The organism is Salmonella sp. 32070601201500089SM, assembly GCF_017573605.1.
GTDB lineage: Bacteria > Pseudomonadota > Gammaproteobacteria > Enterobacterales > Enterobacteriaceae > Salmonella > Salmonella enterica.
In genome coordinates this window covers 230,110-287,780 of the sequence record NZ_JAGETK010000006.1, presented here as the reverse complement: position 1 = coordinate 287,780, position 57,671 = coordinate 230,110, and the positions used below count along the sequence as shown (strand labels likewise).

The following is a 57,671-nucleotide window of genomic DNA, read 5'->3' as shown; positions in this document are numbered from 1 at the left end:
TCGTTGCTTGATTGCGTCACGTCGACATAAATCGGATCGAGTTGTTGCACGGTAGCCAGTTCAGTTGACTGACCATTAGTCACCAGCGCGCCTTCAGTCACATTAGATTTTCCTATACGCCCGCTGATGGGCGAGGTGACTTTGGTATACGCAAGGTTAATACGCGCGCTTTCAACAGCGGCTTTTGCCGCCACAACGGCGGCATCGGCCTGGCGGGCGTCGGCAATCGCCTGATCATATTCCTGTTGGCTGATATATTTTGTGCCGACCAGTGGAACATAGCGTTTGACCGTCAGGTGCGCGATAGCCGCAGCCGCTTCGCTTTTAGCAAGTTCGCCTTTAGCGCTGTCATAATCGGCCTGATAGGTGGCAGGATCGATCTGATAAAGCGACTGCCCGGCCTCTACATCGCTACCTTCGGTGAAGTTTCTTTTAAGCACGATCCCGCTCACCTGGGGGCGAACCTCCGCAATGCGAAATGCGGACGTACGTCCGGGAAGTTCGGTCGTTACGGCTAGCGGCGCTGTTTCGACCACATGGACGGTGACTTGCGGCTCGCCGGCATGAGCCTGGGTATCTCCCTGGTCATTACAACCGGCCAGCAGCGCAGCAGAGAATATGATGAATGAGGGCAGGAGTGAAAACCTGGCATGTTTCGTCATTACTGTTCCTTAAAAAACCGAAAGCTCGTTATTCACCGGATAACGGTAAGGCGTTAACGCGCGAAAAATAGAATAGCAGTGGGGTATCCTACAAATTATTAGCTTGTGATGTAAGCAATACTTATTTTGGGATAGGGTTCACGGCACATAAAAGCAAAAAAAAAGAACTATTCCCTGTCGTTTCATAATGTCCCGATTAGTAAAATCATGATGTTGAATAACATAATTAGAAATATATATTTTATATGAATATGTTTTATTGATTTATTTGTTTTTATTATTGATTTGGCGATATTGTGCGAAATAAAAATAGCTGTCTCTCGTCTGACTAAAAAGGACATGATAAAGTTGTTTTTTGTGCTGAGTATTTTATCAGCGTATTTATCGTTTTTATGGTCCAGGATATCTTAATTATGGCGAAGAAAACGAAGGCGGATGCGCTTAAAACGCGGCAACACTTGATTGAAACCGCTATTGCGCAGTTCGCTTTGCGCGGCGTTGCCAACACGACGCTGAATGATATCGCTGATGCCGCTGATGTCACGCGGGGCGCCATCTACTGGCACTTTGAGAATAAAACGCAGTTGTTTAATGAGGTTTGGTTACAGCAACCACCTTTACGCGAACTTATTCAGGATAGGCTTACGGGATGCTGGAATGATAATCCTTTACAAGATCTACGAGAGAAATTTATTGCAGCCTTACAATATATTGCGGCAGTGCCTCGTCAGCAGGCATTAATGCAGATTTTATATCATAAATGTGAATTCCATAATGGTATGATATCGGAACAGGCCATTCGGGAGAAGATGGGTTTCCATCATCAGTCGCTGCTTGAAGTATTACAGCGATGTATGGATAAAAAGCTGATCTCAGGCAGTCTTGATCTGGATGTCATATTAATTATTCTGCATGGTAGTTTTAGCGGAATAGTAAAGAACTGGTTAATGAATCCCACAAGTTATGATCTTTATAAGCAGGCGCCTGCATTAGTCGATAATGTATTAAAAATGCTAAGCCCGGATGGCAGTGTGAGGCAATTAATGCCAAATGAACAACAGGCTGAAGAAGCCTGAGATTATTTTGAGTTGATATTATATATTTACCTTGTGAATATATTGGCAGGGTCCCGAATATCGCGAGCAATTTCCTCTGCCGTACGCGGCTTGCCAAGCAGGAACCCCTGAAGCGTATGGCATCCTAACTGGGTCAAAAATTGTTGCTGCGTTTCATTTTCTACCCCTTCTGCCACAATTTGCAGATTTAACGCTTTCGCCAGCGCGACAATAGCCGCAACAATGGTCGCGCCGTCGCCTGCCTCGCTGAGTTCATGTACGAAAGCGCGATCAATTTTTAGTTCGCACGCTGGAAGACGTTTCAGATAGAGAAGGCTGGAATAGCCGGTGCCAAAGTCGTCAATAGAGGCCTTAACCCCCATTTCCGTTAATCTGGTGAGTATAGCGACGCTTTGCTCTGGCTTGTTCATCGCCGTGGTTTCGGTGATTTCCAGAATCAATAAATCGGGACGGATACTGTGTCGGGCCAGGCTCCGCGTAATGGTGTCCACAAGGCCGGGCTGCTCAAATTGTAAGGCGGACAGATTTACCGCCACTGACCATAAGGCGTATCCCTGTAAATGCCACTCGCGGAGCTGTCGACACGCCTCGTCTATCACCCAGCTACCGATAGTGACGATAAGACCCGTTTTTTCCGCCAGCGGTAAAAACTGGTCAGGATTCAGTACGCCTTGTTTTGGATGATGCCAGCGCAACAGGGCCTCAAATCCTACAATGGGGCCGGCAGGAGCCTGAAATTTAGGCTGATACACCAGCCTGAGCTCTTGTCTTTCCAGCGCCAGCCACAGGTCATTCATTAGCTGAAGTTGGGTTTGCGCCAGCATATTCATTGATGGCTGAAAGAAATGGTATCCGTTACGCCCCGTATGTTTCGTGTGGTACATTGCGGCATCAGCGTTGAACATCAGTTCCCGTTCGTTTTTTCCGTCCAGCGGATAGAGCGCTATTCCCACGCTAAGGGTGACGACCAGTTCGTACGGATCTATTGTAAAGGGCGCATCTATCGAATGTACCAGCGCGCTGGCAAGGGAAGCCGCTTCGTCAGGCGCGCTGACTTCTGCAAGCAGCACAAATTCGTCGCCGCCAATCCGCGCCAGGGTAAACTGCCCGCTCAGCGGTTGGTTCAGACGATGCGTGACCGCTACCAGTAGCTTATCGCCGATATCATGACCATAAGCGTCATTAACGGTTTTAAAGCCATCCAGATCCATAAACAGTAGCGCGAAAGACGTGTTTTCCCGATTCGCTTTGCTGATGGCCTGTTCCAGACGATCCTCAAGAAGTACCCGGTTTGGTAAACGGGTGAGCGTATCATGCAGCGCCAACTGCGCCAGTTCCTGGTTCGCCTGCGCCAGCGAAGAGGCAAGTAGTGCGGTACGGGCCTGAAGCCGGGCGTCAAATAAAGAAACCAGCAGAGTAATACCCAGGATAGTCAGCGCGACCACGCTGACAAGAACAGCCAGCCAGTTGCTATCGACGCCACGATGCTCCATCGGCCAGTTTTGGGGAAAGTGTGCGGCCTTCATGCCGGCGTAATGCATGCCGGCGATAGCTATCCCCATTAATACCGCGGCGCCTGCTCGCCTCAGGGCGACATCTGTTCCCTCATGACGCAGGCGGAACGTGAGCCACAGCGCGCCGCAGGACGCCAGTAGCGCGATAATGATAGAGAGGGCAACCCATGCGCTATTCCAGACGATAATGGAAGCAAATTGCAGCGCCGCCATCCCGGTATAATGCATTGCGCTGATGCCCAGTCCCATCACCAGCGCGCCCGGCAGTAAACGGCGCAGGCGCAGTTTTTCAGCGCTAACCAGCCATAGCGCAAACAGGGAGGAGCCGATCGCGATCAGCATGGAGAGGCCGGTGAGGAACGGATCGAAGCGCATGTTCATCGCGTGATCCATCGCCAGCATCCCGACAAAATGCATCGCCCAAATACCGACGCCCAGCGCGAAGCCGCCGCCCATTAGCCATATTCTGGCGTTTGATCGGGCGCTTCCGGCTACGCGTCCGGCCATATTTAATGCGGTATAGGACGCAAAAATAGCGACAGCAAATGAAACCGCCACAAGGATGTGGTTGTACTCACTAACCGGCATGTATCATTAGCTCATTGGTTATGCAGGAAAAGAACAGGACGAGACAGTATCCCCCCTTCTTTTATCCTCAACGTGTTTTAATTCCCTGTTTTTATAAGGGATAAAAGAAATCCGGGTGATAAATAATCATAGGTTAAATCGCCCGATTCGCTACTCCAGATCGGTACAATTGATCAATTTAAGAGGGTTAACCGAATCCATGTTTCGGCACTTATCCTGTTCAGTCGCCATCAATTCGATCCATTGCATCAAAAGCGCATCAAAAAGAAAAACGGAGACGGCAAAAACAACCAGCCACCAATACTTACGTATCATCGTCAAATCCTGTGTATTCATGCCCATGCGTGCTGGGAATATACATGAAATTTTGACGCTGAAAAGCGGACTTACAATGCTTTTACTTCTCTGAAGATAGCGCGTTTATCCCGACATTTCGCTGCTTTTTGGACAGGTTTTGTGTTTTTCTCTTTTTGACTTTTGCAAGTTCATTTTCTGAATAATGCGAAGTGACGCTCAATCTTCTGAGCCCCATTTTTACGTACTCATTATTGAGTTCAATACCGATAAACTTACGACCTGACGCCGCTGCGACAGCGCCTGTGGTGAAACTGCCTGCGAAAGGGTCCAATACGGTATCGCTCGGGTTAGAAGAGGCCAGTATGATCCGTTTTAACAGCGCGCTGGGCTTTTGCGTAGGATGGTTTTCATATTCATCCATCAGATAACGTACGCGAGGAAATGACCAGACGTTGCCCGGCACTTTTTTCTGATTGTATGGTTGGGGCGGGTTTTTTCGATAATCGATTAGCGCGCGCTTAGCGCCCGTGGTGGTTTCGACCAGAATCGCGTCACGGTTAAAGGTATAGCTTTTCGGGTTTTTTACCATCATCAGGATCGGTTCATACATAGAACCAAAGTATTTTTTCGCCTGCACCCCGGAACTATCATAGGACCAGACGATACGGCTTTTGATGGTAAAAAGCGTTCGGCATTTGAGATCGATATACGGCATATTTTCTGTGCTATTCATGATGTACATGGTGCCGTGTTTCTTCAGTACGCGGTGGCACTCATCAATGCATTCATACAGCCAGGCCAGAAAAGACGCTTCGTCCCAGGATTCCACCATACCGTCGAAATCTTTTCCGATATTGTAAGGCGGATCGGCAAAAATTAAGTCAATGCTTTCAGAAGGCAGTTTTTTAAGTTCTGTTAGCGCGTCACCGTGAATAATCTTCTTCGATTCATCGCCAAAGTACTGAGGTTCACATTCCGCTTTCATGACCAAATTCCATGTGATGCGTATAAAAAAGGCGCTTCCCCATGCCGAGTAGCGCCTTTTTAAACAAGCAGTTAGCTAATCGAAATTAGTTCATGCCGTATTTTTTTAATTTTTTACGCAGCGTACCACGGTTGATGCCCATCATCAGAGCAGCACGGGTCTGGTTACCACGGGTGTATTGCATCACCATGTCCAACAGGGGCTGTTCTACTTCAGCCAGTACCAGCTCATACAGGTCATTAACGTCCTGACCATTCAGTTGAGCAAAATAGTTCTTCAGTGCCTGTTTAACCGAGTCACGCAGGGGTTTTTGGGTTACCTGATCCTGAGAGTTAACGGTAGAAACGGTCAGTACGTCAGAATTTACGCGTTGTTCGAACATAGTTCTGTCAGCTCTTTATTTCTGTTTACGCAAAATTTTCGAAGTATGCCTCCAACGCCTCCAGCTGTTCGCTGGCGTCCTCAATAGCGTTGAATGTGCGCCGAAACTGGTCGTCTGGAGCGTGCTCCTGGAGATACCAGGAGACGTGTTTACGCGCGATTCGGTACCCTTTTGCCTGACCGTAAAAGTCATGCAGTTCCCGAACATGCGTGCAAAGCAAGCGCTTTACCTCTGCCAGCGGCAGCGGCGGAAGCAGCTCCCCAGTGTCCAGATAATGCTGGATTTCCCGAAAGATCCAGGGTCTTCCCTGAGCTGCGCGGCCTATCATCAGGGCATCCGCCCCTGTATAGTCGAGAACAGCTCTGGCTTTATGCGGGTTAGTAATGTCGCCATTCGCGATAATCGGAATGGAAACTTTCTGCTTAACTGCCCGAATACTGTCGTATTCAGCTTCTCCGTTGAACAAACAGGCGCGGGTGCGGCCATGGATGGTCAGAGCCTGAATACCACAATCTTCAGCCAGTTGGGCAATCTCTACGCAGTTACGGTGTTCCGGCGCCCAGCCGGTGCGAATCTTGAGAGTCACAGGAACGTCCACTGCGTTTACGACCCCGATGAGTATAGACTTCACTAAATCCGGGTACTGCAAGAGGGCTGAACCTGCCAGCTTACGATTCACTTTCTTCGCCGGGCACCCCATATTGATATCAATAATTTGGGCGCCGCTTTCCACGTTAATACGTGCGGCATCGGCCATCTCAACAGGGTCGCTACCGGCAATTTGCACCGTGCGAATACCTGGCTCATCAACGTGCACCATCCGTAAACGAGATTTATCGCTTTCCCACACTTGCGGGTTAGAAGACATCATCTCGGATACTGTCAATCCTGCTCCCATCTCATAGCACAGCGTCCGGAAAGGTCTGTCAGTAATGCCAGCCATGGGCGCTGCGATCAGGCGATTTCTGAGCTGATATTGTCCGATGCGCATGAGTTAAGAAATGACCATACTGTGACTGCAAGGCGGCGTATATTACGCATTTTTTGCACGAGATGAAAGGCCAAACTTTGAACAATCCACTGTTGTAGATCAATGAATCGTGCTTAAAAACAGCAAAATAAATTTATAATTCAGTAAAATCATAGGGTTATTTGTTATCGGCGGTTTTGTACGAGCTTACAAATTCCCGTAACTTCTCTCTATTTCTTCGACCAGAAACAAGATAAGCGGAATAATCTGCTTTTTTTATAAGCTAATTACCCCAAATGAATGGGATCGCCGTCTCGTTTCAGGACAAGATCACTTCCCGCTGCGCGTGACTTTTCTCCGTTGCCAGTCGGAAGGGGGCGCACAGATGCGCTTTTGTGTTCATGAATGGCACGGATAAATTTTTCCAGCTGCGTTGAAGAGAGGGTTAGCGGATGCTGCAGAACAACCCGGACAGCATTTACTAAGCACGAGGGCGATGGTTGCGGGCCATTGAAGCGCCAGTACGTTTGTCCGCTGGTAGCAGCTGTTTATCCAGACGGATAGTGACAAAGAAGTTATTTCAGGCATTCATTTGATGAATTTAATGATGTCTCGGTGACAGAAAGGCGTTAAGGCAGTTGTGTGGAGAAAAGCGTGGCCGGGCGACCACGCTGACAAGAATTATTTTTTACGGCCAGTAATGCGGCACCATTCTTCTTTTTCGACGACCGGGTCGAGAGTGAAAAGCTCGGCGTAAGCATCGCAGACGCTTTCCGCCTGGCTGGCGAGAATACCTGAAAGCCCCAGCAGACCGCCCTCAACGGGCAGTACGCTGATTAACGGGGCCAGTTCGCGTAATGGGCCTGCCAGGATGTTAGCGACGACCACGTCGGCTTTCATGGCTTCTGGCTGGTCTTTCGGCAGGTACAGCTCCAGCCGGTCAGACACGCCGTTGCGTTCAGCATTATCGCGACTGGCCTGAATAGCTTGCGGATCGATATCAATACCAATCGCCTTTGCCGCTCCCAGTTTCAGCGCGGCAATCGCCAGAATGCCTGAACCGCAGCCAAAGTCGATCACGGTTTTGCCGTTGAGATCGAGCCCGTCCAGCCATTGCAGACATAAAGAGGTGGTGGGGTGCGTACCCGTACCGAACGCCAGTCCCGGGTCGAGCATCACGTTGACGGCATTCTCGTCCGGAATGTCACGCCAGCTGGGACAAATCCACAGACGCTCGCCAAAACGCATCGGATGGAAATTATCCATCCATTCGCGTTCCCAGTCTTTATCTTCCAGTTGTTCGATTTTATGGGCAAATCCGGCACCCAGCAGCGGATGTTGCTCCAGAATCGCGACAACGTCTTTCATGTCGGTTTCGGCGTCGAACAGACCGATCACATCGGTATCGCCCCACAGACGGGTTTCGCCCGGCAACGGCTCAAAAACCGGCGTATCGTGCGTATCCTGAAAGGTAATGGAAACGGCGCCCGCTTCCATCAGCGCATCACTCAGCTCTTCAGCATTCGCGCCGGTGGTATTCAGTTTCAATTGGATCCATGGCATGGCAAAACTCTTTATTTATCAGTAGACAATACGGTGGCTTGCGAAGCGGAAGAGCCGAATCGGTTTCCGATCAGAAAAGCCAATAAACTTAACAGTAACGCGGGCACAATCGGATGAAAGCCCAGGTACTGAATATTAAATGTGGCAAGCAGGGCATATAGCACGCCGCCCACGATCATGGCGCTTAATGCGCCTGCCGCGTTTGCCCGCTCCCAGTAAAGACCCAATACCAGCGGCCATAAGAACACCGCTTCCAGGCCGCCAAACGCCAGCAGGTTGAGCCAAATGATCATCTCTGGCGGTTTCCACGCGGCCAGCAGCAACAGCGCGCCTAGCAGTAATGTAATCACTGCCGACATACGCTTCAGCCGGATCTCATTTTGCATCTGATCGGGGCGCAGGTTGAGATAGAGATCTTTAATGATCGTCGCGGAACTTTGCAGCAGTTGGGCGTTAATTGTTGACATAATCGCCGCCATTGGCGCAGCAAGGAAGATCCCGGCGGCAAACGGCGGCAAAACTTTCACCATTAGCGTTGGGATCACCAGATCCGGCACCGTCAGATCCGGAAGCACCGCGCGACCCAGCGCGCCGGCAAGGTGCATCCCGAACATTAAAATCGCCACGACAATCGTACCGATAATAATGCCCCGGTGTACCGCTTTACTGTCTTTATAGGAGATGCAGCGCACCGCCGTATGCGGCAGGCCAATCACACCAAAACAGACCAGTACCCAAAAAGAGGTCATAAAGGCGGGAGAAAGTATGTCATCGGCGCCCTGCGGCGTTACCAGTTTGGGGTCGAGAGCGTGCAGCGTGTCAACGGCCTGACTTAGACCGCCCGCCGCATGCACCACGCCCACCAGCAGCACTATCGTGCCGACCAGCATCACCAGGCCCTGTAGCGTATCGTTAAGTACGCTGGCGCGAAAGCCGCCAAACGCCGTATAGAGTGCGATACTGACGCCAAATATTAGCAGGCCGGTTTCGTAGGGAATTCCCGCCGCGGTTTCCAGCAGTCGCGCGCCGCCGATAAATTGTACGGTCATTGCGCCAATAAACGCGACCAATAAACTCAGGCTTGCCAACCACACCAGCAGGCGGCTTTGGTAACGCGCGAATAGCATATCGTTAAGCGTGACGGCATTATAGCGACGCGCCAGGATAGCGAATTTTTTACCCAGAATACCCAGTGAAAGCCAGACGGCGGGAAGCTGGATCATCGCCAGCAAGACCCAGCCCAGACCGTATTTATAAGCCGCGCCGGGACCGCCGATAAATGAACTGGCGCTAATATAGGTGGCGGTAAGCGTCATCGCGAGCACGATCCCGCCCATCGAACGGCTGCCAAGAAAATATTCGTTTAAAAAAGTGCCGGCGGTACGCTTGCGCATAGCGTAAATCGAGACCCCGAAGACCACGACCAGATAGGCTACCAGCGGTAGAATGACCTCAAGCTGCATCGTCATCCTCCAGCGAAATATCGCGATAAATGAATTTCACCATCGCCCAGCACAGCAAAATAAAGACCAGCGGCGTCAATAAGCAGGCCATCTCGAACCAGTGCGGCAGACCGGTAATTCCCGGCGAGTCTCCAGGTAAGTAAGCAGCCACTAACCATGCCGCCAGATAGCAAAGGGTCAGCCACAGCGCCCAGCGCGCCTCTTTATGGGCCTGAACAAAACGAGCGTCCATTTTTTGTCCCTTATGGGTGAAGAAAGCGGGAATTGTACATGATGGGGCATCGCTATCCCCAGAAATAAAAAAGGCCGGATTCACCGGCCTTTTGAGATTAACGTGCGATTACTTTTCCTGAAGACCGAGTTTTTTCTCCAGATAGTGGATGTTGGTTCCACCGTGCTGGAAGTGCTCGTCATTCATGATGCGGGTCTGCAGATCGATATTGGTTTTGATACCATCGATAATCAGTTCCTGCAGGGCATTTTTCATACGGGCAATCGCCACGTCGCGGTTTTCACCGTAGCAGATGAGCTTGCCGATCATGGAATCATAGTACGGCGGCACCGTGTAGCCCGCGTAGATATGAGATTCCCAGCGAACGCCAAAGCCGCCAGGCGCATGGAAGCGCGTGATTTTGCCTGGGCTTGGCAGGAAGGTGTTCGGATCTTCGGCATTGATACGGCATTCTACCGCATGGCCTCGAACGACAACTTCGTCCTGTGTGATCGACAGCGGCTGACCCGCCGCGATGCGCAACTGCTCTTTGATCAAATCGACGCCGGTAATCATTTCAGTCACCGGGTGTTCAACCTGAATACGGGTGTTCATTTCGATGAAATAGAACTCGCCGTTTTCGAACAGGAATTCGAACGTCCCTGCGCCGCGATAGCCGATGTCTACGCACGCTTTCGCGCAGCGTTCGCCGATATAGCGACGCAGTTCCGGCGTAATGCCTGGCGCCGGGGCTTCTTCAACCACTTTCTGGTGGCGACGCTGCATGGAACAGTCGCGTTCCGCCAGATAGATAGCGTTGCCCTGGCCGTCCGCCAGCACCTGAATTTCGATGTGGCGTGGATTTTCCAGGTATTTTTCCATGTATACCATGTCGTTGCTGAAAGCTGCTTTCGCTTCCGCTTTGGTCATGGAGATGGACTGCGCCAGTTCAGCATCGCTACGAACCACGCGCATACCGCGGCCGCCGCCGCCGCCGGACGCTTTGATGATCACCGGATAGCCAATACGTTTGGCATGAGCGCGGTTCGCATTCATATCGTCGCCCAGCGGGCCGTCAGATCCTGGTACGGTCGGCACGCCCGCTTTTTTCATCGCGGTAATCGCGGACACTTTATCGCCCATCAGGCGGATGGTGTCCGCTTTCGGGCCGATAAAGATAAAGCCGGAGCGTTCAACCTGCTCGGCAAAATTGGCGTTCTCAGAAAGGAAGCCGTAACCCGGGTGGATTGCCACCGCGCCGGTGATTTCAGCGGCGCTAATGATAGCCGGGATGTTCAGATAACTTTTTACGGACGGTGCCGGACCAATACAGACCGTCTCATCCGCCAGCAATACGTGTTTTAAATCGCGATCCGCGCTTGAGTGCACAGCGACGGTCTTGATGCCGAGTTCTTTACAGGCTCGAAGAATACGTAGTGCGATCTCGCCGCGGTTGGCGATGACAATTTTATCCAACATGTTCGCCTCGTTACTCGATGACGACCAGTGGCTCGTCAAATTCTACCGGTTGACCACTTTCGACCAGAATCGCTTTCACAGTACCTGCTTTGTCAGCTTCGATCTGGTTCATCATTTTCATGGCTTCAACGATGCACAGGGTATCGCCCACGTTCACTTTCTGGCCCACTTCGATGAACGCTTTCGCGTCCGGGCTTGGGGTGCGGTAGAAAGTACCAACCATTGGGGAGCGTACGATGTGACCACTGATTTCCGCTGCGGCAGGCGCTTCCATTGCTGGAGTAGCCGCTGGCGCGACAGCGTTAGACAGAGCGGGTTGCTGCATCATCGGCGCCGCATAAGCCTGCTGCATCACCGGAAAACCGGCGTTTGCCGTTGTGCGGCTGATGCGAACAGATTCTTCGCCTTCAGAAATTTCCAGTTCGGAGATACCTGATTCTTCAACCAGCTCGATCAGTTTTTTAATCTTACGAATATCCATGAGTGGGTTCCGTACTCTTTGTTTAGTGTGATTGTGACAGGCGTTTTAGCGCCGTCTGTAAAGCATGTGAATGACTGCCGCGGGTAAAATACCGCGCATCTTTGATTTGCCTGTTATGCCGTAGCACCCGAAGGTGAAATTCATGATTTGCCAGTCATTGTGTGGCTATCTTCTGCCATTTTCGGGCAAAAAACAAAATATACCTTCATTGCTCGATTGTCACCCTTTCTGCGAACGAAAATCGCCGTTGGGCAATGTAAAGTCGCACATTATAACTATTTCGTCGCAATTGGCAGCTAAATACTGGTCTTATCAGGGAAGATAATCAACCCGAAACATAAAAAGGACATTACCTGTTTTGCGTTTTGCAATCGACCGCACAGTTCACCAAACTAGCGCCACCACTGGCGAAACTTCCGGTAACGCAACGCTAAAAGGGCTAACGCTAATGCCGCGTAGATGACCGGTTGCGGTGATAAAATCTTTACCGACCACAGGTAATGTATGGGAGCCAGGATCGCGACAAGATAGACGACGTTATGCAGTGTTTGCCAGCGTTTGCCCAATTTACGCTGCGCAAATTGCGTTGAGGTCAACGTCAGCGCCAATAACACCAGCCAGCTAATGATCCCAAGCGTCAAATAAGGGCGTGAAATCAACTCGCTTCCTAACAGCGCCAGGTTATGTATCCCCAGTTCCAGTAAGGCATAGCTGGTTAAATGCAGCGTAGCCCAAACGAAACACCATAACCCCAACAGGCGGCGTGTGCGTATCAATAATGGCTGTTTAGCGTAGCGCGCCAGCGGTGAAACCAGCAAGGTGGCGAGCAAAAATTTGAGCGCGGTTCTGCCGGTAAAGTGTTGGATATCCTTTACCGGGTCTGCGCTGAGTCCACCGTGATTTATCGCCCAAAAGAGCCACAGAAGCGGCAAAAAACCGGCAAGATGCAGACAAACTTTTAGCCAGGTTATCTGTTTTGCTGTCAGACGCACTTAAAAATTCTCCCGCAAATTGAGACCGCGATACAGCGAAGCGACTTCATTGGCATAGCCGTTAAACAGCAGCGTCGGCTGCCTTTGTACATCGAGGATACCGCCTGAACCAATAAAGCGTTCGGTAGCCTGAGACCAGCGTGGATGATCCACATGCGGGTTCACATTGGCGTAAAAACCATATTCGTTGGGAGCCGACAAATTCCAGGTGGTTGGCGGACGTTCGCGGGTGAGTTTAATGCTGACAATAGATTTAATACCTTTAAAACCATACTTCCATGGAACGATGAGTCGAATAGGCGCGCCGTTTTGCGGGGGTAACGCCTTACCATAGACGCCAACGGTCATCAGAGTCAGCGGATGCATGGCTTCGTCCAGACGTAGCCCTTCGACATAAGGGTATTTCAGTCCGCCGCCAATAAAACGATCTTTCTGTCCTGGCATATCATCCGGCGCGTATAGCGTTTCGAATGCCACATATTTAGCGTGGCTGGTGGGCTGTGCCTGCGCGAGTAGCTTATATAAAGGGAAACCAATCCACGGCACGACCATGGACCACGCTTCGACGCAGCGCATTCGATAGATACGCTCTTCTAATGGGAAACGATGTGTTAAATCGTTATAATCCAGCGTAAATGGCTTCGCGACTTCCCCGCTGATTTTCAACGTCCACGGTTCGGTTTTCAGACTTCCGGCATTGGCCGCCGGGTCGGCTTTATCAAGGCCAAACTCATAGAAATTGTTGTAGCCCGTCACCTTATCTTCCGGCGTTAACGCTAAATCGCTTCGCCAGGCGGCAGGCTGACTAAACTCAAGCGGTTTACCGGCAGGCGCTTTCGGACGATCGTTGCCTTTAAACCAACTGAAGAGATCGGCCTGCGCCGTTGAGGGTAAGGATAAGGCGGCCGCGCTGATGCCTAATGCTTTTAGCACCTGTCGGCGCTGCATAAAAAAAGCCGATTCCGCAGTCACATCGGCTTCTGTTAATGGACGTATCTTTTTCATCACAGACTCCCGGTCTACCCACCACAACATGGCGTGTAGTGAATATGACAGGGAGTGTGTCAATGTGTAAAAATAAATAGTTAATTAAGTGTAAATTTTTTTATACGTGACGTTATTTTATCTTCACCAGCGTACGGCCCTGAACCTGATTATTGATGATGGCATCGGCGAACTTCGGCGCATCCGCCAGCGTAATCTCTGTGGCGGCCTGAGCATAGAACGATTCCGGCAGATCCTTAACCAAACGCGCCCAGGCTTCTGCGCGACGTGCCGGTGGGGTCATCACCGAGTCCACCCCTTGCAAACGCACATTACGCAGAATGAATGGCATAACGGTGGTCGGCAGCGCGAAGCCGCCCGCCAGGCCGCAGGCGGCCACGCAACCGCCATAGTTCATCTGTGCCAGGACTTTCGCCAGCACTTTATCGCCAACGGTATCAATTGCACCGGCCCACAGCTGTTTTTCCAACGGGCGAGATTCAGCAAACTCATCGCGGCTGAGAATACGGTTAGCTCCCAGGCTCTTAAGATAGCCGTGGGTGCTTTCACGTCCTGATACTGCTGCAACCTGATAGCCCAGCTTATGCAGTAATGCAACGGCAGTGCTGCCCACGCCGCCGCTGGCGCCGGTGACGACAATCTCACCGTCTTGCGGGCGAATACCTGCATCTTCAAGCGCCATGACGCACAGCATGGCGGTAAAACCGGCGGTGCCGATGATCATGGCGTTACGGCTGCTCAGTCCCGCAGGCAGCGCGACCAGCCAGTCGCCTTTAACGCGTGCGCGTTCGGCCAGGCCGCCCCAGTGGTTTTCGCCCACGCCCCAGCCAGTCAGTAGTACTTCCTGGCCTGCATGAAAGCGAGGATCTTCGCTTGCGTGAACGGTGCCGGCGAAATCAATACCAGGAATCATCGGAAAATGACGGATAATTTTCCCTTTTCCGGTGATAGCCAGAGCATCTTTATAATTCAGGCTGGACCAGTGGACATCCACCGTCACATCACCTGCCGGCAGTTGACTCTCTTCGAGATGTTGCACGGATGCGAGGGTTTTACCGTCCTGCTGTTCTAAGATCAACGCCTGCATAACCTGTCCTCACTTTACATGGTAGATTGGAAAAATAGCTACGAAGACTATACTCGCTAATTAAAACGTGATGCCGATGCAACGCAATAAATTGCCAGATAGATCCATTTTGGTAGTATGCCTGCTTCATTGCGCGCCGTGGCGAATTCCGCCTTCAGATTCGCTTTTTCATACTGTTTATAACCGTCGGAGTTAACTCAAGGATGCGATTAACGACGAAATTCTCAGCTTTTATCACGCTGCTCACGGGGTTAACGATCTTCGTGACTCTGATAGGTTGCTCGCTAAGCTTTTATAACGCCGTACAGTATAAGTATGTCAGCCGTGTGCAGGCGACGGCGACAGCCATTGATACGCACTTGGTGACCCATGATATTGTCTCGCTGACGCCGCGAATCGACGAACTCATGATCGCTTCCGATATTGTGCGTGTCGATCTGTTGCAGGGGGAGCGCAGCGTCTACAGCCATTCTCGCGCCAGAGGTTATCGGCCAGCCGGCACCAGCGACATGTATCGCGAGCTGGTCGTACCGCTGATAAAACATCCAGGAATGTCGCTACGTCTGGTTTACCAGGACCCGATGGGTAACTATTTTCACTCACTGATCACCACGGCGCCGCTGACGCTGGCGATCGGTTTTATCGTTCTGATTTTGTTTTTATCGGTGCGCTGGCTGCAGCGGCAGCTTTCCGGGCAAGAGCTTCTGGAAATTCGCTCAACGCGTATTCTGAACGGCGAACGTGGGGCGAATGTCCGCGGTTCTGTTTACGAATGGCCAGCGCGCACCAGTAGCGCGCTTGATGTATTGCTTTCCGAAATTCAGTTTGCTCACGAACAGCGTAGTCGCCTGGACACCCTCATTCGCTCCTACGCCGCGCAGGACACCAAAACCGGACTCGGTAACCGTCTGTTCTTTGATAACCAACTGGCGACGCTGCTGGAAGATCAGGAAAAAGTGGGAGTGCATGGCGTGGTGATGATGATCCGCTTGCCAGACTTCAATCTTCTGCGCGACAGCCTGGGAGGCAATCAGGCGGAAGAGCAGATGTTTATGCTTATCAATCTGCTATCGACATTTATTATGCGTTACCCAGGCTCGCTGCTGGCGCGTTATCACCGCAGCGACTTTGCCGTGCTGCTACCGCATCGAACGCTGAAAGAAGCGGAAAGTATTGCCGGACAACTTTTAAAAGCTGTCGATGCGCTACCGGCTAACAAAATGCTCGATCGTGACGATATGGTACATATCGGCATTTGCGCCTGGCGCAGCGGACAGTCCACCGAGCAGGTGATGGAACATGCTGAAGCCGCGGCGCGGAATGCCGCCCTGCAGGGGGGAAATAGCTGGGCTATCTACGACGACACTCTGCCGGAAAAAGGGCGCGGCAATGTGCGCTGGCGCACATTGATTGAGCAGATGCTGAACCGGGGCGGACCGCGACTTTATCAAAAACCGGCGGTCACGCGAGAAGGTCGCGTACATCATCGGGAATTGATATGTCGCATCTATGACGGTAAAGAAGAGGTGAGCTCGGCGGAGTATATGCCGATGGTGTTGCAATTTGGTTTATCGGAAGAGTATGACAGATTACAAATTAGCCGCCTGATTACGTTGCTGGGCTACTGGCCGGATGAAAATCTGGCAATGCAGTTGACGGTTGAGTCGCTGATTCGTCCGCGTTTTCAGCGCTGGTTGCGCGATACGTTAATGCAGTGTGAAAAATCACAGCGAAATCGCATAATTATTGAACTTGCGGAGGCAGATGTTTGTCAACACATCAGCCGGTTACAACCCATCCTTCGCTTAGTCAATGCGCTTGGCGTTCGGGTGGCGGTGACACAGGCGGGTTTGACGCTGGTTAGCACGAGCTGGATTAAAGCGCTCAATGTGGAATTACTCAAGCTGCATCCGAGTCTGGTCAGAAACATTGAGAAGCGAACGGAAAACCAGCTTCTGGTTCAAAGTCTGGTAGAGGCCTGCGCGGGCACGCCTACGCAGGTTTACGCGACGGGCGTCCGTTCGCGCGGCGAGTGGCAGACGCTGACAAAACGCGGCGTGGCTGGCGGGCAGGGTGATTTTTTTGCCTCCTCCCAACTACTTGACACAAACGTGAAAAAATATTCGCAAAGATACTCGGTTTAACCTGCCGTTTAATTTGTTTTCACGTAGAATAACGCGCGCTGCGCCTCATGGGGGTGTGCTTGTCTGCTCGCCAGATTGTTGCAGCAAATATGCAGGTGAATGACCTTTGACAGGTTGCAAACGAAGGCGAGGATTGCTGCTGATTTTTTCAGCCCTGAGGGACTCAGGCCGAGATTTGTAACAAAGGAAACGAACTGCACTAATTTTCACCGTAGCAGATGATTTTTGCGCCTTGTCGCTGCTGCGTGTGGTTGGTAAAGTAAGCGGATTTTGTTTTCCGCCCCAGCTTTCAGGATTATCCCTTAGTATGTTGAAAAAATTTCGTGGCATGTTTTCCAATGACCTGTCCATTGACCTGGGTACCGCGAATACCCTCATTTATGTAAAAGGACAAGGCATCGTATTGAATGAGCCTTCCGTTGTGGCCATTCGTCAGGATCGTGCCGGTTCGCCGAAAAGCGTGGCTGCAGTCGGTCATGATGCGAAGCAGATGCTGGGCCGTACGCCGGGCAATATCGCTGCGATCCGTCCGATGAAAGACGGCGTTATCGCTGACTTCTTTGTGACCGAAAAAATGCTCCAGCACTTTATTAAACAAGTGCACAGCAACAGCTTTATGCGCCCAAGCCCGCGCGTACTGGTATGCGTGCCGGTCGGCGCGACGCAGGTAGAACGCCGCGCAATTCGTGAATCCGCTCAGGGCGCAGGCGCCCGTGAAGTCTTTTTGATCGAAGAGCCGATGGCGGCCGCGATCGGCGCAGGTCTGCCAGTTTCTGAAGCAACCGGTTCAATGGTTGTGGATATCGGTGGTGGTACCACTGAAGTTGCCGTGATCTCCCTGAACGGCGTGGTTTACTCTTCTTCTGTCCGTATTGGTGGTGACCGCTTCGACGAAGCCATCATTAATTACGTTCGTCGTAACTACGGTTCTCTGATTGGTGAAGCCACCGCAGAACGTATTAAACACGAAATCGGTTCCGCTTATCCGGGCGACGAAGTCCGCGAGATCGAAGTGCGTGGCCGTAACCTGGCGGAAGGCGTTCCACGCGGCTTTACCCTGAACTCAAACGAGATTCTGGAAGCGTTGCAGGAACCGTTGACCGGTATCGTCAGCGCGGTAATGGTGGCGCTGGAACAGTGTCCGCCGGAGCTGGCGTCAGACATCTCCGAGCGCGGTATGGTGCTCACCGGCGGCGGCGCGCTGCTGCGTAACCTTGACCGTCTGTTAATGGAAGAGACGGGCATTCCTGTCGTGGTTGCTGAAGATCCGCTGACCTGTGTGGCGCGCGGCGGCGGCAAGGCGCTGGAAATGATCGATATGCACGGCGGCGACCTGTTCAGCGAAGAGTAGTTGGATACGGGCAGGATTATCCCTGGATTGTCCTGCCTCTCCGACGCGAGAATACGCATAGCCTATGAAGCCAATTTTTAGCCGTGGCCCGTCGCTACAGATTCGCCTTATTCTGGCGGTGCTGGTGGCGCTCGGCGTTATCATTGCCGACAGCCGCCTGGGGACGTTCAGTCAAATCCGAACGTACATGGACACTGCCGTCAGTCCTTTCTATTTTATTTCAAACGGCCCTCGTGAACTGCTCGACAGCGTGTCACAAACGCTGGCTTCTCGCGACCAGCTTGAGCTGGAAAACCGGGCGCTGCGCCAGGAATTACTGCTAAAAAACAGCGACCTGCTGATGCTGGGGCAGTACAAACAGGAGAACGCGCGGTTGCGCGAGCTGCTGGGGTCGCCGCTGCGTCAGGACGAGCAGAAAATGGTGACGCAGGTTATTTCAACGGTTAACGATCCTTACAGCGATCAGGTCGTTATCGATAAAGGCAGCGTTAATGGCGTATATGAAGGTCAACCGGTCATTAGCGACAAAGGTGTCGTAGGGCAGGTTGTCGCCGTGGCGAAACTGACCAGCCGCGTGTTGCTGATTTGCGATGCGACTCATGCGCTGCCGATTCAGGTACTGCGCAATGACATCCGCGTGATTGCCGCCGGTAACGGCTGTACTGACGATCTTCAGCTTGAACATCTGCCCGCCAATACCGATATTCGCGTCGGCGATGTGCTGGTAACGTCCGGACTTGGTGGGCGTTTCCCGGAAGGGTATCCGGTGGCGGTGGTCTCCTCCGTCAAGCTGGACACTCAGCGCGCCTATACCGTCATTCAGGCACGTCCAACCGCGGGTTTGCAGCGTTTACGCTATCTGCTGCTGTTGTGGGGAGCCGATCGTAACGGCGCCAATCCGATGACGCCGGAAGAGGTTCACCGCGTCGCCAATGAGCGCCTGATGCAGATGATGCCGCAGGTGTTGCCTTCTCCGGATGCGATGGGGCCGCCGGCGCCAGTGCCGGATCCGGCGACGGGGATTACTCAGCCATCTGCGGGCCAGGCTGCGCCGGTATCAACGCAACCATCGCCTTCGGGCGCGACCACGCCGCCTGCGCGTGCGCCGGGAGGGTAATGGTGGCGAGCTATCGTAGCCAGGGGCGCTGGGTTATCTGGCTCTCTTTTCTTATTGCGTTGTTGCTGCAAATCATGCCCTGGCCGGACGACATCATTGTTTTCCGGCCAAACTGGGTTTTGCTCATCTTACTGTACTGGATTCTGGCCCTGCCGCACCGCGTAAATGTGGGGACGGGATTTGTGATGGGTGCCATACTTGATCTCATCAGCGGTTCCACACTTGGCGTGCGCGCTCTGTCGATGAGTATTGTCGCCTACCTGGTCGCTCTGAAATTCCAGCTCTTCCGTAACCTGGCGCTCTGGCAGCAGGCGCTGGTGGTAATGTTGCTTTCACTGGCCGTGGACATTATTGTTTTCTGGGCCGAGTTTTTAGTGATCAACGTCTCTTTCAGACCGGAAGTGTTCTGGAGTAGTGTAGTCAATGGCGTGCTGTGGCCCTGGCTCTTTTTGCTGATGCGTAAAGTACGCCAGCAGTTTGCTGTGCAATAAAGGTCGATATGACAACTCTGTATCTTGCTTCCGGTTCCCCGCGTCGCCAGGAATTATTGACTCAACTTGGATTTTCATTCGAGCAGGTCGTGCCTGGTATTGAAGAGCAACGGCGTGCTCAGGAAAGCGCGCAGCAGTATGTTGTTCGGCTGGCACGCGAAAAGGCGCAGGCTGGCGTGGCGCTGGTTCCCCGTGATCTGCCGGTGTTGGGCGCGGATACGATAGTCGTGTTAAACGGCGAGGTGCTGGAAAAGCCGCGCGACGCCGCTCATGCCGCAGAAATGCTGCGTTTGCTTTCCGGAAATACGCATCAGGTGATGACTGCTGTTGCGCTTGCGGACTCGCAGCAGACGCTGGATTGTGTGGTGGTAACGGAGGTGACTTTCCGCACGCTTTCTGCGCAGGATATTACTGGCTATGTCGCCAGCGGCGAGCCTTTAGATAAAGCAGGTGCATACGGTATTCAGGGGCAGGGTGGCTGTTTTGTCAGGAAGATAAATGGCAGCTACCACGCCGTGGTCGGCTTACCGCTGGTTGAAACGTATGAGTTGTTGAGTCATTTTAACGCACTGCGTGATAAAAGGGATAAACATGACGGCTGAATTGTTGGTAAACGTAACGCCATCGGAAACGCGCGTGGCGTACATTGATGGCGGTATTCTTCAGGAAATCCATATTGAGCGCGAAGCGCGACGCGGAATCGTAGGCAATATCTACAAAGGTCGTGTAAGTCGTGTACTTCCAGGTATGCAGGCGGCTTTTGTAGATATTGGGCTGGATAAAGCCGCATTTCTTCACGCTTCCGACATTATGCCGCATACCGAATGCGTGGCGGGCGACGAGCAAAAACAGTTTACCGTGCGCGATATCTCCGAACTGGTGCGTCAGGGACAGGATCTGATGGTGCAGGTAGTGAAAGATCCGCTCGGCACGAAAGGCGCGCGTTTGACCACGGACATCACGTTGCCCTCCCGTTACCTTGTTTTTATGCCCGGCGCGTCACACGTTGGCGTTTCCCAGCGTATCGAAAGCGAAAGTGAACGCGAGCGCCTGAAAAAGGTGGTGGCGGAATACTGCGACGAACAGGGCGGGTTTATTATCCGCACCGCGGCGGAAGGCGTGTGTGAAGAGGATCTCGCGTCTGACGCCGCCTATCTCAAGCGCGTCTGGACGAAAGTCATGGAGCGCAAAAAGCGTCCGCAAACGCGCTACCAGATGTATGGCGAACTGGCGCTGGCGCAGCGCGTGCTGCGCGATTTCGCCGATGCGCAGTTGGACCGAATTCGCGTCGACTCACGTCTGACCTATGAGTCGCTGCTGGAGTTTACCGCAGAATACATCCCGGAAATGACCAGTAAGCTGGAGCATTACAGTGGCCATCAGCCGATCTTCGATCTTTATGACGTGGAAAATGAGATCCAGCGCGCGCTGGAGCGTAAGGTTGAACTCAAGTCCGGCGGTTATCTGATTATCGACCAAACCGAAGCGATGACGACGGTAGATATCAATACCGGCGCGTTTGTTGGACACCGTAATCTCGACGACACCATTTTTAATACCAATATTGAAGCGACTCAGGCCATTGCCCGCCAGCTACGCCTGCGTAATCTGGGCGGCATTATCATTATCGATTTTATCGACATGAATAATGAAGATCATCGCCGTCGGGTGCTGCATTCGCTGGAACAGGCGTTAAGTAAGGATCGCGTGAAAACCAGTATTAACGGTTTTTCGCCGCTGGGACTGGTGGAAATGACCCGTAAACGGACTCGTGAAAGCGTGGAACATGTGCTTTGTAACGAATGTCCAACCTGTCATGGCCGCGGGACGGTAAAAACGGTGGAAACCGTCTGCTATGAGATCATGCGTGAAATTGTACGTGTTCATCACGCTTATGACTCCGATCGCTTCCTGGTTTATGCTTCTCCTGCGGTGGCGGAAGCGCTGAAAGGCGAAGAATCACACGCGCTGGCGGAAGTCGAAATCTTTGTCGGCAAACAGGTTAAAGTTCAGGTCGAACCGCTTTATAACCAGGAGCAGTTTGACGTCGTAATGATGTAAAAGACCGCGACCCGTACGAGCATTTGCAGGCCGGATAAGGCGTTCACGCCGCCGTCCGGCAAAGCAAGGTTGTGAGTCGTATTTTTTGGCAGACAAGGAGAGACGCGTGAGGCGATTGCCGGGGATTTTATTGCTCACTGGAGCCGCGCTCATCGTCATTGCAGCGCTGCTGGTTAGCGGGCTGCGCCTGGCGTTGCCTCATCTTGACGCCTGGCGTCCAGCTATCCTGAATAAAATTGAGTCCGTGACCGGCGTGCCGGTGGCCGCCAGCCAACTCTCCGCAAGCTGGCAAAATTTTGGCCCTACGCTGGAAGCGCATAATATTCATGCCGCCCTGAAAGATGGCGGCGAGCTGTCGATAAAACGCGTTACGCTGGCGCTGGACGTCTGGCAAAGCCTGTTGCACATGCGCTGGCAGTTTCGCGACCTGACCTTCTGGCAACTCAATTTCCGCACCAACACGCCTCTTCAAAGCAGCGACGGCGAAGGCATCGAAACCAGCCGTTTAAGCGATCTTTTCCTGCGGCAGTTCGATCATTTCGATCTGCGCGATAGCCAAATCAGTTTTCTGACGCTTTCCGGACAACGCGCGGAGCTGGCGATCCCACAGCTTACCTGGCTAAACGGCAAAGAGCGGCACCGCGCCGAAGGCGAGGTCAGCCTCTCCAGCCTGACCGGGCAGCACGGCGTGATGCAGGTGCGGATGGATTTACGCGATGACGACGGTTTGCTAAATAACGGCAGAGTCTGGTTACAGGCCGACGATATTGACGTCAAGCCGTGGCTGGGCAAATGGATGCAGGATAATGTGGCGCTCCAGACGGCGCGTTTCAGTCTGGAAGGCTGGATGACGCTCAGTAAAGGTGAAATCGCCGGAGGAGACGTCTGGCTGAAACAGGGCGGCGCAAGCTGGTTGGGCGATAACACGACGCACACGCTGTCTGTCGATAACCTGACGGCGCAGATTAGCCGCGAGCAGCCGGGCTGGCAGTTTTATATTCCGGACACACGGATTACGCTTGATGGTAAATCCTGGCCGAGCGGAGCCTTAACCGTGGCCTGGCTCCCGCAGCAGGACGTCGGCGGCGAGAATCACACACGTAGCGATGAACTACGCATTCGCGCCAGTAATCTTGAACTGGCGGGGCTGGAAGCATTACGTCCGCTGGCGGCTAAACTGTCGCCTGTGCTGGGCGAAATATGGCAGGCTACGCAGCCGAGCGGAAAGATCGCCACACTGGCGCTGGATATTCCGCTGCAGGCGACCGAAAAAACGCGTTTTCAGGCATCGTGGGAAAATCTTGCATGGAAACAGTGGAAGCTGTTGCCCGGCGCGGAACATTTTTCCGGTACGCTGGCGGGAAGCGTAGAAGACGGGCAGATGAAGGTTGCGATGCAGCAGGCTAAAATGCCCTATGAAACCGTTTTTCGCGCGCCGCTGGAAATTGAAAACGGCGTCGCGACGCTTAGCTGGTTGAAAAATGAGAACGGCTTTCAGCTTGATGGCCGCGACATTGACGTCAAAGCAAAGGCGGTACATGCGCGCGGCGGGTTCCGCTATCTGCAACCGACGGGCGACGAACCGTGGCTGGGTATTCTGGCCGGAATCAGTACCGACGATGGATCTCAGGCGTGGCGCTATTTTCCGGAAAACCTGATGGGCAAAGCGCTGGTCGATTACCTTAGCGGCGCGATTCAGGGCGGCGAGGCAGATAACGCCACGTTGGTTTACGGTGGTAACCCGCACCTCTTTCCCTATAAGCATAACGAAGGTCAGTTTGAAGTGCTGGTGCCGCTACGCAATGCGACGTTTGCTTTTCAACCCGACTGGCCGGCGCTAAAAAATCTCAACATTGAACTGGATTTCCTGAACGACGGTCTGTGGATGCGTTCGGATAGCGTCGATTTGGGCGGGGTGAAGGCCAGCAAACTCGCGGCGGCGATTCCGGATTATTCCAAAGAGAAGCTGCTCATTGATGCCGATATTAACGGGCCGGGAAAAGCCGTTGGGCCTTATTTTGACGAGACGCCGCTAAAAGACTCGCTTGGCTCGACGCTGGCGGAGCTCCAATTAGATGGCGATGTGAATGCTCGCTTACATCTTGATATTCCGCTGGACGGAGAACAGGTTACCGCCGAGGGCGATGTCTCGTTGCGTAATAACAGTCTGTTTATTAAGCCGCTAAACAGCACGCTCAAAAATCTGAACGGTAAATTCAGCTTTGTGAATGGCGCGCTAAAAAGCGGGCCGCTGACGGCAAACTGGTTTAATCAGCCGCTGAACCTGGATTTCAGTACGACGGAAGGGGCAAAAGCCTATCAGGTCGCCGTCAACCTGAACGGTAACTGGCAGCCAACGCGTATGGGCGTCTTACCGCCGCAACTGAATGACGCCCTGAGCGGCAGCGTGACGTGGAATGGTAAAGTCGGCATCGATCTTCCGTATCACGCTGACACCACTTATCACATCGAGCTGAACGGCGATCTGAGAAATGTGAGTAGTCACTTACCTTCTCCGCTAAATAAACCCGCAGGCGAAGCCATTCCGGTGAACATTCAGGCTGACGGCAACCTGAAAAGTTTTGCGCTAACGGGGAGCGCAGGGAGTAAAAATCACTTTAACAGCCGCTGGTTATTAAATCAGAAGCTGACGTTGGATCGGGCTATCTGGACGACGGACAGCCGGACGATTCCGCCATTACCTGCTCAACAAGGCGTTGAGCTCAATCTGCCGGCGCTGGATGGCGCGCAATGGCTGGCGTTATTCCAGAAAGGCGCGGCGGATAACGTGAGCAGTTCGGCCGAGTTTCCTCAACGCGTCACGTTGCGTACTCCCGCGCTATCGCTGGGCGGCCAGCAGTGGAACAATTTGAGCGTCGTTTCAGCACCCTCGCTGAACGGAACAAAAATTGAAGCGCAGGGCCGTGAGGTGAACGCCACGCTGCTCATGCGCAACCATGCGCCGTGGCTGGCGAACATTAAGTACCTGTACTACAACCCTGGCGTCGCAAAAACGCACGCCTCGTCACCAACGCCGACATCGCCGTTGGCTTCGGCGAACACGATTAGCTTCCGCGGCTGGCCGGACTTACAGCTTCGCTGCGAAGAGTGCTGGCTATGGGGGCAAAAATATGGGCGTATTGATGGCGATTTCGCCATCAAAGGCAATACGCTGACTCTGGCGAATGGCCTGATCGATACCGGATTCGCCCGTTTGAAAGCGAGCGGCGAGTGGGTGAATGCGCCGGGTAATGAACGAACCTCGCTGAAAGGTAGTCTGCATGGTAGTAACCTCGACACGGCTGCCGGGTTCTTCGGCATCTCGACGCCAATCCAGAACGCGTCTTTTAACGTAGATTACGATCTGCACTGGCGAAACCCGCCCTGGCAACCTGAGGAAGCCACGCTCAACGGGATTTTACGTACGCGTCTGGGCAAAGGCGAGTTTACTGATCTCAGTAGCGGTCATGCCGGACAGCTACTGCGGCTGCTCAGTTTTGACGCGTTGCTGCGTAAGCTGCGGTTTGACTTCAGAGATACCTTTAGCGAGGGCTTCTATTTCGACTCTATTCATAGTACCGCGTGGATTAAAGATGGCGTCCTGCATACTGACGATACGCTGGTGGATGGGCTGGAAGCGGATATTGCAATGAAAGGTTCTGTTGATCTGGTGCGTCGTCGTCTTGATATGGAGGCCGTTGTCGCACCGGAAATTTCCGCCACCGTGGGCGTCGCCGCCGCGTTTGCCGTTAACCCGATTGTCGGCGCGGCGGTATTTGCCGCCAGTAAAGTGTTGGGGCCGCTATGGAGCAAGGTCTCCATTCTGCGATATCGCATTACCGGTCCGGTCGATGCGCCGCAGATCAACGAAGTTCTGCGCCAACCGATAAAAGAAAGCCAGCAATGATTTGACGGGGGCGAGGAATTGCCCCACTCTCAGTAAATAGTCATGCCGGACGGCGCTGCGTTTATCCGGTTTGTACAATCTAACAACGTAGTCCGGATAAGGCGTGAACCGCCATCCGGCAGAAATCAACGAGTAGCAAAAACGATGAGTCTGAACCTGGTAAGTGAACAATTGCTAGCGGCGAATGGCCTGAACCATCAGGATCTGTTCGCTATTTTGGGCCAACTGGCCGAACGCCGTCTTGATTATGGCGACCTCTATTTTCAGTCGAGCTATCACGAATCCTGGGTTTTAGAAGACCGCATCATTAAAGATGGTTCATATAATATCGACCAGGGCGTTGGCGTTCGCGCCATTAGCGGCGAAAAAACCGGTTTTGCTTATGCTGACCAGATAAGCCTCCTGGTGCTGGAGCAGAGTGCGCAGGCAGCGCGAACCATTGTACGCGAGAACGGCGAAGGCAAGGTAAAAACGCTCGCCGCCGTAGCGCATCAGCCGCTCTACACCACCCTTGATCCGCTGCAAAGTATGAGCCGCGAAGAGAAGCTGGATATCCTCAGACGCGTTGACAAAGTGGCGCGAGAAGCCGATAAACGCGTGCAGGAAGTTAACGCCAGCCTGACCGGCGTATATGAATTAATCCTCGTGGCGGCGACCGACGGGACGCTGGCGGCGGATGTCCGTCCACTGGTGCGGTTGTCCGTTAGCGTGCAGGTGGAAGAAGACGGTAAACGCGAGCGCGGCGCCAGCGGCGGCGGCGGTCGCTTTGGTTATGAGTATTTTCTTGCCGATCTCGACGGCGAGGTTCGCGCCGACGCGTGGGCGAAAGAAGCGGTACGCATGGCGCTGGTTAATCTCTCCGCGGTCGCTGCGCCAGCGGGGACGTTACCGGTGGTTCTGGGCGCCGGGTGGCCGGGCGTATTGCTGCACGAAGCGGTCGGTCACGGGCTGGAAGGTGATTTTAACCGTCGTGGGACGTCTGTGTTTAGCGGTCAGATCGGCGAGCAGGTTGCCTCCGCGCTTTGCACCGTAGTGGATGACGGCACAATGATGAACCGTCGCGGCTCCGTTGCTATCGATGATGAAGGTACGCCAGGCCAGTACAACGTATTGATTGAAAATGGCGTACTGAAAGGATACATGCAGGACAAGCTGAACGCGCGCCTGATGGGCGCTGCGCCGACCGGTAACGGGCGTCGCGAATCTTATGCGCATCTGCCGATGCCGCGTATGACGAATACCTATATGTTGGCGGGGCAGTCAACGCCGCAGGAAATTATCGAATCCGTTGAATACGGCATCTATGCGCCTAATTTTGGCGGCGGTCAGGTGGATATCACCTCCGGCAAGTTTGTGTTTTCTACCTCGGAAGCGTATCTGATTGAAAACGGTAAAGTCACGACGCCAGTGAAGGGCGCGACGTTGATTGGATCAGGCATTGAAACGATGCAACAGATCTCCATGGTCGGCAACGACCTTAAGCTGGATAACGGGGTGGGGGTCTGCGGTAAAGAGGGTCAAAGTCTGCCGGTAGGCGTAGGCCAGCCGACGCTGAAAGTCGATAACCTGACGGTTGGCGGCACCGCATAACTGTCCGCCTTATCAGGCCTGTGGTGTGTGCCGCCCAGGCCTGATAAGCGCAGCGCCACCAGGCAATGTCTGCGTCGGGTGGCATCTGGCCTACAATGTCTTCAGCAATTACCCGGTGTTTTTATTTTTCTTTCCCTCGCCCGTGCATCCCCTGAAACAGGTGTGCGACATCGACAAAATAGTCAGTTAACGCGTTAATCACTACCTGCACTTTAAGCGGCAGCTTATCTTTTTCGGTGTACAGCGCGTACACCGGACGGGGATCGGACTGATAGCGAGGCAGCAGGATCTCCAGATCGCCACGATTGATCTCATCGATCACCCACATCAGCGGCACATAGGCGATTCCAGTTCCGGCGGTCAGCCAGCGTACCAGCGTCATCGGATCGTTAGTGACGAACCGCCCCTGTGGAATCAGTCGGGTAGAAATTCCTTCCGGCGCGATAAGTTCAAACTCATTATCCGGGCGCACGCTATATTCCAGCCAGGAATGGCTACTGAGATCGGCGGGTTTTTCCGGGACGCCGTACTGAGCGAGGTACGGCTTGGCGGCGCACACAACCATCGGCATCGCGCCGAGTCGACGGGAAAACAGGCTGGAGTCTTGCAGCGCGCCCACGCGGATCACCACGTCCAGCCCGTCGGCAATTAAATCCGGGGCCGGAATTCCTGTCACCAGATTGACCGCCAGACCGGGATACTCTTTTAATAATTTTGCGGTAAGCCCGGCCAGCACATTTTGCGCCATGGTTGAAGAACAGCCGATACGCAATGTACCGATAGGCGTGTTATTAAAAGCGTAAAGCTGCTCGTGAACATCCTGCACTTCATGCAGCATACGACGACAGCCCTGATAATAGATTTTTCCAGCTTCGGTGAGCCCAATGCTGCGTGTGCTGCGGTTGAGCAATTTAACCTGAAGCTCATCTTCCAGTTTCGCCACAGTCTGGCTGATGGACGATACGCTCATTTGCAGCTGTCTGGCTGCGGCGGTAAAAGAGCCAAACTCAACAACTTTGGCGAATACCGACATTCGTTTTAATCGTTCCATTATTCACTCTGGCTTAAAAGTGATTTAGATCACATAATATAGATAACAGCATAACAATTACGTTAATATACTATTATTCGAATAAGAGCTATGTCGCTCTCGCCTGGCGTCTCTTGCCCTTCTCTGCGGCGATGTAGCTTAACAATCTATCGCCTGCTCTCTCTCAGAAATCAAGGTCAACATGAGTCTGTTTCCCGTTATCGTGGTGTTTGGTCTTTCCTTCCCACCGATATTTTTCGAATTGCTTTTGTCACTGGCTATTTTTTGGCTGGTGCGTCGGATGCTTGTGCCGACGGGCATCTATGATTTTGTCTGGCATCCGGCTCTGTTCAATACCGCGCTGTATTGTTGTCTGTTTTATTTAATATCGCGCCTGTTCGTTTGAGGTTGAAGTGAAAACACTAACAAGAAAACTCTCCCGTACGGCCATTACCCTCGTACTGGTTATTCTGGCCTTTATCGCCATTTTCCGCGCCTGGGTGTATTACACCGAATCTCCCTGGACGCGAGACGCGCGTTTTAGCGCCGATGTCGTCGCTATTGCCCCGGATGTCGCGGGCCTGATTACCCATGTAAACGTGCATGATAACCAACTGGTGAAAAAGGATCAGGTCCTGTTTACCATCGATCAGCCACGCTATCAAAAAGCGCTGGCGGAAGCGGAAGCTGATGTAGCCTATTATCAGGTCCTGGCGCAGGAAAAACGCCAGGAAGCCGGTCGCCGTAATCGCCTCGGCGTACAGGCGATGTCCCGGGAAGAGATCGATCAGGCGAACAACGTCTTGCAGACGGTACTGCATCAACTGGCTAAAGCCCAGGCGACGCGCGATCTGGCTAAACTCGATCTGGAACGCACCGTCATTCGCGCGCCTGCCGACGGCTGGGTAACTAACCTCAATGTTTATGCCGGTGAATTTATTACCCGCGGTTCCACAGCCGTCGCCCTGGTGAAAAAGAACTCTTTTTACGTGCAAGCCTATATGGAAGAGACCAAGCTGGAAGGCGTGCGTCCGGGATATCGTGCCGAAATCACGCCGCTTGGCAGCAACCGGGTATTAAAAGGTACCGTCGATAGCGTGGCGGCAGGGGTAACGAATGCCAGCAGTACCAGCGATGCGAAAGGGATGGCGACGATAGACTCTAACCTCGAATGGGTGCGTCTGGCCCAGCGTGTCCCGGTGCGTATCCGGCTCGACGAGCAGCAGGGGAATTTGTGGCCTGCCGGTACGACGGCAACCGTCGTGATCACCGGTAAGCAGGATCGTGACGCAAGCCAGGACTCCTTCTTCCGTAAACTGGCGCACCGGCTGCGCGAATTCGGTTAATCGTCATGGGCATTTTCTCCATTGCCAACCAGCACATTCGTTTTGCGGTAAAGCTGGCGTGCGCCATTGTGCTGGCATTATTTATCGGCTTCCATTTTCAACTGGAGACGCCGCGTTGGGCGGTGCTGACCGCCGCGATCGTGGCGGCAGGCCCGGCATTTGCCGCCGGCGGGGAACCCTATTCCGGCGCTATCCGTTATCGCGGAATGTTGCGTATTATCGGGACGTTTATTGGCTGTATCGCCGCGCTTATCATTATTATCTCTATGATCCGCGCGCCGTTATTGATGATTCTGGTGTGCTGTGTCTGGGCCGGTTTTTGTACCTGGATCTCCTCTTTAGTACGGATCGAAAACTCTTATGCGTGGGGACTGTCAGGTTATACTGCGCTGATCATTGTGATTACCATTCAGACGGAGCCGCTGCTCACGCCGCAATTTGCGCTTGAGCGCTGTAGCGAAATCGTCATCGGCATTGGCTGCGCTATTTTAGCGGATCTGCTTTTCTCGCCGCGATCGATAAAGCAGGAGGTTGATCGCGAACTGGACAGTTTACTGGTAGCGCAATATCAGCTAATGCAACTTTGTATTAAGCATGGCGACAGCGAAGAAGTCGACAACGCCTGGGGCGATCTGGTGCGACGCACGGCGGCGCTGGAGGGGATGCGAAGTAATCTGAATATGGAATCTTCGCGCTGGGTACGCGCTAACCGCCGCCTGAAAGCGTTGAATACGCTTTCGCTCACGCTGATTACGCAATCCTGTGAAACTTATCTTATTCAAAACACGCGGCCGGAACTGATTACCGATACATTCCGGGAACTGTTCGAGACGCCGGTTGAAACGGTACAGGACGTCCACAGACAGTTAAAACGGATGCGGCGTGTCATTGTCTGGACCGGCGAGCGCGAAACGCCCGTCACGCTTTATAGCTGGGTAGGCGCTGCGACGCGCTATCTATTGCTTAAACGCGGCGTGATCAGTAACACCAAAATCAGCGCGACGGAAGAAGAGATCCTGCAAGGCGAGCCCGTAGTTAAAGTGGAATCCGCTGAACGTCACCATGCGATGGTGAACTTCTGGCGCACCACGCTTTCCTGCATTCTGGGGACATTATTCTGGCTATGGACCGGCTGGACATCGGGTAATGGCGCGATGGTGATGATTGCCGTGGTGACCTCGCTGGCGATGCGTTTACCCAATCCGCGCATGGTCTGCATCGATTTTATTTATGGCACTCTGGCGGCGTTGCCGCTGGGATTGCTCTATTTCCTGGTGATTATTCCCAATACGCAGCAAAGTATGCTGTTGTTATGTTTGAGCCTGGCGGTATTGGGGTTCTTTATCGGCATTGAGGTCCAGAAACGGCGTCTGGGGTCGATGGGGGCGCTGGCCAGTACGATTAACATTATTGTGTTGGATAATCCGATGACGTTCCATTTCAGCCAGTTCCTCGACAGCGCGTTGGGGCAAATTGTCGGCTGTATGTTGGCGTTTATCGTCATCCTGCTGGTGCGTGATAAATCTAAAGATAGAACCGGTCGCGTGCTGCTTAATCAGTTTGTTTCCGCTGCGGTCTCGGCAATGACGACTAACGTGGTACGTCGTAAAGAAAACCGTCTGCCTGCGTTATATCAGCAACTCTTTTTGCTGATGAATAAATTCCCTGGCGATTTGCCGAAGTTCCGCCTGGCGCTAACGATGATCATTGCTCATCAACGTCTGCGCGACGCGCCGATACCGGTTAATGAAGATCTGTCAGTGTTCCACCGTCAGCTTCGTCGTACCGCAGACCATGTTATTTCCGCCGGAAGCGATGATAAACGGCGACGCTACTTTGGTCAGTTGCTGGATGAGCTGGATATCTATCAGGATAAACTACGTATCTGGGAGGCGCCGCCGCAGGTGACGGAACCGGTTAAACGCCTGACGGGCATGTTACATAAATACCAGAACGCGCTTACCGATAGCTAACCCACAAGAACCGATGCCAAAAGCGTCGGTTTTTTTATGACTATACTTATTTGAGATACAAAAACAGCGCAAGAGTGCTCCGGGGCTAAAAGCGTTTCTGGAAGTGAAACCTCTGCATAATGATGCTTAGTAGTAAAACAGACAATTGTCTGTCGGGGATGGTGGCTGGCTATGAATGTCTATACTTTTGATTTTAATGATATTAAAAACCAAAGCGATTTTTATCGCGAGTTTACGCAGACGTTTGGTCTTGCCAGTGAGAAAGTAAGCGATCTTGATACATTATGGGATGCGGTAATGAGCGATATCTTACCTCTACCGCTAGAGATTGAGTTCGTTCACCTGCCTGATAAACTGCGCAGGCGCTACGGGGCGCTGATTTTACTCTTTGATGAAGCGGAAGAAGAGCTGGAGGGGCGGCTACGGTTTAATGTCCGGCATTGAAAAAGCATAAAAAAGCCCCCGGCAGGCGGGGGCAAGTCGTCGGGTTAGACGACGAGGGTTTACTTATACAACTCGGCGGTGGCGTGCCAGTTATCACCTTCTTTTAATTCGATGATGCGATAGCTATTAGCGCCTGCTTTTTCGGCTTTAGCGACGATCTCCTGGCGCATATCCATTGGCGTACTACCAATCTGCGAGACGGAAATGGTGCCCATCGGTTGCAGATTCTGCGCCTGTTCCGCGTTGACCTGATGTACTGCGGCATTTGCGCCGAAAGAGAGCAGAGTGGCCAGGCCGAGTGATGCGATAATGTATTTCGTTTTCATGGTCTTTTATTCCTTTATAGGGTCAACCTCGCGGATTAATGGGCTTTTCTTATGCGATATCTCCGCGAAGCAATGACACGTTATATGCGATGGCAGGTGAATTTTATTTGTACAGTTCGGCAGTGGCGTGCCAGTTGCTGCCGCTACGCGCTTCGGTAATGTGGTAGGCCGTAGCGCCTTGTTCATCCGCTTTTTTGCTCAGCATGGCGTTCATATCCATAGGCGATGAGCCGATAGCGCTGACTGAAACCGATCCGATTGCTTCACGATTTTGCGCTTGCTCTGCGCTGATAGGTTCTGCGGCGAAAGCGCCAAAAGAGAGAACGGACAGAACACTTAATGTTGCAACAGTGGTTTTGATTTTCATGATTTTTACCTCGTCGAATTCCTTTACTGGGGTCTTTGTTTCGTGACCCTCATCACAAAATTAAGTATACACTAATCACGCGATTAATTAATACCACGCTAATTGTTTCTGCTTTTTAAAGACATTAAAAATTTTATTTTTTATAACGTTATGGAATTAAAATTGCTGTTTTTCGCCGCTGTTATTTAAAAAATAAAAGAAAATCAATCGGTTAAAAAATTTGACATTTTGTGCGTTTTTTTGATTTGTCATTCATGTGGTGAATGTTTAAGGGCATGATTTGCCAAATGATAGCCGTACAGGAAAGCGGCGAGGGGGAGAGGACAAAAAGATGCCTCCGCCGTACGACGACGGAGGAAGTGGGACTAAAGCTCTTGTTCAAAAAGTTCCAGAATGGCTTCGTACAGATCTCTTACGGAAAAGCCGCTGGCAGGCGTAGTGAAGATAGTATCGTCGCCGGCAATCGTACCGAGAATACCTTCTGCTTTCCCCAGTGAATCCAGCAGGCGCGCGATGAGTTGTGCCGCGCCGGGGCTGGTATGAATCACCACGACAGCGTCGTTATAGTCGATATCCAGCACCAGATTTTTCAACGGACTGGATGTTGTTGGGACGCCCAGTTCAGCCGGAAGACAGTACACCATTTCCATTTTTGCGTTACGTGTACGCACTGCGCCGAACTTAGTCAACATGCGCGAGACCTTGGACTGATTGATATTTTCAAAGCCCTGATCCTGCAACGCGAGGACGATTTCGCCCTGTGAGCTGAATTTTTCTTCTTTGAGGAGCGCTTTAAACGCTCTTACTAGTTCTTCTTGTTTAGCCGAGCTTCGCATAAGTCACCCGTAATATGGCAGTAGAAACAACATTATTGTGCATACAGATGAATTTTTATGCAAACAGTCTGCCTTGTTTAAGGCTGAAATAATGTTATGAAAGAGCGGAATTTTATCAAATTTCGTTATCAAGAAACATGCCTGTGTCACGCCTCGCAAATAAGATTAAAAGTAAATTAATTGTTATCAAAATGATGTTGTTTTGAGAGGATAGTAGGGTATATTGTCACCACCTGTAGGAACGTTGCTCTCTGGTTGCAGTCGATCCGGATTACGCAAATTAAATGCATAAAAGCCAAAATTGCGCGACTCCGCATTCTTGATGAGTGAGGATTGTAATCATTGAATTTGTGAATTAAGGTCGCCGCCGCGGAGCAATAGACACTTAGCTAATCATATAATAAGGAGTTTAGGATGAAAGTCGCAGTCCTCGGCGCTGCTGGTGGTATCGGTCAGGCGCTGGCATTACTTTTAAAAAACCAACTGCCTTCAGGTTCAGAACTCTCCCTGTACGACATCGCTCCAGTGACTCCCGGTGTGGCCGTTGATTTGAGCCACATCCCCACCGCTGTAAAAATCAAAGGTTTCTCCGGTGAAGACGCAACCCCGGCGCTTGAAGGCGCTGACGTAGTACTGATTTCTGCGGGTGTGGCGCGTAAGCCGGGTATGGACCGTTCCGACCTGTTTAACGTTAACGCTGGCATCGTGAAAAACCTGGTGCAGCAGATCGCTAAAACCTGCCCGAAAGCGTGCGTGGGCATTATCACCAACCCGGTGAACACCACCGTTGCGATTGCGGCGGAAGTGCTGAAAAAAGCAGGCGTATACGACAAAAACAAACTGTTTGGCGTTACCACGCTGGATATCATCCGCTCTAATACCTTTGTCGCAGAGCTGAAAGGTAAGCTGCCAACGGAAGTTGAAGTTCCGGTGATTGGCGGACACTCCGGCGTGACGATTCTGCCGCTGCTGTCGCAGATTCCAGGCGTAAGTTTTACCGAACAAGAAGCGGCCGAGCTGACTAAACGTATTCAGAACGCCGGTACTGAAGTCGTCGAGGCGAAAGCCGGCGGCGGATCGGCAACCCTCTCTATGGGCCAGGCTGCCGCGCGTTTCGGTCTTTCTCTGGTTCGCGCTCTGCAGGGCGAGAAGGGCGTGGTGGAATGCGCCTATGTGGAAGGCGACGGTCAGTATGCCCGTTTCTTCTCTCAGCCGCTGCTGCTGGGTAAAAACGGCGTAGAAGAGCGTAAATCCATCGGCACACTGAGCGCTTTCGAGCAACATTCGCTGGACGCTATGCTGGATACGCTGAAAAAAGATATTCAGTTGGGTGAAGATTTTATTAATAAATAAGCTGTTCCTGCCCGATGCCGGGGCTTTTGCTCCGGCTTCTTTGACTGTAAACAAGCCACGAAATCAAGTACTAAATCTGCTAAACTCCTCACGTCTTATCGGTTATTAACGAGAACGTCGTGAAAAAGATCCAAAGAACGCAAACCCGCGATCACATTACGCAAATGCTTCGCTATGAAATTCTTTCCGGCAATATAAAAGCGGGAGAAGAACTCGCGCAGGAAAGTATTGCGGAGCAGCTTGGTCTTTCACGAATGCCGGTTCGAGAAGCGCTACAGTCACTCGAACAGGAAGGTTTTTTAATCCGACTGCCCAACAGGCACATGCAGGTCGCGCATCTTGAGGCCGATCGCGTGAGTCATATTTTTCGCGTGATTGCCGCGATGGCCGCCGAAATGTTTTCGCTGATACCCAGCGAAGTAGGCGATGCCCTCCTGATACGTGCGCAAGCGCTGGCTGTCGCAGAAGACAAATCCTGCGAACTGGAGTGTCATGCGATGCTGATTTCTTATGTGAATAACCGCTATCTGGAAAAGGTGTATCAGCAGTTCCTGGACGGTTATGTCTCTTATGTTATTTTGCATCTGAAAAAAGATAATCAGGAGTCGGCGCAGCTTTTCGCTGAACTGGCTGACGTCATACGCCAGGGGCGGCGTGATGAGATTGGGCAAGTTATGCAGCGTTATTTCCTCTCTTTAGCAGAAATAATGCGTCAACATATGAAGGATTGGGAAAGTGCAGAAGCCTAAGTTAGGGAAGATTAAGCTTCTTTCAGCGAAAGAACAGGTCGCGGCGGTGCTGCGTAAAGCGATTCTTTCGAGGGAGTTAGTGGAAGGGCAGGAGATTACGTTAGAAGGCATTGCCGGAATGGTCGGCGTGTCCAGTATGCCAGTGCGCGAGGCGTTTCAGATTCTGGCGGCGGATGGGCTGATAAAAGTGCGCCCTAATAAAGGGGCGGTGGTGTTGGGCATCAATGAACAAACGATCCGTGAACACTATGAAATTCGCGCGCTGTTAGAAAGTGAGGCGGTGGCTAAAGCTTCTCGTCCTGGCACCGATATCTCGCGGATAGCCCAGGTGCATTATGCCGCTGAAAAGGCTCTCGCGGAAAATAACTCGGCGGAATACTCCGACCTGAATCAGGCATTTCATATGGAAATATGGAATGTTGCTGGCAACGAAAAAATGAAAATGTTGCTCTGTAATATGTGGAACGGCCTGTCGATGGGTCATAAGGTCACCGAAGAAGAGTATGCCGTGATTTCCATTCAGGAACATAAAAGTATTCTGCAAGCTCTTGAACTTCATGATGAAACATTGGCACGCCAGCGCATGCGCGAACACATTATTCGCTCAATGGAGAATATGCTGACCCGCTATGTTGGTGACCCTTCTGCCTGATCTTTTCGCCTGCGTGAGCATCGCAGGCGCTTCAACCAATTCTTCAATTCTATTAATCACGTCCAGTAACGATCTAACCACGATCTTGATGTAGATCCCACTCCTGCATCTTTCCTGAGAAACGATTTGACTTAGTTTTTGTATGGGAATAATTTCTCCCTGTCAACATTGGATACAATATCATATATCATTGATTGGATAATTATAAATATGGAACCCATTACCCTTACCTTATGTTTATTGGTGTTCGCTATCGTCATGTTTGTATGGGAAAAAGTGCCACTTGCCGTCACTTCCATGATTGTCTGCGTGGCCTTAGTGATCACCGGCGTTCTGAATATCAAACAGGCCTTTGCTGGCTTTATCGACACTAACGTTATCCTCTTTGTCGCGATGTTCATCGTGGGCGGTGCGTTGTTCGAGACCGGTATGGCAAACAAAGTGGGCGGCGTCATCACGCGCTTCGCGAAAACAGAAAAACAGCTGATCTTCACCATTATGGTGGTGGTGGGTTTGATGTCTGGCGTCCTCTCTAACACCGGTACCGCTGCGGTTTTGATTCCGGTGGTGATCGGCGTGGCGGCAAAATCGGGCTTCTCGCGTTCTCGTCTACTGATGCCGCTGGTTTTCGCCGCTGCGTTGGGCGGTAACCTGTCGTTAATTGGCGCGCCGGGAAATCTTATCGCGCAGTCTGCGCTACAGAATATTGGCGGCGGCTTTGGCTTTTTTGAATACGCAAAAATCGGTCTCCCGATGCTCATCTGCGGCATTCTCTACTTCCTGACTATTGGCTATCGCTTTCTGCCGAATAATGCGACCGGCGGTGAGGTGGGGAGCGTCGGGGAGCAACGTGACTACAGCCATGTTCCACAGTGGAAACAACGGCTCTCACTGGTGGTGTTGATCGCAACGATCCTCGGCATGATCTTTGAGAAGAAGATCGGTGTCAGCCTGGCCGTGACCGGTTGTATTGGCGCTCTTGTGCTGGTCGTAAGCGGCGTACTCACGGAAAAACAGGCCTATAAAGCCATTGATTCACAGACTATTTTTATCTTTGGCGGCACCCTGGCGCTGGCAAAAGCGCTGGAAATGACCGGGGCAGGTAAGCTGGTTGCGGACTATGTAATCGGCATGCTGGGGCAAAACTCCTCACCGTTCATGTTGCTGATCGCCGTTTTCGCCTTATCCGTTGTGATGACCAACTTTATGTCCAATACCGCAACGACAGCGCTATTGGTGCCGGTGAGTTTGTCCATTGCCGCAGGCATGGGGGCCGACCCGCGTGCGGTTCTGATGGCGACGGTCATTGGCGGTTCCTGCGCCTACGCAACCCCTATCGGTATGCCTGCCAACATGATGGTGCTCTCCGCGGGTGGCTATAAATTTGTCGACTACGCTAAGGCCGGTATCCCCCTGATTATCGTTTCAACCATTGTCAGCTTGATCCTGCTGCCAATCCTTTTCCCTTTTCATCCGTAATTAACGGAAGCTGTTCTGACTAAGGAGCATTTATGAGCAAAAGTGAACAGATATCCCATATGACCGACGTTATGGCCAGGTTTGTGGGATATACCGGCAAAGTTTTGCCTGATGATGTCACTGCAAAACTGGAAGATTTGCATAAGAAAGAGACCAGTAAACTGGCCGACGTCATCTTTACTACCATGATTGAGAACCAGCGTCTGGCGAAAGAGCTGGATCGACCTTCCTGCCAGGACACCGGTGTCATTCAGTTTCTGGTGGAGTGCGGGACGAACTTTCCGCTGATTGGCGAGCTGGAAGCGTTGTTGCGTGAGGCGGTGATCAAAGCAACTGTAGATTCTCCGCTGCGCCACAACAGCGTAGAAACTTTTGATGAATACAACACCGGTAAAAACGTGGGTAAAGGTACGCCGACGGTCTTCTGGGAGATCGTTCCCAATTCCGATCAGTGCAGCATTTATACCTATATGGCGGGCGGTGGTTGTTCTCTGCCGGGGAAAGCGATGGTGCTGATGCCGGGTGCAGGCTATGAAGGTGTGACCCGCTTTGTACTGGATGTGATGACCAGCTACGGCCTCAACGCTTGTCCGCCGCTGCTGGTTGGCGTGGGCGTAGCGACCTCTGTTGAAACGGCGGCACTGCTATCGAAAAAAGCGCTGATGCGTCCGATCGGTTCGCATAACGAGAATGAGCGTGCAGCCTCGCTGGAAAAAATGCTGGAAGACGGCATTAACAAAATTGGCCTGGGGCCGCAGGGGATGTCCGGTAATACCTCCGTTATGGGCGTGAACATTGAAAACACCGCGCGTCATCCTTCTACCATCGGCGTAGCGGTAAACGTCGGCTGCTGGTCGCACCGTAAAGGGCACATCGTTTTCGATAAAGATTTGAATTACACCATTACGTCTCACAGCGGAGTGAATTTCTGATGACTAAAAAAATCCTGACTACGCCAATTAAAGATGAAGATTTAGCGGATATTAAGGCTGGCGATATTATTTATCTCAACGGTCATATTGTTACCTGCCGTGACGTAGCCCATCGCCGTTTAATTGAAGGTGGTCGCGAACTTCCGGTAGATGTTCGCGGCGGCGCTATTTTACACGCTGGCCCAATTGTCCGCCCAATTAAAGGCGAAGACGATAAGTTTGAAATGGTCTCCGTTGGCCCAACCACCAGCATGCGTATGGAGAAATTCGAAAAAGAGTTTATTGCGCAGACTGGCGTGAAATTAATTGTGGGTAAAGGCGGTATGGGTAAAGGTACCGAAGAGGGCTGTGCTGAACACAAAGCGCTGCACTGCGTATTCCCTGCCGGTTGTGCGGTTGTAGCCGCCGTGTGCGTGGAAGAAATTGAAGATGCCCAATGGCGCGATCTGGGGATGCCGGAAACGCTGTGGGTCTGTCGGGTTAAAGAGTTTGGCCCGCTGATTGTTTCTATTGATACCCATGGGAATAATCTGTTTGAACAGAACAAAATTATTTTTAATCAGCGTAAAGAGATCGTCGCTGATGAAATATGCCAGAACGTAAGTTTTATCAAATAAACCTGATTACGTAAATTGCACGATAATGGTGGTAATACGTTATGACGATAATAATAACCAAGGGCTCTGGCCGGGGGCGGCTCAGGGAAATCCACCCTTATTATTTCATCGTCATAAATAGCCCCATTATCGTGCCTCCTGCCTGAAGGCTATTTTATGACTAATGCAGCTCTGCTATTAGGTGAAGGCTTCACCCTGATGTTCCTCGGCATGGGGTTCGTGCTGGCGTTTCTGTTCCTGCTGATTTTCGCCATCCGCGGCATGTCTGCCGTGATTACTCGCTTCTTCCCGGAACCCGTCGCCGCGCCCGCACCGCGCGCCGTTCCCGCCGTGGACGACTTCACCCGCTTAAAGCCGGTGATTGCCGCCGCCATTCACCATCACCGCCTTAACGCTTAATTCCCGGAGGGATCCATGACCATTGCCATTACCGACGTCGTCCTGCGTGACGCCCACCAGTCCCTTTTCGCCACCCGTCTGCGCCTTGACGATATGCTGCCGATTGCCGCCGCGCTCGACGACGTGGGCTACGGGGCGCTGGAGTGCTGGGGCGGCGCCACCTTTGACGCCTGCATCCGTTTCCTCGGCGAAGACCCGTGGCTGCGCCTGCGCGAACTGAAAAAAGCCATGCCCAGAACCCCGTTGCAGATGCTGCTGCGTGGCCAGAACCTGCTCGGCTACCGCCACTACGCCGATGATGTGGTGGAACGCTTCGTTGAGCGGGCGGTGAAAAACGGCATGGACGTGTTCCGCGTCTTCGATGCCATGAACGACCCGCGCAATATGAAAGCCGCCCTGCAGGCGGTGCGCAGCCACGGCGCGCACGCCCAGGGCACGCTGAGCTATACCACCAGCCCGGCACACACGCTGCAGACCTGGCTGGATTTAACAGAGCAACTGCTGGAAACCGGCGTTGACTCGATTGCCATCAAGGATATGTCCGGCATTCTTACACCGATGGCGGCGTATGAGCTGGTCAGCGAAATCAAAAAACGTTTTGAGGTGCGCCTGCATCTGCACTGTCATGCCACCACCGGGATGGCGGAGATGGCCCTGCTGAAGGCCATTGAAGCGGGCGTCGACGGCGTCGACACGGCGATTTCCTCCATGAGCGCCACCTACGGCCACCCGGCCACCGAAGCGCTGGTTGCCACGCTCGCCGGCACAAAATATGACACCGGGCTGGATATCCTGAAGCTGGAAAACATCGCCGCCTACTTCCGCGAGGTGCGCAAAAAGTATCACGCCTTTGAAGGCCAGCTGAAGGGCTATGACAGCCGTATTCTGGTGGCCCAGGTACCGGGCGGAATGCTGACCAACCTCGAAAGCCAGCTGAAGCAGCAGAACGCGGCGGACAGGCTGGACCAGGTGCTGGCGGAAATCCCCCGCGTGCGCGAGGACCTCGGCTTTATCCCGCTGGTGACCCCCACCTCACAGATTGTCGGCACCCAGGCGGTGCTCAACGTCCTGACCGGCGAGCGCTACAAAACCATCGCCAAAGAAACGGCGGGCATTCTGAAAGGGGAATACGGCCACACCCCGGTGCCGGTGAACGCGGCACTGCAGGCCCGCGTGCTGGAAGGGGCTGCCCCGGTGACCTGCCGTCCGGCGGATTTGCTCAAACCGGAACTGGCTGAACTGGAAGCCGACGTCAGGCGCCAGGCGCAGGAGAAGGGCATTCAGCTTGCGGGAAACGCCATTGACGACGTGCTCACCGTGGCGCTGTTCCCGCAAATCGGCCTCAAATTCCTCGAAAACCGCCACAACCCGGCGGCGTTTGAGCCGGTGCCGCAGGCGGAAGCCGCGCAGCCGGTGGCAAAAGCAGAGAAGCCTGCCGCTTCCGGTATCTACACCGTGGAAGTGGAAGGCAAGGCCTTTGTGGTGAAGGTCAGCGACGGCGGCGATATCAGCCAGCTTACTGCGGCTGTTCCGGCGGCCTCTTCCGCACCGGTTCAGGCTGCTGCCCCGGCAGGCGCCGGCACCCCGGTCACCGCGCCGCTGGCGGGCAACATCTGGAAGGTGATTGCCACCGAGGGCCAGAGCGTGGCCGAAGGCGACGTGCTGCTGATTCTGGAAGCCATGAAGATGGAAACCGAAATCCGCGCCGCGCAGGCCGGCACCGTCCGCGGTATCGCGGTGAAGTCCGGGGACGCGGTTTCCGTGGGCGACACCCTGATGACGCTGGCGTAACGGAGAACTGAAATGGAAAGTCTGAACGCCCTGCTTCAGGGCATGGGGCTGATGCACCTTGGCGCAGGCCAGGCCATCATGCTGCTGGTGAGCCTGCTGCTGCTGTGGCTGGCGATTGCGAAGAAGTTCGAGCCGTTACTGCTGCTGCCAATTGGCTTCGGCGGGCTGCTCTCCAACATCCCGGAAGCGGGTATGGCGCTGACCGCGCTGGAAAGCCTGCTGGCGCACCACGACGCCGGGCAGCTGGCGGTGATTGCCGCGAAGCTGAACTGCGCGCCGGACGTGCATGCCATTAAAGAGGCGTTAGCGCTGGCGCTGCCCTCCGTCCAGAACCAGATGGAAAATCTGGCGGTGGACATGGGCTACACGCCTGGCGTACTGGCGCTGTTCTACAAAGTGGCGATTGGTTCCGGCGTCGCGCCGCTGGTCATCTTTATGGGCGTCGGCGCGATGACCGACTTCGGCCCGCTGCTGGCCAACCCGCGCACCCTGCTGCTGGGGGCGGCGGCGCAGTTCGGTATCTTCGCCACGGTGCTCGGGGCGCTGACGCTGAACTACTTCGGCCTTATCAGCTTCACCCTGCCGCAGGCGGCGGCCATCGGCATTATCGGCGGCGCGGACGGCCCGACGGCGATTTACCTGTCGGGCAAGCTGGCGCCGGAGCTGCTGGGGGCCATCGCGGTGGCGGCGTACTCGTATATGGCGCTGGTGCCGTTAATCCAGCCGCCGATTATGAAGGCGCTGACCAGCGAGACGGAGCGGAAAATCCGCATGGTGCAGCTGCGCACGGTGAGTAAGCGGGAAAAAATCCTCTTCCCGGTGGTGCTGCTCATGCTGGTGGCCCTGCTGCTGCCGGACGCCGCGCCGCTGCTGGGGATGTTCTGCTTCGGCAACCTGATGCGCGAAAGCGGCGTGGTGGAGCGTCTGAGCGACACGGTACAGAACGGGCTGATTAACATCGTCACCATCTTCCTCGGGCTGTCGGTGGGCGCGAAGCTGGTGGCGGACAAGTTCCTGCAACCGCAGACGCTGGGCATTCTGCTGCTGGGGGTGGTTGCGTTCGGTATCGGGACGGCGGCCGGGGTGCTGATGGCGAAGCTGCTGAACCTGTGCAGTAAGAACAAAATCAACCCGCTTATCGGTTCGGCGGGGGTGTCGGCAGTGCCGATGGCGGCACGCGTATCGAACAAAGTGGGGCTGGCATCAGACCCGCAGAACTTCCTGCTGATGCACGCGATGGGCCCGAACGTGGCCGGGGTGATTGGCTCGGCGATAGCCGCCGGGGTGATGCTGAAGTACGTGCTGGCAATGTAATCCAATCTAATCGGGAGCAGTGATTCTGCTCCCGCAAAATGAGGACACAGTAATGAGTGAAATGGTTGCGTTTCGGCAAGGTACATCCATGCCATCCAGAGAAACCATCTTGCGTTATGTTGTTGAGACGGTGAATCAGATAACTGAGCTTGAGCCAGCGCTGCATTTACTGCCGTGGTCTGGCGTCAACTCAGCAATATATGAGCAACGTTTTGCACAGTGTTACGACGAGGGGCTTTGTGCCGCACAGACGTCGGCACCGAATGTTCCGCAGGGGATTCTGCCATCAACCGATTGGGCTCAGGGTATCGGGTTACTCTGTTTTGCCGCAGGGTATATGAGCGCAGGCGAGCGGCCATTAACACACAATCAGTTATGCGATTTCGTCAAACAGGCGGCTGTTGGTTTATCGCCGATTGAGGGGGAGGCGGCGAGCGGTTTCTCGACGGTACGTAGTATTGCATTACCCGTATTCAGGCGATTACAACGCGATGGTCACGCGTCTCGGATCCTGCTGTTACAAACGTTGCTGCATCTGGTTGCCTGGAAAAGCGCATCGCAGTATGCGCGTCAACAGGCGCAACGACTGCTCTGGATGGGCGGCATTCTGGGGGAAGGGGGCGAGTCTGGCTTATTGGCACTCGATAAGGCGCTGCGTGAAGAAGCCGTCGGGGAGAAAAGTCTCCCCGCTCTGCTGATCTTCACGAGTTTCCTGGCGCATTTTCCGGCAGGGCCAGTCTTTATTGACTAGTCGTCGAACGACGCGGGCAAAAGCCGCGTCGTTTTAGTTCGACGCCGGGTATTCCTGCACCGTCACCTGGAACGTGAGCTGCTTATCATCCCGCATTACCACGACCGGAATGACGGAGCCCGGGCGGATTTCCGCCACCTGATCCATCGTCTCCAGCGCGGACACAGCGGGTTTATTATTGACCGAAATAATCAAATCATTAACCTGAATACCGGCAAGCGCGGCGGGGCCGTTTGGCGTCACTTCATTAACGACAATGCCCTGAATCGGGTCCATGCCGCTACCCTGCTGCGCGTGCAGCGGCGCGATTTCTCGTCCGCCAATACCGATATAGCCGCGAATCACGCGACCGTCGCGGATAAGCTTATCCATAATTTTCGTGGCTAGCTGGAAGGGAATCGCAAAACCAAGGCCTTCCGGTGTTTCGCCATCGTTACTCTTATCAAAAGAGAGGGTGTTGATCCCCATCAGTTCGCCTAACGAGTTGACCAGCGCGCCGCCGGAATTACCGTGGTTAATCGAGGCGTCGGTCTGGAGAAAATTCTGTCGCCCTGTCGGGTTCAGGCCGATACGACCCGTTGCGCTGATGATTCCCTGGGTGATGGTCTGTCCCAGATTATATGGGTTGCCGATAGCCAGTACGACGTCGCCAATATGCGGTGTACGCTTTGTATTAATCGGGATGGTAGGCAGCCCGCCAGTGGCGTTGATCTTCAGCACCGCCAGGTCGGTAAGCGAATCGGAGCCAACCAGTAGCGCTTCAAAGACGCGGCCATCCTGTAGCGCGACGATAATCTGATCGGCATCGTTAATCACGTGCTTGTTGGTAATAATATAACCGCGTTGATCCATGATCACGCCGGAACCCAGCGTGCGGATCTCCAGTTGATTATGCGCGGTACTGTTCATACTGCGGTTATAGACGTTGACGACGGCAGGCGCGGCGCGGCGAACCGCAAAATTATAACTGGCTGGCGTCTCATCGGTACTGTCGAATTGCGGGACGGCGATAGGATTAATTTTGCGCAAAGAAGGCATGACGGCCAACAGAATAGCGCCGACAATTAAACCTATTGCGACCGAACGTAAGAGCTTCACAAACATGATGGAGGCGTCGTTAAAAAAGGGAACGGCAGCAGCATACCATGAGTTAACCGGACATCACATCGCAGGCTGATGCCCGGTTTAAGACAGGATTAGCGCAGCAACAGATAAATATTCTCGTTGCCGCGTACTACCTGAAGAGCAATGATGGACGGTTTTGCCGCCATCACTTTGCGCATTTCGGCGATAGAACTGATGCGATCGCGATTAACGCCGATGATAACATCATCTTTTTGCAAACCGGCCTGCGCGGCAGGACTGCTTTTTTCGACGCTATCAACCTTAACGCCTTTCGTCCCGTCTTTCAGCTGGCCGTCGCTCAACGTCGCGCCTTGCAACGCCGGGGCGATCATTTCGGCGCTGGCGGAAGAAGAGGTATTGGAATCCAGCGTGACTTCCACCTCCAGCGGCTTACCATCGCGCAACAGGCCCAGTTTCACTTTCGTGCCCGGTTCGGTGGTGGCGATACGTGAACGCAGTTCGGCAAAGCTATTCAGCGGCTTACCGTTAAGACTGATAATCACGTCTCCGGATTTCACTCCAGCCTTCGCCGAACCTGAATTGGGTAAAACCTCGCTGACAAAAGCGCCACGCTGAACGTTCAGTTTGAATGCCTTGGCGATATCAGCGGTCATTTCAGTGCCTTTAATTCCCAGCAATCCGCGTTTGATTTCCCCGAACTGAATCAACTGCTGCGCCAGCGTCTGCGCCATATTGGAAGGAATAGCAAAGCCAATGCCGATGCTCCCGCCCCCTGGCGCGAGGATCGCGGTATTAATCCCGATCAGCTCGCCGTTCAGGTTAAGCAGCGCGCCGCCGGAGTTGCCGCGGTTAATAGAGGCATCGGTTTGAATAAAGTTCTCAAGCCCTTCCAGATTAAGCCCGCTGCGTCCTAGCGCTGAAATAATCCCGGAGGTGGCGGTTTGCCCAAGGCCAAACGGATTACCGACCGCCACGGCGAAATCGCCGACGCGGAGTTTGTCGGAATCGGCGATGGCAATTTGCGTTAACTTGCTGGGATTCTGAATTTGTAACAGAGCGATATCGCTCTGGTCGTCGCCGCCGATCAGCTTCGCGTCGAATTCGCGTCCGTCATTCAGTTGAATGCTGATCTTCTGTGCCTGATTAATCACATGATTATTGGTTAATACATAGCCTTTCGCGGCATCGATAATCACCCCCGAACCGAGTCCTTCAAACGGCTGGGACGGCTGGTCTGGCAGATCCTCGCCAAAGAATTTTTTAAACTCCTCCGGCACTTTTTGGCTCTGGGTGGCGGTTCCCTCGACTTTTACGCTGACGACAGCAGGCAGCACTTTCTCCAGCATAGGGGCAAGGCTTGGCAGCGTCGCCTGGCCTGGCACCTGGCCTGGTATCGATGCAAGGGCTGGAAACGGTGCCGAAAGAGTTAATCCGACACTTAACGCTAATGCACTTAACAGCTGGGTGTATTTTTTCATGGATGCTGCTCTCGTACCTTGAATGAACGGATAGACAATTCAAAACAGATTGATGTTATTGAATTTTCAGCCTGGTAACAATGATAATAGCTGGGACAGGAAAGATAGAGAGAGGGCGCAAGCGATGCGCCCGATAAATTTCTTAACGGCGTGCGATTAATCGCGCTTTGCGCCGCTACGTAACAGGCCAGACGCGCCTTCAGAATAATCACGTGGCATTTGTACTGGCGCCTGATCGTTGCTCGCCTCAGACTCCGCCAGACGGTTACGGAACGGATTCGACTCCGCAGACATTTCCGGCAGCAGGCTGCTGGAGCTTTTCGCCATATGCTGATACAGCTGGCGGTAATCATGCGCCATGGTATCCAGCAGTTCCGCGCTGCGGGCAAAGTGGCTAACCAGCTCTTCACGGTACTCTTCCAGCTCAGCTTTGTTTTTTTCCAGTTCGTACTGCAATGCCTGCTGTTGACGTAACTTACGATTACCAAAACGCATGGCCACGGCACCAATGATGATACCGACGACTAATCCAATTAGCGCATATTCCCAGGTCATGAACATCTCCCGTTGTCTTATGTTTCCGTAGGGTGTTGGCTCCAGGCTCCATGCCCGCGCCTGATTATGCCACTATAACCGCTAATTCCGTAGAAGTGGAATCCCGACAGCATATCGCGTAGTGTAGAACGGCCTTTTTTTCGTCAGCCGTGAACGACGGCACATCGATTTTCAAGGAATAACAATAACATTATGCAAAGCCTTTCCCCTACATCGCGTTATCTCCAGGCACTCAACGAAGGCACCCATCAGCCTGACGACGTACAGAAAGAGGCGGTCGACCGTCTGGAAACCCTTTATCAGGCGCTCACCGCGAAAAAATCGTCGGCTACGCCACCCGGCGGACTGATAGCGCGACTGGGGAAATTATTAGGCAAAAACGAACCGGACGCGCAAATACCGGTTCGCGGGCTGTATATGTGGGGGGGCGTGGGTCGCGGCAAAACCTGGCTCATGGATCTCTTCTACCACAGCCTGCCGGGTGAGCGAAAATTACGCCTGCATTTTCATCGGTTTATGCTGCGCGTGCATGAAGAACTTACCGCGCTACAGGGACAGATCGATCCGTTAGACATTATTGCCGATCGGTTTAAAACCGAGACGGACGTACTGTGTTTCGATGAGTTTTTCGTCACCGATATTACCGACGCCATGCTGCTGGGCGGTTTAATGAAAGCGCTGTTTGCACGCGGCATTACGCTGGTCGCGACCTCCAATATTCCGCCGGATGAACTCTACCGCAACGGTTTGCAACGCGCCCGCTTCCTGCCGGCTATCGATGCCATTAAACAGCACTGCGACATTATGAATGTGGACGCCGGCGTCGATTACCGGCTGCGGACGCTGACGCAGGCCCATTTATGGCTAACGCCGCTTAATGATGAAACCCGGCGGCAAATGGATAAACTGTGGCTGGCGTTAGCGGGGGCCGCGCGCGAGCACGCTCCGACGCTGGAAATCAATCATCGCTCTTTATCCACCCTGGGCGTTGAAAACCAAACGCTAGCGGTCTCTTTCGCTACGCTGTGCGTCGAGGCCCGCAGCCAGCATGATTACATTGCGCTCTCAAGGTTATTTCACACGGTTCTGCTGTTTGACGTGCCGGTCATGACGCCGCTGATGGAGAACGAAGCGCGCCGCTTTATTGCGCTGGTGGATGAGTTTTACGAGCGCCACGTTAAGCTGGTGGTCAGCGCCGCCGCACCGTTATATGAAATTTATCAGGGGGAACGGCTCAAGTTTGAATTTCAGCGCTGTCTGTCACGCCTGCAAGAGATGCAGAGTGCGGAGTACCTCAAGCGGGAGCATATGCCGTAAGCCGGACAAGCGCAGCGCCCCGGCATTATGCGGTATTATATCTGTGCAACCTCCCCGACCGAGGGTGAACCAGGCCTGAACAAAACCCGCGGCAAATCGCAAAAAGGGGTCGATCTTTGACCTGGACTTCTCTATAATCCTGCGACCCCACGTTACAAGAGAGTTTTTTCCCAAACTTTCTCTGTGCCGGCCAAACATATCCGAGGGGGTAGGTTTACCGGACTTTGTCGTGTGAACCTCAACTATTTAAAACGTTTGGGTGTTCACCAACGTGTAACTTATTTATTTGGGTAAGCTTTTAATGAAAACTTTTACAGCTAAACCAGAAACCGTAAAACGCGACTGGTATGTTGTTGACGCGACCGGTAAAACTCTGGGCCGTCTGGCTACTGAACTGGCTCGTCGCCTGCGCGGTAAGCACAAAGCGGAATACACTCCGCACGTAGATACTGGTGATTACATCATCGTTCTGAACGCTGACAAAGTTGCTGTAACCGGCAACAAGCGTACTGACAAAGTGTACTATCACCACACCGGCCACATCGGTGGTATCAAACAAGCGACCTTTGAAGAGATGATTGCCCGCCGTCCTGAGCGTGTGATTGAAATCGCGGTTAAAGGCATGCTGCCAAAAGGCCCGCTGGGTCGTGCTATGTTCCGTAAACTGAAAGTTTACGCGGGCAACGAGCACAACCACGCGGCACAGCAACCGCAAGTTCTTGACATCTAATCGGGATTATAGGCAATGGCTGAAAATCAATACTACGGCACTGGTCGCCGCAAAAGTTCCGCAGCTCGCGTTTTCATCAAACCGGGCAACGGTAAAATCGTTATCAACCAACGTTCTCTGGAACAGTACTTCGGTCGTGAAACTGCCCGCATGGTAGTTCGTCAGCCGCTGGAACTGGTCGACATGGTTGAGAAACTGGATCTGTACATCACTGTTAAAGGTGGTGGTATCTCTGGTCAGGCTGGTGCGATCCGTCACGGTATCACCCGCGCTCTGATGGAGTACGACGAGTCCCTGCGTGGCGAACTGCGTAAAGCTGGCTTCGTTACTCGTGACGCTCGTCAGGTTGAACGTAAGAAAGTCGGCCTGCGTAAAGCACGTCGTCGTCCGCAGTTCTCCAAACGTTAATGGGGTTCTGCTTCGGCAGACAACTGTTAGCGAAAAAACCCGCTTCGGCGGGTTTTTTTATGGCTAAAGTCCGAATCCAGTCTCTTTTCCTCCCTATCTTTAGCATTATTCTCATCTTATTCATCTTTCATGCACGCTCAGAGAAAAGGAAGTCGCAGTGGGATTTTTTAACTCATTGTTTACTAAGAAAGAGTCGTTAATGCTGTCGAATAAATGGGAATTCTTTATAACAACGGTGGATGACCATGTTACGGGGATACGTGTGGATATCGGCGCCATTCAGGATGAAAAATTTGATCGCCTTATCCATACCGGGTTCTTACGTGTTCATTACACCAACTGTTATGAAAATGGTTTACCGCAGCCCGATGAAACACAGCGTTTAAATCGTATAGAGGACTGGCTTGATGAAAAGGGGAAGACGTTTCCGATCTGGCTGGTGGGTGTGGTTACCCAACAAGGCTGGCGCGATTTTGTGTTCATGTCGGAAGAGGATCTTAACTGGGAAAAGACGCTGGATAAATTGCTCGCTGGTGGCCCGGAAATCTCTTTTAGTTATAGAGAGAGTCACAATGATAAAGGAAACTTTTACCGCCAGTTCTTGTATCCAACCCGATACGACTGGAACTGGATACACGATTCCCGTGTGTGCCGGGGATTACAGGAACAAGGTGATGATCTGACGCTTCCGCGCGCTATTGATTATTATGCGACATTGCCTACAGAGGTCGCAGCGCGCGACCTGGCGCAAGATATTGCTGCATTACCGTATGGCATAACGCTGGTCAGTATTCGAATGAATGACCCGCAACAGGGGTTTATGGCGTCTTTTATCAGCACCGATGCTCCGCAACAATGGCATATGACAGAAATCACTTGCCAGCTTACCGATCTGGCTGAAAAACATGGCGGCAGTTTTGATGGCTGGGGCGCACCGGTAGTACAGGCATAACAGGCGAAAGACAATATCTCAGGTGGGGCGAGCATTTCAGACCAGGAATATCTCTTTTTCCTCATTTCCAGAATCGACTCACCACAAAGGTCACAAAATCTGGTAAACTATCATCCAATTTTCTGCCCAAATAGCGGGGAATGTTCATTTTTTGTCTCGTTTCTGAGCAATGATGGCTTTTTTCGCCCTGGGTGACATAACATCTGGCTGGTCACATTGTGGCTGGTAGCAGTAAAAATTCTGAATATACCTGGAGGTTTTCATGGCTGTCGCTGCCAACAAACGTTCGGTAATGACGCTGTTTTCTGGTCCTACTGACATCTATAGCCATCAGGTCCGCATTGTGTTGGCTGAAAAGGGTGTTAGTTTTGAGATCGAACATGTGGAAAAGGACAATCCACCTCAGGATCTGATTGACCTCAACCCGAATCAAAGCGTTCCGACACTGGTGGATCGTGAGCTGACCCTGTGGGAATCTCGCATCATTATGGAATATCTGGATGAGCGTTTCCCTCATCCGCCGCTGATGCCGGTTTATCCGGTCGCGCGCGGTGAAAGCCGTCTGTACATGCACCGTATTGAAAAAGACTGGTATACGCTGATGAACGTCATCGTAAACGGGTCTGCTTCCGAGGCCGACTCTGCGCGTAAACAACTGCGTGAAGAGCTGCTGGCGATTGCGCCGGTATTTGGTCAGAAACCGTATTTCCTGAGCGACGAATTCAGCCTGGTTGATTGCTACCTGGCGCCTCTCTTGTGGCGTTTACCGCAGTTGGGTATTGAATTCAGCGGCGCAGGGGCGAAAGAGCTGAAAGGCTATATGACCCGCGTCTTTGAACGTGATTCTTTCCTGGCTTCTTTAACCGAAGCTGAACGTGAAATGCGCCTCGGTCGGGGTTAACCTGTATGGATTTGTCACAGTTGACGCCGCGTCGTCCTTATCTGTTGCGTGCTTTCTACGAGTGGTTGCTGGATAACCAGTTGACCCCGCATCTGGTGGTGGATGTGATGCTGCCTGGCGTGCATGTCCCTATGGAATATGCGCGCGATGGGCAAATCGTCCTCAATATTGCGCCGCGAGCGGTAGGTAATCTGGAGCTGTCTAATGATGAAGTGCGTTTTAATGCGCGCTTCGGCGGCGTTCCCCGTCAGGTTTCTGTGCCTTTGGCTGCGGTGCTGGCGATTTACGCCCGTGAAAATGGCGCAGGCACCATGTTTGAGCCTGAAGCCGCCTATGATGAAGACGTTGTCAGCTTAAATGATGATGACAATACCGCAGGCGCGGAAAGCGAGACCGTGATGTCCGTCATTGATGGTGATAAGCCCGACCACGATGACGACAGTAGTCCTGATGACGAGCCGCCTCCGCCGCGTGGCGGACGTCCGGCGCTGCGTGTAGTAAAATAATCAACAGGCCCTGAAGGGCCTGTTTTGTTTGGTCTCCTCTCGGGTTCACCCTGCTTTTAAAGCTGTGTTACGATAAGCTTGCTATTATTTGCCACCGACCACTCATGAATGGACGTTATGAACGCATTTGATTCGCAAGCAGAAGATTCTCCGACATCCCTCGGGCGTAGTTTGCGCCGCCGCCCGCTGGCGCGTAAAAAACTGTCTGAAATGGTTGAGGAAGAGCTGGAGCAGATGATCCGCCGTCATGAGTTTGGCGAGGGAGAACAGCTACCGTCTGAACGTGAATTAATGGCCTTCTTCAATGTAGGACGTCCCTCCGTGCGTGAAGCGTTAGCTGCGCTGAAGCGTAAAGGTCTGGTGCAAATCAATAACGGCGAACGCGCCCGCGTCTCGCGCCCCTCTGCTGATACCATCATCAGTGAACTGTCGGGTATGGCGAAAGATTTTCTTACTCATCCTGGCGGCATCGCTCACTTTGAACAGCTACGGCTTTTCTTTGAATCCAGCCTGGTACGCTATGCGGCGGAACATGCCACCGACGAGCAGATCGCGTTGTTAACGAAAGCGCTGGAAATTAATAGCCAGTCGCTGGATGACAACGCGCTGTTTATTCGTTCGGATGTCGAGTTTCACCGGGTGCTGGCTGAAATTCCCGGCAATCCGATCTTTATGGCTATTCATGTTGCTCTGCTGGACTGGCTAATCGCCGCTCGCCCAAGCGTTCCCGATCGTGAGCTGCATGAACATAATAACGTGAGTTATCAACAGCATATTGTGATTGTTGATGCCATTCGCCAGCGAGATCCCGATAAAGCGGATCGCGCTCTGCAAACCCACCTCAATAGCGTTTCCGCTACCTGGCACGCGCTCGGTAAAAAAAGTCAAAAAATGCGGTAGCGATCGCACCTCCGATCCCGGTTTAGTGAAGCAGATCGCACTATAAGCGTTCTGTATTATTTGCTGCTTATTTGATCTGGTATAACAGGTATAAAGGTAGGTAGTTAATATATTCATCATCCGTAGAGGTAGGTATGGCAAAAGCATTGCAAGGCGTAATGGCGGCGTTGTTGACCCCATTTGATCATCAGCAGCAACTGGATAGCGAAAGCCTGCGCCGTCTGGTGCGTTTTAACATCGGGCAGGGTATCGACGGGCTGTACGTTGGCGGTTCCACCGGGGAAGCATTCGTACAGAGCCTTGCTGAAAGAGAGCAGGTACTGGAGATTGTCGCCGAAGAGGCGAAGGGAAAAATCACGCTGATCGCCCATGTCGGGACGGTAAGCACCGCAGAAAGCCAGCAGCTTGCCAGCGCCGCAAAGCGTTACGGTTTTGATGCGGTCTCTGCGGTGACGCCTTTTTATTACCCTTTCAGTTTTGAAGAGCACTGTGACCATTATCGGGCAATCATTGATTCCGCAGATGGATTGCCGATGGTGGTATACAACATTCCGGCGTTAAGCGGCGTAAAACTTACCCTCGATCAGATCAATACGCTGGTGACATTACCGGGCGTGAACGCGCTGAAGCAAACCTCCGGCGATCTCTTCCAGATGGAGCAGATCCGCCGCGCGCATCCGGATCTGGTGCTGTACAACGGTTATGACGAAATCTTCGCTTCCGGCCTGCTGGCGGGCGCGGACGGCGGTATCGGCAGCACATACAACATTATGGGCTGGCGTTATCAGGGGATTGTTCAGGCATTGCGTGAGGGCGATGTGGCGAAAGCGCAGCGTCTGCAAACCGAGTGCAATAAGGTTATTGATTTACTGATTAAAACCGGCGTATTCCGCGGCCTGAAAACGGTCCTGCATTATATGGACGTGGTATCGGTGCCGCTGTGTCGTAAACCGTTCGCGCCTGTTGATGAAAAATACCTGCCGGCGCTCAAGGCGCTGGCTCAACAACTGATGGAAGAAAAGGCGTAACAGCATAATGCCGGGGGCGCTACGCTTGCCCGGCCTACAACAGTGTGAGCGGTAGGCCGGATAAGGCGGAGCCGCCATTCGGCATAACGACAACAAAAATCGTCGGGAGAGTAAAATGAGTACTTCTACCCAGAACATCCCGTGGTATCGCCATCTCAACCGGGCGCAATGGCGGGCATTTTCCGCTGCCTGGCTGGGATATCTGCTTGATGGTTTTGATTTTGTGTTGATTGCTCTTGTACTGACTGAGGTACAAAGCGAATTTGGGCTGACGACGGTACAGGCGGCAAGCCTGATTTCTGCGGCTTTTATCTCTCGCTGGTTCGGCGGGTTATTACTGGGCGCGATGGGCGATCGCTATGGGCGTCGTCTGGCGATGGTCAGCAGCATCATCCTGTTTTCGGTGGGAACCCTGGCCTGCGGGTTTGCGCCCGGTTACACCACCATGTTCATCGCCCGACTGGTGATTGGTATGGGCATGGCGGGCGAATATGGTTCCAGCGCGACCTATGTAATCGAAAGCTGGCCAAAACATTTACGCAATAAAGCCAGCGGTTTTCTGATTTCCGGCTTCTCCGTCGGCGCGGTCGTTGCCGCGCAGGTGTACAGCCTGGTGGTGCCTGTCTGGGGCTGGCGCGCGCTGTTTTTCATTGGCATTTTGCCAATTATCTTCGCCCTCTGGCTGCGGAAAAACATTCCGGAAGCGGAAGACTGGAAAGAGAAACACGCGGGTAAAGCGCCGGTACGTACGATGGTCGACATTCTTTATCGGGGCGAACATCGCATCATCAACATTTTAATGACTTTCGCCGCCGCCGCTGCGCTGTGGTTCTGTTTTGCCGGTAACCTACAAAATGCTGCGATTGTGGCGGGGCTGGGACTACTGTGCGCGGTTATCTTTATCAGCTTTATGGTGCAGAGCAGCGGTAAACGCTGGCCCACTGGCGTCATGCTGATGCTGGTGGTACTGTTTGCTTTCCTCTATTCCTGGCCGATTCAGGCGCTATTACCCACTTATCTGAAAACCGAGCTGGCCTACGATCCGCATACGGTGGCGAATGTCCTGTTCTTTAGCGGATTTGGCGCGGCGGTTGGTTGCTGCGTAGGCGGTTTTCTTGGCGACTGGCTGGGAACGCGTAAAGCATATGTCTGTAGCCTGCTGGCCTCGCAAATCCTCATTATTCCGGTCTTTGCGATTGGCGGCACAAACGTCTGGGTTCTGGGTCTGCTACTGTTTTTCCAACAGATGTTGGGGCAGGGGATTGCCGGGATTCTACCGAAACTGATCGGCGGTTACTTCGATACCGATCAGCGCGCGGCGGGGCTGGGCTTTACTTATAACGTCGGCGCGCTCGGCGGCGCGCTGGCGCCGATCCTGGGAGCGCTGATCGCTCAACGTCTGGATTTGGGCACTGCGCTGGCATCGCTCTCTTTCAGCCTGACGTTTGTCGTGATCCTGCTTATTGGGCTTGATATGCCGTCTCGCGTACAGCGTTGGCTACGTCCGGAAGCGTTACGCACCCACGATGCTATTGACGACAAACCGTTCAGCGGAGCCGTACCGCTTGGCAGTGGTAAAGGTGCCTTTGTAAAAACGAAAAGTTAATCCGCTTGCCCGGTTTTCAACCGGGCAATATTTGTAAGGGAGTAGTATGTCGTTACTTGAACAACTGGATAAAAATATTGCCGCTTCTGGCGGCCTGATTGTCTCCTGCCAGCCCGTTCCGGGCAGTCCGCTGGATAAGCCGGAGATTGTAGCGGCAATGGCGTTGGCAGCGGAACAGGCGGGCGCGGTTGCGGTGCGTATTGAAGGCATAGACAACCTGCGTATGACCCGCTCGCTCGTTTCGGTACCCATTATCGGCATTATCAAACGCGATCTGGACGACTCTCCAGTGCGCATTACCCCTTTTCTCGACGATGTAGATGCGCTGGCACAGGCCGGAGCAGCTATTATCGCCGTTGATGGAACCGCTCGGCAACGGCCGGTAGCCGTTGAGGCGTTGTTGGCGCGCATTCATCACCACCATCTACTGGCGATGGCCGACTGCTCATCCGTGGACGATGGTCTCGCCTGTCAACGGTTGGGCGCGGACATTATCGGCACGACAATGTCCGGCTACACCACCCCCGATACGCCGGAGGAACCCGATCTGCCCTTAGTCAAAGCGTTGCATGACGCCGGATGCCGGGTAATAGCCGAAGGGCGCTATAACTCGCCAGCACTGGCAGCGGAGGCGATCCGCTATGGCGCATGGGCGGTGACGGTGGGGTCCGCCATTACCCGTCTGGAACATATCTGTGGATGGTATAACGACGCATTAAAAAAGGCGGCGTCATGACTACGTTAGCAATTGATATTGGCGGGACTAAACTTGCCGCCGCGCTCATCGACAAAAACTTGCGCATTAGCCAGCGTCGCGAGCTACCGACCCCCGCGAGCAAAACGCCGGATGCGTTACGTGAAGCATTAAAGGCGCTGGTTGAACCACTACGAGCAGAGGCGCGTCAGGTAGCGATAGCTTCTACCGGGATCATTCAGGAAGGGATGCTGCTGGCGCTAAACCCCCATAATCTGGGCGGCTTGCTACACTTTCCGTTAGTACAAACACTGGAAGCGATCGCTGGCCTGCCGACGCTGGCGGTGAACGACGCGCAGGCGGCGGCCTGGGCGGAGTATCACGCGCTCCCTGATGATATCCGCGATATGGTATTTATCACCGTTTCAACCGGCGTTGGCGGCGGCGTTGTCTGCGACGGCAAGCTCCTTACCGGAAAAGGCGGTCTGGCCGGGCACCTGGGACACACCCTGGCGGACCCACACGGGCCCGTATGCGGCTGTGGACGCGTTGGCTGCGTAGAGGCCATCGCCTCCGGACGAGGGATGGCCGCGGCGGCGCGGGACGATCTGGCGGGATGCGACGCCAAAACCCTATTTATTCGCGCTGGCGAAGGTCATCAGCAGGCGCGACATCTGGTAAGCCAATCCGCGCAGGTAATAGCGCGAATGATCGCCGATGTGAAAGCGACTACCGACTGCCAGTGTGTGGTCATTGGCGGCAGCGTAGGGTTAGCTGAGGGATACCTGGAGCAGGTTCGCGCGTTTTTGATGCAAGAGCCTGCGCCTTATCACGTGGCGCTGAGCGCCGCTCGCTATCGGCATGACGCAGGATTATTAGGCGCTGCGTTGTTAGCTCAAGGAGACACATTATGATGATGGGGGAAGTACAGTCGTTGCCTTCTTGCGGGTTGCATCCGCGATTGTTGGATGCCTTGACTCTCGCGCTGGCGGCAAGGCCGCAGGAGAAAGCGCCGGGGCGCTATGAATTGCAGGGCGACAATGTCTTTATGAATGTAATGCAGTTAACGACGCAAATGCCGGCCGAGAAGAAAGCGGAATTGCATGAACAATACATTGATATTCAGCTACTACTAACCGGCGTCGAGCGTATTGCGTTTGGGATGTCCGGTGCCGCTCGCCAGTGCGAGGAGATGCACGTTGAAGAGGATTACCAGCTTTGTAATCAAATTGCCGACGAGCAGACTATTACGCTGCAAGCGGGGATGTTTGCTGTGTTTATGCCAGGAGAACCGCATAAACCGGGATGTGCAGTGGGTGAGCCGGATGACATCAAGAAAGTGGTAGTGAAAGTACGCGCCAGTCTGCTGGCGGCCTGAATCTCTTGCCGGAGCAGTCTTCCGAACGCAGCCCCTTACGGGCTGCGTGGTGAATGTGCCGGAGAGCGCGGGTATGACGGGTTAACGCTTAAACGTCACGGCTTCCGGCTGGGTCAGGTGCAGCGTCGTCTGGCTCGGCACCGTCTCGGCAATCACCCGCCCGTGGCGAATCGAGTAACGGGCAGGCGTCTGGCGACGTACCGCATCGAATCCATTCTCAGCGGGTAAGATAACCAGATTCGCGGCATTGCCGACGCTCAGACCGTAGTCCTGTAAATGCAGGGTTTTTGCGCTGTGGGTAGTGATCAGATTTAACCCGTCGTTGATTTGCCCATACCCCATCAACTGGCAAACGTG

Annotated in this window: 57 protein-coding genes (2 of these 57 only partly in view); 35 read left to right on the top strand and 22 right to left on the bottom strand. The window is 53.2% G+C overall.

Annotation, left to right across the window (positions count from 1 at the left end; genetic code table 11):
- A protein-coding gene (locus J4728_RS12685; protein ID WP_000160383.1) for an efflux RND transporter periplasmic adaptor subunit crosses the window boundary here: on the bottom strand, positions 1–662 show its 5' portion. It extends 496 nt beyond the left edge of the window; 662 of the gene's 1,158 nt are visible here — the first part of the coding sequence; it begins with the start codon at positions 660–662; the stop codon falls past the left edge of the window.
- 413 nt (positions 663–1,075) lie between these two features.
- Between J4728_RS12685 and envR the strand changes: the two genes are divergently transcribed.
- On the top strand, positions 1,076–1,738 hold the full coding sequence (gene envR, locus J4728_RS12680) for an acrEF/envCD operon transcriptional regulator (protein WP_001085725.1): 663 nt from the start codon (positions 1,076–1,078) through the stop codon (positions 1,736–1,738).
- Between the two features lie 26 nt (positions 1,739–1,764).
- Here the strand turns inward: envR and J4728_RS12675 are convergent, their stop codons facing one another.
- From J4728_RS12675 to J4728_RS12615, 13 genes are all read right to left on the bottom strand, one after another.
- A complete protein-coding gene (locus J4728_RS12675; RefSeq protein WP_208211830.1) occupies positions 1,765–3,840 on the bottom strand; it encodes a putative bifunctional diguanylate cyclase/phosphodiesterase in 2,076 nt (691 codons plus the stop codon).
- A gap of 150 nt (positions 3,841–3,990) precedes the next feature.
- Entirely contained in the window at positions 3,991–4,155 is a 165-nt protein-coding gene (locus J4728_RS12670; RefSeq protein WP_000620015.1) for a DUF2556 family protein, read from the bottom strand.
- A gap of 82 nt (positions 4,156–4,237) precedes the next feature.
- Positions 4,238–5,122, bottom strand: a complete 885-nt coding sequence (gene yhdJ, locus J4728_RS12665; RefSeq protein WP_000642611.1) for an adenine-specific DNA-methyltransferase — start codon at positions 5,120–5,122, stop codon at positions 4,238–4,240.
- A gap of 85 nt (positions 5,123–5,207) precedes the next feature.
- Entirely contained in the window at positions 5,208–5,504 is a 297-nt protein-coding gene (gene fis / locus J4728_RS12660; protein WP_000462905.1) for a DNA-binding transcriptional regulator Fis, read from the bottom strand.
- Between the two features lie 25 nt (positions 5,505–5,529).
- Positions 5,530–6,495 carry a tRNA dihydrouridine synthase DusB gene (gene dusB / locus J4728_RS12655; protein WP_001219664.1) on the bottom strand — a complete coding sequence of 322 codons (966 nt, stop codon included), beginning with the start codon at positions 6,493–6,495 and terminating at the stop codon, positions 5,530–5,532.
- 660 nt (positions 6,496–7,155) lie between these two features.
- The gene (gene prmA, locus J4728_RS12650; protein ID WP_001145849.1) at positions 7,156–8,037 is read right to left on the bottom strand and encodes a 50S ribosomal protein L11 methyltransferase; all 882 of its coding nucleotides are present in this window, start codon (positions 8,035–8,037) and stop codon (positions 7,156–7,158) included.
- Between the two features lie 11 nt (positions 8,038–8,048).
- Positions 8,049–9,500, bottom strand: a complete 1,452-nt coding sequence (gene panF / locus J4728_RS12645) for a sodium/pantothenate symporter (protein ID WP_001175750.1) — start codon at positions 9,498–9,500, stop codon at positions 8,049–8,051.
- Complete coding sequence (locus J4728_RS12640; RefSeq protein WP_000340018.1) at positions 9,490–9,732, bottom strand: YhdT family protein; 243 nt, start codon at positions 9,730–9,732, stop codon at positions 9,490–9,492. The genes panF and J4728_RS12640 overlap by 11 nt, the downstream gene beginning before the upstream one ends.
- A gap of 108 nt (positions 9,733–9,840) precedes the next feature.
- A complete protein-coding gene (accC, locus tag J4728_RS12635) occupies positions 9,841–11,190 on the bottom strand; it encodes an acetyl-CoA carboxylase biotin carboxylase subunit (RefSeq protein ID WP_000884627.1) in 1,350 nt (449 codons plus the stop codon).
- A 10-nt stretch (positions 11,191–11,200) separates the two neighbouring features.
- Positions 11,201–11,671: an acetyl-CoA carboxylase biotin carboxyl carrier protein gene (accB, locus tag J4728_RS12630; RefSeq protein WP_000354626.1), complete on the bottom strand. Its 471-nt coding sequence runs from the start codon at positions 11,669–11,671 to the stop codon at positions 11,201–11,203.
- Positions 11,672–12,063: 392 nt separating this feature from the next.
- On the bottom strand, positions 12,064–12,663 hold the full coding sequence (msrQ, locus tag J4728_RS12625; protein WP_001240053.1) for a protein-methionine-sulfoxide reductase heme-binding subunit MsrQ: 600 nt from the start codon (positions 12,661–12,663) through the stop codon (positions 12,064–12,066).
- The gene (msrP, locus tag J4728_RS12620) at positions 12,664–13,668 is read right to left on the bottom strand and encodes a protein-methionine-sulfoxide reductase catalytic subunit MsrP (RefSeq protein WP_208211829.1); all 1,005 of its coding nucleotides are present in this window, start codon (positions 13,666–13,668) and stop codon (positions 12,664–12,666) included.
- Positions 13,669–13,780: 112 nt separating this feature from the next.
- A complete protein-coding gene (locus J4728_RS12615; RefSeq protein ID WP_001148240.1) occupies positions 13,781–14,755 on the bottom strand; it encodes an MDR family oxidoreductase in 975 nt (324 codons plus the stop codon).
- Between the two features lie 203 nt (positions 14,756–14,958).
- Here J4728_RS12615 and csrD point away from each other — a divergent pair, with 203 nt between their 5' ends.
- From csrD to tldD, 8 genes are all read left to right on the top strand, one after another.
- Entirely contained in the window at positions 14,959–16,899 is a 1,941-nt protein-coding gene (csrD, locus tag J4728_RS12610; protein WP_208211828.1) for an RNase E specificity factor CsrD, read from the top strand.
- Between the two features lie 307 nt (positions 16,900–17,206).
- Positions 17,207–18,250: a rod shape-determining protein MreB gene (gene mreB / locus J4728_RS12605; RefSeq protein ID WP_000913396.1), complete on the top strand. Its 1,044-nt coding sequence runs from the start codon at positions 17,207–17,209 to the stop codon at positions 18,248–18,250.
- A gap of 64 nt (positions 18,251–18,314) precedes the next feature.
- Positions 18,315–19,367, top strand: a complete 1,053-nt coding sequence (gene mreC / locus J4728_RS12600) for a rod shape-determining protein MreC (protein ID WP_000802536.1) — start codon at positions 18,315–18,317, stop codon at positions 19,365–19,367.
- Between the two features lie 2 nt (positions 19,368–19,369).
- Positions 19,370–19,858, top strand: a complete 489-nt coding sequence (gene mreD, locus J4728_RS12595) for a rod shape-determining protein MreD (RefSeq protein ID WP_000179403.1) — start codon at positions 19,370–19,372, stop codon at positions 19,856–19,858.
- 8 nt (positions 19,859–19,866) lie between these two features.
- Positions 19,867–20,460 carry a Maf family protein gene (locus J4728_RS12590; protein WP_000210307.1) on the top strand — a complete coding sequence of 198 codons (594 nt, stop codon included), beginning with the start codon at positions 19,867–19,869 and terminating at the stop codon, positions 20,458–20,460.
- Positions 20,450–21,919, top strand: a complete 1,470-nt coding sequence (gene rng / locus J4728_RS12585; RefSeq protein WP_000123188.1) for a ribonuclease G — start codon at positions 20,450–20,452, stop codon at positions 21,917–21,919. The genes J4728_RS12590 and rng overlap by 11 nt, the downstream gene beginning before the upstream one ends.
- Positions 21,920–22,025: 106 nt before the next feature.
- On the top strand, positions 22,026–25,826 hold the full coding sequence (yhdP, locus tag J4728_RS12580; protein WP_208211827.1) for an AsmA2 domain-containing protein YhdP: 3,801 nt from the start codon (positions 22,026–22,028) through the stop codon (positions 25,824–25,826).
- A 144-nt stretch (positions 25,827–25,970) separates the two neighbouring features.
- Positions 25,971–27,416: a metalloprotease TldD gene (tldD, locus tag J4728_RS12575; protein WP_208211826.1), complete on the top strand. Its 1,446-nt coding sequence runs from the start codon at positions 25,971–25,973 to the stop codon at positions 27,414–27,416.
- 121 nt (positions 27,417–27,537) lie between these two features.
- Here the strand turns inward: tldD and aaeR are convergent, their stop codons facing one another.
- Positions 27,538–28,467 (bottom strand): HTH-type transcriptional activator AaeR, encoded by a 930-nt coding sequence (aaeR, locus tag J4728_RS12570; RefSeq protein WP_000440300.1) that lies wholly within the window; start codon positions 28,465–28,467, stop codon positions 27,538–27,540.
- 181 nt (positions 28,468–28,648) lie between these two features.
- Between aaeR and aaeX the strand changes: the two genes are divergently transcribed.
- From aaeX to J4728_RS12550, 4 genes are all read left to right on the top strand, one after another.
- Entirely contained in the window at positions 28,649–28,852 is a 204-nt protein-coding gene (aaeX, locus tag J4728_RS12565; protein ID WP_000051840.1) for a p-hydroxybenzoic acid efflux pump operon protein AaeX, read from the top strand.
- Between the two features lie 7 nt (positions 28,853–28,859).
- Positions 28,860–29,792, top strand: coding sequence for a p-hydroxybenzoic acid efflux pump subunit AaeA (gene aaeA, locus J4728_RS12560; protein ID WP_000855134.1), 933 nt, complete (start codon positions 28,860–28,862; stop codon positions 29,790–29,792).
- Between the two features lie 5 nt (positions 29,793–29,797).
- A complete protein-coding gene (aaeB, locus tag J4728_RS12555; protein WP_020437906.1) occupies positions 29,798–31,765 on the top strand; it encodes a p-hydroxybenzoic acid efflux pump subunit AaeB in 1,968 nt (655 codons plus the stop codon).
- A 171-nt stretch (positions 31,766–31,936) separates the two neighbouring features.
- Positions 31,937–32,209: a hypothetical protein gene (locus J4728_RS12550; RefSeq protein ID WP_001103887.1), complete on the top strand. Its 273-nt coding sequence runs from the start codon at positions 31,937–31,939 to the stop codon at positions 32,207–32,209.
- Positions 32,210–32,268: 59 nt separating this feature from the next.
- On the opposite strand, the gene yhcN-B is transcribed toward J4728_RS12550, so the two are convergent.
- From yhcN-B to argR, 3 genes are all read right to left on the bottom strand, one after another.
- On the bottom strand, positions 32,269–32,535 hold the full coding sequence (gene yhcN-B, locus J4728_RS12545; protein ID WP_000853277.1) for a DUF1471 family stress response protein YhcN-B: 267 nt from the start codon (positions 32,533–32,535) through the stop codon (positions 32,269–32,271).
- 103 nt (positions 32,536–32,638) lie between these two features.
- Positions 32,639–32,902 (bottom strand): peroxide/acid stress response protein YhcN, encoded by a 264-nt coding sequence (gene yhcN / locus J4728_RS12540; RefSeq protein WP_000695695.1) that lies wholly within the window; start codon positions 32,900–32,902, stop codon positions 32,639–32,641.
- 365 nt (positions 32,903–33,267) lie between these two features.
- On the bottom strand, positions 33,268–33,738 hold the full coding sequence (gene argR / locus J4728_RS12535) for a transcriptional regulator ArgR (RefSeq protein WP_001257852.1): 471 nt from the start codon (positions 33,736–33,738) through the stop codon (positions 33,268–33,270).
- 414 nt (positions 33,739–34,152) lie between these two features.
- Here argR and mdh point away from each other — a divergent pair, with 414 nt between their 5' ends.
- From mdh to J4728_RS12485, 10 genes are all read left to right on the top strand, one after another.
- Entirely contained in the window at positions 34,153–35,091 is a 939-nt protein-coding gene (gene mdh, locus J4728_RS12530; RefSeq protein ID WP_000861586.1) for a malate dehydrogenase, read from the top strand.
- Positions 35,092–35,210: 119 nt separating this feature from the next.
- Positions 35,211–35,840 (top strand): GntR family transcriptional regulator, encoded by a 630-nt coding sequence (locus J4728_RS12525; RefSeq protein WP_000723776.1) that lies wholly within the window; start codon positions 35,211–35,213, stop codon positions 35,838–35,840.
- Positions 35,827–36,492 carry a GntR family transcriptional regulator gene (locus J4728_RS12520; RefSeq protein WP_001171581.1) on the top strand — a complete coding sequence of 222 codons (666 nt, stop codon included), beginning with the start codon at positions 35,827–35,829 and terminating at the stop codon, positions 36,490–36,492. The genes J4728_RS12525 and J4728_RS12520 overlap by 14 nt, the downstream gene beginning before the upstream one ends.
- 210 nt (positions 36,493–36,702) lie before the next feature.
- A complete protein-coding gene (locus tag J4728_RS12515; RefSeq protein ID WP_000433390.1) occupies positions 36,703–37,971 on the top strand; it encodes an SLC13 family permease in 1,269 nt (422 codons plus the stop codon).
- A 32-nt stretch (positions 37,972–38,003) separates the two neighbouring features.
- The gene (ttdA, locus tag J4728_RS12510; protein ID WP_208211825.1) at positions 38,004–38,903 is read left to right on the top strand and encodes a L(+)-tartrate dehydratase subunit alpha; all 900 of its coding nucleotides are present in this window, start codon (positions 38,004–38,006) and stop codon (positions 38,901–38,903) included.
- Positions 38,903–39,520 (top strand): L(+)-tartrate dehydratase subunit beta, encoded by a 618-nt coding sequence (gene ttdB / locus J4728_RS12505; protein ID WP_000162405.1) that lies wholly within the window; start codon positions 38,903–38,905, stop codon positions 39,518–39,520. The genes ttdA and ttdB overlap by 1 nt, the downstream gene beginning before the upstream one ends.
- Before the next feature lie 156 nt (positions 39,521–39,676).
- Positions 39,677–39,919, top strand: a complete 243-nt coding sequence (locus J4728_RS12500; RefSeq protein ID WP_000180120.1) for an oxaloacetate decarboxylase subunit gamma — start codon at positions 39,677–39,679, stop codon at positions 39,917–39,919.
- 15 nt (positions 39,920–39,934) lie between these two features.
- Positions 39,935–41,710, top strand: a complete 1,776-nt coding sequence (oadA, locus tag J4728_RS12495; RefSeq protein ID WP_208211824.1) for a sodium-extruding oxaloacetate decarboxylase subunit alpha — start codon at positions 39,935–39,937, stop codon at positions 41,708–41,710.
- A 12-nt stretch (positions 41,711–41,722) separates the two neighbouring features.
- Positions 41,723–43,024, top strand: coding sequence for an oxalacetate decarboxylase subunit beta (locus J4728_RS12490; RefSeq protein WP_001524662.1), 1,302 nt, complete (start codon positions 41,723–41,725; stop codon positions 43,022–43,024).
- 19 nt (positions 43,025–43,043) lie between these two features.
- On the top strand, positions 43,044–43,775 hold the full coding sequence (locus J4728_RS12485; protein ID WP_000602035.1) for a triphosphoribosyl-dephospho-CoA synthase: 732 nt from the start codon (positions 43,044–43,046) through the stop codon (positions 43,773–43,775).
- A 33-nt stretch (positions 43,776–43,808) separates the two neighbouring features.
- Here the strand turns inward: J4728_RS12485 and degS are convergent, their stop codons facing one another.
- The 3 genes from degS to zapG form a co-directional block, all read right to left on the bottom strand.
- The gene (gene degS / locus J4728_RS12480) at positions 43,809–44,879 is read right to left on the bottom strand and encodes an outer membrane-stress sensor serine endopeptidase DegS (RefSeq protein WP_000497705.1); all 1,071 of its coding nucleotides are present in this window, start codon (positions 44,877–44,879) and stop codon (positions 43,809–43,811) included.
- 92 nt (positions 44,880–44,971) lie between these two features.
- On the bottom strand, positions 44,972–46,339 hold the full coding sequence (degQ, locus tag J4728_RS12475; RefSeq protein WP_064047576.1) for a serine endoprotease DegQ: 1,368 nt from the start codon (positions 46,337–46,339) through the stop codon (positions 44,972–44,974).
- 156 nt (positions 46,340–46,495) lie between these two features.
- Positions 46,496–46,894: a Z-ring associated protein ZapG gene (gene zapG, locus J4728_RS12470; protein ID WP_001519074.1), complete on the bottom strand. Its 399-nt coding sequence runs from the start codon at positions 46,892–46,894 to the stop codon at positions 46,496–46,498.
- A gap of 192 nt (positions 46,895–47,086) precedes the next feature.
- On the opposite strand from zapG, the gene zapE reads away from it, so the two are divergent.
- From zapE to nanQ, 12 genes are all read left to right on the top strand, one after another.
- Positions 47,087–48,211, top strand: a complete 1,125-nt coding sequence (gene zapE, locus J4728_RS12465) for a cell division protein ZapE (protein WP_001191222.1) — start codon at positions 47,087–47,089, stop codon at positions 48,209–48,211.
- 301 nt (positions 48,212–48,512) lie between these two features.
- Positions 48,513–48,941, top strand: a complete 429-nt coding sequence (gene rplM / locus J4728_RS12460; RefSeq protein ID WP_000847559.1) for a 50S ribosomal protein L13 — start codon at positions 48,513–48,515, stop codon at positions 48,939–48,941.
- A gap of 15 nt (positions 48,942–48,956) precedes the next feature.
- Positions 48,957–49,349, top strand: coding sequence for a 30S ribosomal protein S9 (gene rpsI / locus J4728_RS12455; protein WP_000829815.1), 393 nt, complete (start codon positions 48,957–48,959; stop codon positions 49,347–49,349).
- Positions 49,350–49,548: 199 nt separating this feature from the next.
- A complete protein-coding gene (locus tag J4728_RS12450) occupies positions 49,549–50,301 on the top strand; it encodes a DUF695 domain-containing protein (RefSeq protein WP_000950539.1) in 753 nt (250 codons plus the stop codon).
- A 262-nt stretch (positions 50,302–50,563) separates the two neighbouring features.
- Positions 50,564–51,202: a stringent starvation protein SspA gene (sspA, locus tag J4728_RS12445; RefSeq protein ID WP_000257298.1), complete on the top strand. Its 639-nt coding sequence runs from the start codon at positions 50,564–50,566 to the stop codon at positions 51,200–51,202.
- Positions 51,203–51,207: 5 nt separating this feature from the next.
- Entirely contained in the window at positions 51,208–51,708 is a 501-nt protein-coding gene (gene sspB / locus J4728_RS12440) for a ClpXP protease specificity-enhancing factor (protein WP_000366112.1), read from the top strand.
- A 108-nt stretch (positions 51,709–51,816) separates the two neighbouring features.
- Entirely contained in the window at positions 51,817–52,608 is a 792-nt protein-coding gene (nanR, locus tag J4728_RS12435) for a transcriptional regulator NanR (protein WP_000382926.1), read from the top strand.
- A 134-nt stretch (positions 52,609–52,742) separates the two neighbouring features.
- Positions 52,743–53,636, top strand: a complete 894-nt coding sequence (gene nanA, locus J4728_RS12430; protein ID WP_001029662.1) for an N-acetylneuraminate lyase — start codon at positions 52,743–52,745, stop codon at positions 53,634–53,636.
- A 115-nt stretch (positions 53,637–53,751) separates the two neighbouring features.
- Positions 53,752–55,242 (top strand): sialic acid transporter NanT, encoded by a 1,491-nt coding sequence (gene nanT, locus J4728_RS12425; RefSeq protein WP_000108071.1) that lies wholly within the window; start codon positions 53,752–53,754, stop codon positions 55,240–55,242.
- A 46-nt stretch (positions 55,243–55,288) separates the two neighbouring features.
- Positions 55,289–55,978: an N-acetylmannosamine-6-phosphate 2-epimerase gene (locus J4728_RS12420; RefSeq protein WP_000054439.1), complete on the top strand. Its 690-nt coding sequence runs from the start codon at positions 55,289–55,291 to the stop codon at positions 55,976–55,978.
- Complete coding sequence (gene nanK / locus J4728_RS12415; RefSeq protein ID WP_021000819.1) at positions 55,975–56,850, top strand: N-acetylmannosamine kinase; 876 nt, start codon at positions 55,975–55,977, stop codon at positions 56,848–56,850. Before J4728_RS12420 ends, nanK begins: the two co-directional genes overlap by 4 nt.
- A complete protein-coding gene (nanQ, locus tag J4728_RS12410; protein WP_021000818.1) occupies positions 56,847–57,314 on the top strand; it encodes an N-acetylneuraminate anomerase in 468 nt (155 codons plus the stop codon). Before nanK ends, nanQ begins: the two co-directional genes overlap by 4 nt.
- A gap of 81 nt (positions 57,315–57,395) precedes the next feature.
- Here nanQ and J4728_RS12405 read toward each other — a convergent pair whose 3' ends face one another.
- Positions 57,396–57,671, bottom strand: the 3' end of a protein-coding gene (locus tag J4728_RS12405; protein WP_129396654.1) for a cytosine deaminase. Its footprint extends 1,005 nt past the window's final position; 276 of the gene's 1,281 nt are visible here — the last part of the coding sequence; the start codon falls outside the window, past its right edge; it ends in the stop codon at positions 57,396–57,398.

Excerpts from the sequence above, each read along its gene's own strand:
- envR (WP_001085725.1), top strand. The coding sequence starts at position 1,076 with ATGGCGAAGAAAACGAAGGCGGATGCGCTTAAAACGCGGCAACACTTG.
- J4728_RS12675 (WP_208211830.1), bottom strand. The coding sequence starts at position 3,840 with ATGCCGGTTAGTGAGTACAACCACATCCTTGTGGCGGTTTCATTTGCT.
- J4728_RS12670 (WP_000620015.1), bottom strand. The coding sequence starts at position 4,155 with ATGATACGTAAGTATTGGTGGCTGGTTGTTTTTGCCGTCTCCGTTTTT.
- yhdJ (WP_000642611.1), bottom strand. The coding sequence starts at position 5,122 with ATGAAAGCGGAATGTGAACCTCAGTACTTTGGCGATGAATCGAAGAAG.
- fis (WP_000462905.1), bottom strand. The coding sequence starts at position 5,504 with ATGTTCGAACAACGCGTAAATTCTGACGTACTGACCGTTTCTACCGTT.
- dusB (WP_001219664.1), bottom strand. The coding sequence starts at position 6,495 with ATGCGCATCGGACAATATCAGCTCAGAAATCGCCTGATCGCAGCGCCC.
- prmA (WP_001145849.1), bottom strand. The coding sequence starts at position 8,037 with ATGCCATGGATCCAATTGAAACTGAATACCACCGGCGCGAATGCTGAA.
- panF (WP_001175750.1), bottom strand. The coding sequence starts at position 9,500 with ATGCAGCTTGAGGTCATTCTACCGCTGGTAGCCTATCTGGTCGTGGTC.
- J4728_RS12640 (WP_000340018.1), bottom strand. The coding sequence starts at position 9,732 with ATGGACGCTCGTTTTGTTCAGGCCCATAAAGAGGCGCGCTGGGCGCTG.
- accC (WP_000884627.1), bottom strand. The coding sequence starts at position 11,190 with ATGTTGGATAAAATTGTCATCGCCAACCGCGGCGAGATCGCACTACGT.
- accB (WP_000354626.1), bottom strand. The coding sequence starts at position 11,671 with ATGGATATTCGTAAGATTAAAAAACTGATCGAGCTGGTTGAAGAATCA.
- msrP (WP_208211829.1), bottom strand. The coding sequence starts at position 13,668 with ATGAAAAAGATACGTCCATTAACAGAAGCCGATGTGACTGCGGAATCG.
- J4728_RS12615 (WP_001148240.1), bottom strand. The coding sequence starts at position 14,755 with ATGCAGGCGTTGATCTTAGAACAGCAGGACGGTAAAACCCTCGCATCC.
- csrD (WP_208211828.1), top strand. The coding sequence starts at position 14,959 with ATGCGATTAACGACGAAATTCTCAGCTTTTATCACGCTGCTCACGGGG.
- mreB (WP_000913396.1), top strand. The coding sequence starts at position 17,207 with ATGTTGAAAAAATTTCGTGGCATGTTTTCCAATGACCTGTCCATTGAC.
- mreC (WP_000802536.1), top strand. The coding sequence starts at position 18,315 with ATGAAGCCAATTTTTAGCCGTGGCCCGTCGCTACAGATTCGCCTTATT.
- J4728_RS12590 (WP_000210307.1), top strand. The coding sequence starts at position 19,867 with ATGACAACTCTGTATCTTGCTTCCGGTTCCCCGCGTCGCCAGGAATTA.
- rng (WP_000123188.1), top strand. The coding sequence starts at position 20,450 with ATGACGGCTGAATTGTTGGTAAACGTAACGCCATCGGAAACGCGCGTG.
- tldD (WP_208211826.1), top strand. The coding sequence starts at position 25,971 with ATGAGTCTGAACCTGGTAAGTGAACAATTGCTAGCGGCGAATGGCCTG.
- aaeR (WP_000440300.1), bottom strand. The coding sequence starts at position 28,467 with ATGGAACGATTAAAACGAATGTCGGTATTCGCCAAAGTTGTTGAGTTT.
- aaeX (WP_000051840.1), top strand. The coding sequence starts at position 28,649 with ATGAGTCTGTTTCCCGTTATCGTGGTGTTTGGTCTTTCCTTCCCACCG.
- aaeB (WP_020437906.1), top strand. The coding sequence starts at position 29,798 with ATGGGCATTTTCTCCATTGCCAACCAGCACATTCGTTTTGCGGTAAAG.
- J4728_RS12550 (WP_001103887.1), top strand. The coding sequence starts at position 31,937 with ATGAATGTCTATACTTTTGATTTTAATGATATTAAAAACCAAAGCGAT.
- yhcN-B (WP_000853277.1), bottom strand. The coding sequence starts at position 32,535 with ATGAAAACGAAATACATTATCGCATCACTCGGCCTGGCCACTCTGCTC.
- yhcN (WP_000695695.1), bottom strand. The coding sequence starts at position 32,902 with ATGAAAATCAAAACCACTGTTGCAACATTAAGTGTTCTGTCCGTTCTC.
- argR (WP_001257852.1), bottom strand. The coding sequence starts at position 33,738 with ATGCGAAGCTCGGCTAAACAAGAAGAACTAGTAAGAGCGTTTAAAGCG.
- mdh (WP_000861586.1), top strand. The coding sequence starts at position 34,153 with ATGAAAGTCGCAGTCCTCGGCGCTGCTGGTGGTATCGGTCAGGCGCTG.
- J4728_RS12515 (WP_000433390.1), top strand. The coding sequence starts at position 36,703 with ATGGAACCCATTACCCTTACCTTATGTTTATTGGTGTTCGCTATCGTC.
- ttdA (WP_208211825.1), top strand. The coding sequence starts at position 38,004 with ATGAGCAAAAGTGAACAGATATCCCATATGACCGACGTTATGGCCAGG.
- ttdB (WP_000162405.1), top strand. The coding sequence starts at position 38,903 with ATGACTAAAAAAATCCTGACTACGCCAATTAAAGATGAAGATTTAGCG.
- J4728_RS12500 (WP_000180120.1), top strand. The coding sequence starts at position 39,677 with ATGACTAATGCAGCTCTGCTATTAGGTGAAGGCTTCACCCTGATGTTC.
- oadA (WP_208211824.1), top strand. The coding sequence starts at position 39,935 with ATGACCATTGCCATTACCGACGTCGTCCTGCGTGACGCCCACCAGTCC.
- J4728_RS12490 (WP_001524662.1), top strand. The coding sequence starts at position 41,723 with ATGGAAAGTCTGAACGCCCTGCTTCAGGGCATGGGGCTGATGCACCTT.
- degS (WP_000497705.1), bottom strand. The coding sequence starts at position 44,879 with ATGTTTGTGAAGCTCTTACGTTCGGTCGCAATAGGTTTAATTGTCGGC.
- degQ (WP_064047576.1), bottom strand. The coding sequence starts at position 46,339 with ATGAAAAAATACACCCAGCTGTTAAGTGCATTAGCGTTAAGTGTCGGA.
- zapG (WP_001519074.1), bottom strand. The coding sequence starts at position 46,894 with ATGACCTGGGAATATGCGCTAATTGGATTAGTCGTCGGTATCATCATT.
- zapE (WP_001191222.1), top strand. The coding sequence starts at position 47,087 with ATGCAAAGCCTTTCCCCTACATCGCGTTATCTCCAGGCACTCAACGAA.
- rplM (WP_000847559.1), top strand. The coding sequence starts at position 48,513 with ATGAAAACTTTTACAGCTAAACCAGAAACCGTAAAACGCGACTGGTAT.
- rpsI (WP_000829815.1), top strand. The coding sequence starts at position 48,957 with ATGGCTGAAAATCAATACTACGGCACTGGTCGCCGCAAAAGTTCCGCA.
- J4728_RS12450 (WP_000950539.1), top strand. The coding sequence starts at position 49,549 with ATGCTGTCGAATAAATGGGAATTCTTTATAACAACGGTGGATGACCAT.
- sspA (WP_000257298.1), top strand. The coding sequence starts at position 50,564 with ATGGCTGTCGCTGCCAACAAACGTTCGGTAATGACGCTGTTTTCTGGT.
- sspB (WP_000366112.1), top strand. The coding sequence starts at position 51,208 with ATGGATTTGTCACAGTTGACGCCGCGTCGTCCTTATCTGTTGCGTGCT.
- nanR (WP_000382926.1), top strand. The coding sequence starts at position 51,817 with ATGGACGTTATGAACGCATTTGATTCGCAAGCAGAAGATTCTCCGACA.
- nanA (WP_001029662.1), top strand. The coding sequence starts at position 52,743 with ATGGCAAAAGCATTGCAAGGCGTAATGGCGGCGTTGTTGACCCCATTT.
- nanT (WP_000108071.1), top strand. The coding sequence starts at position 53,752 with ATGAGTACTTCTACCCAGAACATCCCGTGGTATCGCCATCTCAACCGG.
- J4728_RS12420 (WP_000054439.1), top strand. The coding sequence starts at position 55,289 with ATGTCGTTACTTGAACAACTGGATAAAAATATTGCCGCTTCTGGCGGC.
- nanK (WP_021000819.1), top strand. The coding sequence starts at position 55,975 with ATGACTACGTTAGCAATTGATATTGGCGGGACTAAACTTGCCGCCGCG.
- nanQ (WP_021000818.1), top strand. The coding sequence starts at position 56,847 with ATGATGATGGGGGAAGTACAGTCGTTGCCTTCTTGCGGGTTGCATCCG.